At 60.9% G+C, this 57,671-nt stretch carries 53 protein-coding genes and 2 pseudogenes (2 of these 55 running past the window's edge); 13 read left to right on the forward strand and 42 right to left on the reverse strand.

Annotated elements, in window-relative coordinates:
- Positions 1-540, reverse strand: the 5' portion of a protein-coding gene (locus JQ587_RS21760) for a VOC family protein (protein WP_212426616.1). Its footprint begins 243 nt before the window's first position; only the first 540 of its 783 coding nucleotides appear in the window; its start codon is at positions 538-540; its stop codon lies off the left edge, out of view.
- 46 nt (positions 541-586) lie between these two features.
- A complete protein-coding gene (locus JQ587_RS21765) occupies positions 587-1,546 on the reverse strand; it encodes a PDR/VanB family oxidoreductase (RefSeq protein ID WP_212426617.1) in 960 nt (319 codons plus the stop codon).
- A 218-nt stretch (positions 1,547-1,764) separates the two neighbouring features.
- Between JQ587_RS21765 and JQ587_RS21770 the strand changes: the two genes are divergently transcribed.
- Complete coding sequence (locus JQ587_RS21770; protein ID WP_212426618.1) at positions 1,765-2,205, forward strand: MarR family winged helix-turn-helix transcriptional regulator; 441 nt, start codon at positions 1,765-1,767, stop codon at positions 2,203-2,205.
- Between the two features lie 48 nt (positions 2,206-2,253).
- On the opposite strand, the gene JQ587_RS21775 is transcribed toward JQ587_RS21770, so the two are convergent.
- From JQ587_RS21775 to JQ587_RS21805, 7 genes are all read right to left on the reverse strand, one after another.
- Complete coding sequence (locus JQ587_RS21775; RefSeq protein WP_212426619.1) at positions 2,254-2,679, reverse strand: Rieske (2Fe-2S) protein; 426 nt, start codon at positions 2,677-2,679, stop codon at positions 2,254-2,256.
- A gap of 38 nt (positions 2,680-2,717) precedes the next feature.
- Positions 2,718-3,743: an amidohydrolase family protein gene (locus tag JQ587_RS21780; RefSeq protein WP_212426620.1), complete on the reverse strand. Its 1,026-nt coding sequence runs from the start codon at positions 3,741-3,743 to the stop codon at positions 2,718-2,720.
- A complete protein-coding gene (locus JQ587_RS21785) occupies positions 3,743-4,831 on the reverse strand; it encodes an amidohydrolase family protein (RefSeq protein ID WP_212426621.1) in 1,089 nt (362 codons plus the stop codon). Before JQ587_RS21785 ends, JQ587_RS21780 begins: the two co-directional genes overlap by 1 nt.
- Positions 4,832-5,196: 365 nt before the next feature.
- Positions 5,197-7,122: an ABC transporter permease gene (locus JQ587_RS21790; protein WP_212426622.1), complete on the reverse strand. Its 1,926-nt coding sequence runs from the start codon at positions 7,120-7,122 to the stop codon at positions 5,197-5,199.
- 59 nt (positions 7,123-7,181) lie between these two features.
- Positions 7,182-7,901 (reverse strand): ABC transporter ATP-binding protein, encoded by a 720-nt coding sequence (locus JQ587_RS21795; RefSeq protein ID WP_212426623.1) that lies wholly within the window; start codon positions 7,899-7,901, stop codon positions 7,182-7,184.
- Positions 7,894-8,646, reverse strand: a complete 753-nt coding sequence (locus JQ587_RS21800) for an ABC transporter ATP-binding protein (protein WP_212426624.1) — start codon at positions 8,644-8,646, stop codon at positions 7,894-7,896. The genes JQ587_RS21795 and JQ587_RS21800 overlap by 8 nt, the downstream gene beginning before the upstream one ends.
- A 56-nt stretch (positions 8,647-8,702) precedes the next feature.
- A complete protein-coding gene (locus tag JQ587_RS21805; protein WP_212426625.1) occupies positions 8,703-9,947 on the reverse strand; it encodes an ABC transporter substrate-binding protein in 1,245 nt (414 codons plus the stop codon).
- A 791-nt stretch (positions 9,948-10,738) separates the two neighbouring features.
- Here JQ587_RS21805 and JQ587_RS21810 point away from each other — a divergent pair.
- The gene (locus tag JQ587_RS21810) at positions 10,739-11,293 is read left to right on the forward strand and encodes a cysteine hydrolase family protein (RefSeq protein WP_212426626.1); all 555 of its coding nucleotides are present in this window, start codon (positions 10,739-10,741) and stop codon (positions 11,291-11,293) included.
- A 25-nt stretch (positions 11,294-11,318) separates the two neighbouring features.
- Here JQ587_RS21810 and JQ587_RS21815 read toward each other — a convergent pair whose 3' ends face one another.
- The gene (locus tag JQ587_RS21815) at positions 11,319-12,800 is read right to left on the reverse strand and encodes an NAD-dependent succinate-semialdehyde dehydrogenase (protein WP_212426627.1); all 1,482 of its coding nucleotides are present in this window, start codon (positions 12,798-12,800) and stop codon (positions 11,319-11,321) included.
- Positions 12,801-12,925: 125 nt separating this feature from the next.
- Positions 12,926-14,266 carry a CapA family protein gene (locus JQ587_RS21820; RefSeq protein ID WP_212426628.1) on the reverse strand — a complete coding sequence of 447 codons (1,341 nt, stop codon included), beginning with the start codon at positions 14,264-14,266 and terminating at the stop codon, positions 12,926-12,928.
- A 750-nt stretch (positions 14,267-15,016) separates the two neighbouring features.
- On the opposite strand from JQ587_RS21820, the gene JQ587_RS21825 reads away from it, so the two are divergent.
- The 3 genes and pseudogenes from JQ587_RS21825 (at position 15,017) to JQ587_RS21835 (ending at position 17,503) form a co-directional block, all read left to right on the forward strand.
- A complete protein-coding gene (locus JQ587_RS21825; protein WP_212426678.1) occupies positions 15,017-15,745 on the forward strand; it encodes a helix-turn-helix transcriptional regulator in 729 nt (242 codons plus the stop codon).
- 82 nt (positions 15,746-15,827) lie between these two features.
- Positions 15,828-16,460, forward strand: a pseudogene (locus JQ587_RS21830) (acyl-homoserine-lactone synthase).
- Positions 16,461-16,543: 83 nt separating this feature from the next.
- Positions 16,544-17,503 (forward strand): LysR family transcriptional regulator, encoded by a 960-nt coding sequence (locus JQ587_RS21835; RefSeq protein WP_212426629.1) that lies wholly within the window; start codon positions 16,544-16,546, stop codon positions 17,501-17,503.
- Here the strand turns inward: JQ587_RS21835 and JQ587_RS21840 are convergent.
- From JQ587_RS21840 to JQ587_RS21950, 23 genes are all read right to left on the reverse strand, one after another.
- The gene (locus JQ587_RS21840; RefSeq protein ID WP_212426630.1) at positions 17,470-17,715 is read right to left on the reverse strand and encodes a DUF2274 domain-containing protein; all 246 of its coding nucleotides are present in this window, start codon (positions 17,713-17,715) and stop codon (positions 17,470-17,472) included. The genes JQ587_RS21835 and JQ587_RS21840 overlap by 34 nt on opposite strands.
- A gap of 3 nt (positions 17,716-17,718) precedes the next feature.
- Positions 17,719-18,930 (reverse strand): TraB/TrbI/VirB10 family type IV secretion system protein, encoded by a 1,212-nt coding sequence (locus JQ587_RS21845; RefSeq protein ID WP_212426631.1) that lies wholly within the window; start codon positions 18,928-18,930, stop codon positions 17,719-17,721.
- On the reverse strand, positions 18,927-19,961 hold the full coding sequence (trbG, locus tag JQ587_RS21850) for a P-type conjugative transfer protein TrbG (RefSeq protein WP_212426632.1): 1,035 nt from the start codon (positions 19,959-19,961) through the stop codon (positions 18,927-18,929). The genes JQ587_RS21845 and trbG overlap by 4 nt, the downstream gene beginning before the upstream one ends.
- Entirely contained in the window at positions 19,958-20,641 is a 684-nt protein-coding gene (gene trbF, locus JQ587_RS21855) for a conjugal transfer protein TrbF (protein ID WP_212426633.1), read from the reverse strand. Before trbF ends, trbG begins: the two co-directional genes overlap by 4 nt.
- A 94-nt stretch (positions 20,642-20,735) precedes the next feature.
- Positions 20,736-21,962 carry a P-type conjugative transfer protein TrbL gene (gene trbL, locus JQ587_RS21860; RefSeq protein ID WP_212426634.1) on the reverse strand — a complete coding sequence of 409 codons (1,227 nt, stop codon included), beginning with the start codon at positions 21,960-21,962 and terminating at the stop codon, positions 20,736-20,738.
- Positions 21,959-22,330: a putative entry exclusion protein TrbK-alt gene (gene trbK-alt / locus JQ587_RS21865; protein ID WP_212426635.1), complete on the reverse strand. Its 372-nt coding sequence runs from the start codon at positions 22,328-22,330 to the stop codon at positions 21,959-21,961. The genes trbL and trbK-alt overlap by 4 nt, the downstream gene beginning before the upstream one ends.
- On the reverse strand, positions 22,330-23,058 hold the full coding sequence (gene trbJ / locus JQ587_RS21870) for a P-type conjugative transfer protein TrbJ (RefSeq protein WP_212426636.1): 729 nt from the start codon (positions 23,056-23,058) through the stop codon (positions 22,330-22,332). The genes trbK-alt and trbJ overlap by 1 nt, the downstream gene beginning before the upstream one ends.
- Positions 23,055-25,496 (reverse strand): conjugal transfer protein TrbE, encoded by a 2,442-nt coding sequence (gene trbE, locus JQ587_RS21875; protein WP_212426637.1) that lies wholly within the window; start codon positions 25,494-25,496, stop codon positions 23,055-23,057. Before trbE ends, trbJ begins: the two co-directional genes overlap by 4 nt.
- Before the next feature lie 10 nt (positions 25,497-25,506).
- A complete protein-coding gene (locus JQ587_RS21880; RefSeq protein WP_212426638.1) occupies positions 25,507-25,770 on the reverse strand; it encodes a VirB3 family type IV secretion system protein in 264 nt (87 codons plus the stop codon).
- The gene (locus JQ587_RS21885) at positions 25,770-26,093 is read right to left on the reverse strand and encodes a TrbC/VirB2 family type IV secretion system protein (protein WP_212426639.1); all 324 of its coding nucleotides are present in this window, start codon (positions 26,091-26,093) and stop codon (positions 25,770-25,772) included. The genes JQ587_RS21880 and JQ587_RS21885 overlap by 1 nt, the downstream gene beginning before the upstream one ends.
- Before the next feature lies 1 nt (position 26,094).
- Complete coding sequence (trbB, locus tag JQ587_RS21890) at positions 26,095-27,009, reverse strand: P-type conjugative transfer ATPase TrbB (protein ID WP_212426640.1); 915 nt, start codon at positions 27,007-27,009, stop codon at positions 26,095-26,097.
- 217 nt (positions 27,010-27,226) lie between these two features.
- Positions 27,227-28,561 (reverse strand): MFS transporter, encoded by a 1,335-nt coding sequence (locus JQ587_RS21895; RefSeq protein WP_212426641.1) that lies wholly within the window; start codon positions 28,559-28,561, stop codon positions 27,227-27,229.
- 136 nt (positions 28,562-28,697) lie between these two features.
- Positions 28,698-29,123, reverse strand: a complete 426-nt coding sequence (locus tag JQ587_RS21900) for a ribbon-helix-helix domain-containing protein (RefSeq protein ID WP_212426642.1) — start codon at positions 29,121-29,123, stop codon at positions 28,698-28,700.
- A gap of 6 nt (positions 29,124-29,129) precedes the next feature.
- Entirely contained in the window at positions 29,130-31,118 is a 1,989-nt protein-coding gene (locus JQ587_RS21905; RefSeq protein WP_212426643.1) for a conjugal transfer protein TraG, read from the reverse strand.
- 36 nt (positions 31,119-31,154) lie between these two features.
- Positions 31,155-32,918: a relaxase/mobilization nuclease domain-containing protein gene (locus JQ587_RS21910; protein ID WP_212426644.1), complete on the reverse strand. Its 1,764-nt coding sequence runs from the start codon at positions 32,916-32,918 to the stop codon at positions 31,155-31,157.
- Between the two features lie 340 nt (positions 32,919-33,258).
- On the reverse strand, positions 33,259-34,089 hold the full coding sequence (locus JQ587_RS21915) for a lytic transglycosylase domain-containing protein (RefSeq protein WP_212426645.1): 831 nt from the start codon (positions 34,087-34,089) through the stop codon (positions 33,259-33,261).
- Between the two features lie 2 nt (positions 34,090-34,091).
- Positions 34,092-34,604 (reverse strand): S26 family signal peptidase, encoded by a 513-nt coding sequence (locus JQ587_RS21920; RefSeq protein ID WP_212426646.1) that lies wholly within the window; start codon positions 34,602-34,604, stop codon positions 34,092-34,094.
- Positions 34,601-35,065: a DUF2840 domain-containing protein gene (locus JQ587_RS21925; protein ID WP_212426647.1), complete on the reverse strand. Its 465-nt coding sequence runs from the start codon at positions 35,063-35,065 to the stop codon at positions 34,601-34,603. The genes JQ587_RS21920 and JQ587_RS21925 overlap by 4 nt, the downstream gene beginning before the upstream one ends.
- A gap of 289 nt (positions 35,066-35,354) precedes the next feature.
- Positions 35,355-36,236 (reverse strand): replication initiator protein A, encoded by an 882-nt coding sequence (locus JQ587_RS21930; protein ID WP_212426679.1) that lies wholly within the window; start codon positions 36,234-36,236, stop codon positions 35,355-35,357.
- A 22-nt stretch (positions 36,237-36,258) separates the two neighbouring features.
- On the reverse strand, positions 36,259-36,540 hold the full coding sequence (locus tag JQ587_RS21935; protein ID WP_212426648.1) for a helix-turn-helix transcriptional regulator: 282 nt from the start codon (positions 36,538-36,540) through the stop codon (positions 36,259-36,261).
- A 132-nt stretch (positions 36,541-36,672) separates the two neighbouring features.
- On the reverse strand, positions 36,673-37,182 hold the full coding sequence (locus JQ587_RS21940) for a DUF2285 domain-containing protein (protein WP_349629525.1): 510 nt from the start codon (positions 37,180-37,182) through the stop codon (positions 36,673-36,675).
- Between the two features lie 67 nt (positions 37,183-37,249).
- Entirely contained in the window at positions 37,250-37,444 is a 195-nt protein-coding gene (locus JQ587_RS21945) for a transcriptional regulator domain-containing protein (protein WP_212426649.1), read from the reverse strand.
- A 165-nt stretch (positions 37,445-37,609) separates the two neighbouring features.
- Complete coding sequence (locus tag JQ587_RS21950; protein ID WP_212426650.1) at positions 37,610-37,882, reverse strand: DUF2285 domain-containing protein; 273 nt, start codon at positions 37,880-37,882, stop codon at positions 37,610-37,612.
- Between the two features lie 146 nt (positions 37,883-38,028).
- Between JQ587_RS21950 and JQ587_RS21955 the strand changes: the two genes are divergently transcribed.
- On the forward strand, positions 38,029-38,277 hold the full coding sequence (locus JQ587_RS21955) for a helix-turn-helix domain-containing protein (protein ID WP_104462270.1): 249 nt from the start codon (positions 38,029-38,031) through the stop codon (positions 38,275-38,277).
- Between the two features lie 102 nt (positions 38,278-38,379).
- On the opposite strand, the gene JQ587_RS21960 is transcribed toward JQ587_RS21955, so the two are convergent.
- Positions 38,380-38,700, reverse strand: a complete 321-nt coding sequence (locus tag JQ587_RS21960) for a DUF736 domain-containing protein (RefSeq protein WP_006018714.1) — start codon at positions 38,698-38,700, stop codon at positions 38,380-38,382.
- Between the two features lie 719 nt (positions 38,701-39,419).
- Entirely contained in the window at positions 39,420-40,184 is a 765-nt protein-coding gene (locus tag JQ587_RS21965) for an IclR family transcriptional regulator (RefSeq protein WP_212426651.1), read from the reverse strand.
- A gap of 315 nt (positions 40,185-40,499) precedes the next feature.
- Here JQ587_RS21965 and JQ587_RS21970 point away from each other — a divergent pair, with 315 nt between their 5' ends.
- The 6 genes from JQ587_RS21970 to JQ587_RS21995 all read left to right on the forward strand — a co-directional run bounded on the left by JQ587_RS21970 (position 40,500) and on the right by JQ587_RS21995 (position 47,435).
- Positions 40,500-41,291, forward strand: coding sequence for an enoyl-CoA hydratase/isomerase family protein (locus JQ587_RS21970; protein ID WP_212426652.1), 792 nt, complete (start codon positions 40,500-40,502; stop codon positions 41,289-41,291).
- 58 nt (positions 41,292-41,349) lie between these two features.
- On the forward strand, positions 41,350-42,837 hold the full coding sequence (locus JQ587_RS21975) for an SLC13 family permease (RefSeq protein ID WP_212426653.1): 1,488 nt from the start codon (positions 41,350-41,352) through the stop codon (positions 42,835-42,837).
- 20 nt (positions 42,838-42,857) lie between these two features.
- Positions 42,858-43,610 (forward strand): substrate-binding domain-containing protein, encoded by a 753-nt coding sequence (locus JQ587_RS21980; protein WP_212426654.1) that lies wholly within the window; start codon positions 42,858-42,860, stop codon positions 43,608-43,610.
- Positions 43,597-44,982, forward strand: a complete 1,386-nt coding sequence (locus tag JQ587_RS21985) for a 3-hydroxyacyl-CoA dehydrogenase (protein ID WP_212426655.1) — start codon at positions 43,597-43,599, stop codon at positions 44,980-44,982. Before JQ587_RS21980 ends, JQ587_RS21985 begins: the two co-directional genes overlap by 14 nt.
- A 20-nt stretch (positions 44,983-45,002) precedes the next feature.
- On the forward strand, positions 45,003-46,205 hold the full coding sequence (gene pcaF, locus JQ587_RS21990) for a 3-oxoadipyl-CoA thiolase (protein ID WP_212426656.1): 1,203 nt from the start codon (positions 45,003-45,005) through the stop codon (positions 46,203-46,205).
- Between the two features lie 63 nt (positions 46,206-46,268).
- Complete coding sequence (locus JQ587_RS21995; protein ID WP_212426657.1) at positions 46,269-47,435, forward strand: CaiB/BaiF CoA transferase family protein; 1,167 nt, start codon at positions 46,269-46,271, stop codon at positions 47,433-47,435.
- Positions 47,436-47,608: 173 nt separating this feature from the next.
- Here JQ587_RS21995 and JQ587_RS22000 read toward each other — a convergent pair whose 3' ends face one another.
- Entirely contained in the window at positions 47,609-48,493 is an 885-nt protein-coding gene (locus JQ587_RS22000; protein WP_212426658.1) for a molybdate ABC transporter substrate-binding protein, read from the reverse strand.
- 225 nt (positions 48,494-48,718) lie between these two features.
- Between JQ587_RS22000 and JQ587_RS22005 the strand changes: the two are divergent.
- A pseudogene (locus tag JQ587_RS22005) lies at positions 48,719-49,107 on the forward strand (IS5 family transposase); the annotation flags it as partial.
- Between the two features lie 3 nt (positions 49,108-49,110).
- Here the strand turns inward: JQ587_RS22005 and JQ587_RS22010 are convergent.
- The 5 genes from JQ587_RS22010 to JQ587_RS22030 all read right to left on the reverse strand — a co-directional run.
- On the reverse strand, positions 49,111-49,560 hold the full coding sequence (locus tag JQ587_RS22010; protein WP_212426659.1) for a hypothetical protein: 450 nt from the start codon (positions 49,558-49,560) through the stop codon (positions 49,111-49,113).
- A 139-nt stretch (positions 49,561-49,699) separates the two neighbouring features.
- Entirely contained in the window at positions 49,700-50,623 is a 924-nt protein-coding gene (locus tag JQ587_RS22015) for a DUF2493 domain-containing protein (protein ID WP_212426660.1), read from the reverse strand.
- Positions 50,624-50,961: 338 nt separating this feature from the next.
- A complete protein-coding gene (locus tag JQ587_RS22020) occupies positions 50,962-52,023 on the reverse strand; it encodes a DUF7146 domain-containing protein (protein WP_212426661.1) in 1,062 nt (353 codons plus the stop codon).
- Positions 52,023-56,339, reverse strand: a complete 4,317-nt coding sequence (locus tag JQ587_RS22025; protein WP_212426662.1) for a strawberry notch-like NTP hydrolase domain-containing protein — start codon at positions 56,337-56,339, stop codon at positions 52,023-52,025. The genes JQ587_RS22020 and JQ587_RS22025 overlap by 1 nt, the downstream gene beginning before the upstream one ends.
- 181 nt (positions 56,340-56,520) lie before the next feature.
- A protein-coding gene (locus tag JQ587_RS22030; protein WP_212426663.1) for a ParB/RepB/Spo0J family partition protein crosses the window boundary here: on the reverse strand, positions 56,521-57,671 show its 3' portion. It continues 967 nt past the right edge of the window; only the last 1,151 of its 2,118 coding nucleotides appear in the window; its start codon lies off the right edge, out of view; it ends in the stop codon at positions 56,521-56,523.

Consider the following 57,671-nt stretch of genomic DNA (forward strand, 5'->3'; position numbering starts at 1 on the left):
CACCGCAAGACCGCTCGAAAGCAAATGCTCACGGAACCATACTAAGTCCGCGTGCGTAGGTACGTCGAATGAGAGATGATCCAGCTTCTGAGGTTCACGTGGTTGACTCCACTGTTGCGTCCCGCCGGAGGGCCAAAGGAATGAGCTGATAGGAGCGGCTGGCCGTTTCGAGATAATCGGCGACTCGTAGAGAGAAAACAACTCGCCGTTGCCCATCTCAAAGAACACCTGACGAACGTTCATTGTCACAGCAAATTGGGGATCCTCGGACTTCGCGCGAATGGCCGAACCGCTCGAATGGTGTCCACTTGAACGTAGCCCCTCGGCGGTTGTGGTGAAACGCATGGTTCGCACCACACGAAGCCCGAGCAAATCCCGGTAGAAGCGCACCCCTTCGTTCATGTCGTGGGTGAACAGAACAAGATGATTGATGCCCGAAATCCGGCCGGCCGCCGGCCCCGACTCCTGCAGAATCCGCCGGTGGCGCGGTTGCTCTCCCGAAGCCGACGAAGCACTCTTCTGAGGCGCTGCTACTGTCATCACGATCACTCCCTTGCTAGAAGATTAAGAGTCACTTTGTTTGTCACTAAGCATCAAGTACCAATCGGGCTGAGCACGATCGCGAGACGCACACCATCATGGTCTGGCCCGCGGCACGCTCCTTCGCACCGAGCACCGAATCCCGGTGGTCAGGTGTCCCCGAAATCACCTTCGTCTCACACGTGCCGCACACGCCGTCTTGGCATGACGAGTCTATGTCGACACCGAACTCCTCGGCCATTTCCAGGATGGAGCGGTCCGCAGGCACGGTGACCACAACGCCAGAACGCGCGAATTCGACTTCGAATGCGCTGTTCGTAGCCCCGCTAACGCCTTCGCTAGGAGAAAACCGCTCAACGTGAACCCTGTCGTGCGACGATGACGCACAGCTCTCGTCGACCGCACGGAGCATCGATTCCGGTCCACAACAGTAGATCTCGGTCGTTCGATCGGTCTGGGCGATGAGGGCGGCCAGATCGGCCCGGCCACGGGCGTCGCGCGCCTGAAGCACGACCCTGTCCGCGCCCAACGCATTGACGTCATCGATAAAGGCCATCGATTCGACCGACCGACCACAGTACAGGAGTCGCCAGTCTGCACCCGATGCTGAAACGTGCGCGATCATTGGCAAGATCGGAGTGATGCCTATGCCGCCGGCGATGAACAGATATTGCTGCGCTGGAACCAGGGGAAAGTTGTTGCGCGGACCCGTGACGCGGACCGTATCCCCTTGAGCAAAGGCTTGGTGGATATGGGCCGAGCCTCCGCGACCATCAGCTACGAGCAGCACAGCCACCTGCCAGTGGTGTCTATCGGTCGGTCGGCCGCACAGCGAGTACTGCCGCACATACTCCACACCCTGAGAAACGAAATGGAGATCAACATGCGCGCCGGGATCCCAGGCTGGAAGCTGGGCCCCATCTCGTTGTGCGAGCGTGAGACGAAGGATTCCTTTGGCCACCAAGTCTATGCGGGTGATCACTAGTTCGAAGTCGCGTTCAGGCATCGACACTCCTCGAAGACTAGACGAAGCATAATCGTTGACGACCGAACTCAATCGGCCAACGCGCAAGGTGCCGTGCAATTCGTTCGCCGCATCTCGGTGACTCTCCGTAGGTCGCCTGAGCACCACTGCGGGCGCTTGAGAGCCCTATGTTCCGTTGACGGCGCTGATAGCGTTGCGTATCAATTGACAGCAATTCGCGAGGCCAAGGTAGATCACATATGGACGGAGATCGGGATTCCGCTGCGGCGCTCGCATTTGAGCTTCGCGAGACTTTGGGAAAGGGGGCCAGAGTCATTCGTATCGAGGCCGGACCTCCGCTCCAGCAACTCACGGTGCTTGGCCATCTCCAGCGCCAAGGCGCACTGAGCACCAACGACCTCGCAGCGGCCACTAAAGTCCGCCCGCAATCGATGACCAACACCGTTCGGTCGCTCGAAGAAAACGGACTGGTCCGCCGCAGACCACATCCAACTGATGGTCGGACCGTGCTCATCGAAATGACACGTAAGGGCGTCAAGACTCTCGAAGACATTTTTGCCCTGCGGGAAGACTGGTTGACTGGCGTGATCCTCCAGAAATTGACGGTTCGCGAACGCCAAGAGCTGCAGCGAGGGCTGACCCTTATCAAGAGGATCATCGAGACAGAGAGTCGTCGATAGGCCGGCGAATGGTCCGCCGAAGAGTGTACGGTTCAAATGACAATCGTCTCAGATATCAAGGACGACTGTCGCGCCTTCGACCGATACCGGAATTGTCTCGACGCCCTTCTTCAGCCGCTCAAGCACCTCCAGCGGTTCGATCGTTACGGGATAGCTACGCACGCGCTGCCTAGAGGCGAAGAGCGTGCGTCCTGTTCTGATGTCGAACTCCCAGTGATGCCAGGGACACGCAATAATCTCGCCCTCACGCACCCAGTGCATTCCGACGCGTTCTTCGTCCGTCGCGTCCGCCTCTGTCGTGCCACGAACTCTGCCCTTACAAAGCGGGCCGCCCATGTGGGGACACGTATTTTTTAGGGCGTAGAACTGTCCGCCGACGTTGAAAACGCCAATTCCGCTCTTCACCTTGTCCGGATAGACAACCGTCGACGATCCCGGCGGAAGATCCGCGACCGCACCTACCACGTAACGCATGTGCTGCTCCTCGTCCTGAGTTGCATCTCGTTATGCGCTCAGTTCAGCGCGGCCAGACGCGGGTAGAACTGCACGGCATTACCGCCCAAGCAACGCGCCCGCTCCTCCCCAGACCACTTGGGGAACACCTCATCCGCGTTCACGCCGTCCCAGTAAGGATGGCGGCTGCCGAAGATCACCAGCGAAGAATTGTCCCCGCCGAGCGTTCCGGTCGAGCGGAGGCTGTGCGGCGAAATCTCGTCCTCTGGCTGGCTGACGAAGCGAACGTGGCGCTCGAGATACGCCGTCGGCTCCTTAGTCATCCACGGGACCTCGATGCGGTCGGATTGCCAATCCTTGTCCGTCCGTATTGCCAGCGCGCGCGCCTCGTGCACGCTGACGTCGCCGAGCACGACCCGAAGATCGGGCAGACGCTCGAAAACACCGCTAACAATGAAACTGGTAAGATGCACGATCCCCGACAGTGGCCGGAGAGCATGGATCTCGGCATAGAAGCTTGGAAAACCAACCTGGGTCGGCGGCGGCTCGACCACCGCGGACAGATCGTCGTGGATGAAGATGGCGAGACCGCGCTCAGCCGCAGTCCGCCAGATCGGAAAGAACCGCTGGTCGCCATAGGTCGCCAACCCGCGCGCCGGCACGACGATCTGAACGAAGCGAGGATCATCGGCCCAACGCTCGATCTCACCCAAGGCCGCGTCGACATCGTTCATCGGCACACGAATGGAGCCCAGGAACCGCCCGTCGGCTTCCGGCGCGTTCAGCCAGTCCTCGGCTAGCATGTTATTGGCGGCCTGCGCGACTGCGACCCCCTGATGCGGGTTGGGCCAGTATCCGAACGTCGTCGGAGACAGCACCGCATAATCGATTTTCGCGCCACGCAAGCAGTTGGCTACCGCGGCCGGGCTCGACGCCTCGTCGGCCGGCACCGCCAATTGGTCGAATGGCGCGCCGTATTTTTCGCCGAAGAGGGTCGGGAGCTGGCGCAAATTCCATGGTCCGCCGACAAATTTATTGAACCTTTCGCTGCTCAGCACTGGATGAACGGCACAATCGATGATCATTAGCGCCCCCCCTTCCGATCGAAACGGTCCCCTGGTCTCGTCTTCGGCAAATCAAAGAACTCCAGCGCATTCCCGGCCATGATCTTCTTCTTCACTTGAACGTCCAAGGCACGCGGAAGCGCCTTGCTGGGAGGGTCGTAATCATAGTGCGGGTAGTCGCTCGAGAACATCAACAGATCGCCGGCATTCGCCTCCTCGAAGAGGGTCGCGATCTGCAGCGGATCGGCGGCCTCTTCAACGGGTTGGGTTGCAAACCGGAAGTGGTCGAGCACATATTGCAGCGGCGTCTTCCGCGTCGGAAACTCTTTCGCGGTCTTCTGCCAATGACGGCCCATCCGATCCACAAACGGCCGATACCACAAGAAGCCGCCCTCGAGGAAAAGGAACTGCAGCCCGGGATGCCGATCGAGAACACCGTTGCAGATGAAGCTCGCCATGTGGGTCGCGTAAGCCATCGGCGCGATCAACGAGTGATACTCGACGAAGAATTGCAGCGGGCCCGTCGACGTCCAACCGAGTGGCTGCGTGGCCCCTCCTTTAAAGTGTATCGAAACGGGCAGTCGATGCCGGGCTGCGGCTTCCCAGATCTGGTCATACATGGGGTGACCGAAAGGCCGTGGCCCGTAGTGGCTGATCGCCACCTGCCGGAAGCCCGGATGTCCGGCCCACTCCTCAATCTCTCTCACCGCCCCGACCGGGTCCTCGACAGAGACTGAGATCGATCCGACGTATCGGTTCTCGGTATTGTACTTGGAGAGCCAGGTCTCGGCGAGCCATCGGTTCACCGCACCCGCCAGCGCGGTATCCAACGCCGGATCGACCGTGAACCCGCGCAAGCTCCACGGCAGCAAGATCGCATAGTCAATCGGGTCGTCGAGGAATAGATGTTTTTCAACGAGCTCAGGATCGGAACCTAGATCGCCCGTCTCTGGATAGGCGTCCATCCGGCCCGCGACATCGAAGGTGGTGAAGCCTGCGCGCCTAAACGGCACCCGCGCCTTGATTGCGCGGTCGCGCCACGGGACGTCCATATATCCGATGAGTTCGTCGAACGAACGCGGCTCGACATGGACATCAGTATCGATCACCGTGACTTCAACTGGATCAGGGCGACTCTCAGGCGTTTCCGGTCGGATAAGTGTTTTCGTTGTCATAGTGATTCCGATTGAAGGTTAATTTATCGTCGTCACACTGATCAGTCTAACTGTATATTTTTTCACGTCAACTCTTTTTTGCAATATTGCTCGCGTTCGAAACACAGTTCCGCGAGAGGATATGAGCTTTCAGCGAACCCGCGCGACAGTGATAATCGACGTAGCGCCGAAACCGTGCGTCGCCTCAATTCGGCACGACGAACTGCCACGGCAGCGCGAGCCCGCTGGTCGCCGAGCGCGCAACGAAGCCCTTCGCTCGCCCGCCCCTTTGCGGCATGACCATCGTCTTCGCTGGATCATCACGGTTGGCTCGACAAAGAGGCCGCAATCGCCCCTGACGCAGCCGCAGGCTCCCGTCTCGACCGAGACACCGAACGTCGGGCGCCGAGCCGGAACGCGATCTCGCCAACTATTCCCCGCCGGAAGACCATGACGCAACCGATGAAAATCATCCCGTGGACGATGTTCACCCAGGATCCAAGCGAGGCCAGGTAGTTTTCCATGCCGGCGACGATGATCGCGCCGAGGATGGGACCGGATAGCGTACCTACGCCTCCGAGAATCGACATGAGCAACGCATGGCCTGACATCGACCAATGAACGTTGGTGAGGGAGGCGAGCTGGAAGACCAGCGCATCCAGTGCCCCTGCGACGGCAGCTAGAACCGCTGAAAGCACGAATGCCAGGAGCTTGCAGCGGTCCGTATCGTACCCCAAGGAAATGGCTCGCGCTTCGTTTTCACGAACGCTCTTCAAGACATAGCCAAAGGGGGAATTGACGATGCGCCAGATCGTTATCAGGCCCAGCAGCACAATGGCGAACACAAAATAATACATCGTCAGCTGGTTTTCGAGGTTGATCAGCCCGAACAGATGGCCACGAGGCACCCCCTGAATGCCTTCGTCATTGTGAGTGAATGGAGCCTGGACTGCGAAGAAGTAGACCATCTGCGCCAAGGCAAGCGTAACCATCGCAAAATAGATGCCGTGCCGCCTGATCGCGAGATAGCCGAACGCCAGCCCCATCATGCCTACGACCGTCATCGCGGCCAAAATGCCAAACATAGGATCGAAACCCATCGTTTTGACGGTGTAGGCAGCAACATAGCTGGCGGTCCCATAGAACGCTGCATGGCCGAATGACATGAGGCCGCCAAAGCCGAGCAGCAGATTAAAGGCGCTCGCGAAGAGGGCGAAACAGAGCACTTTCATGCCGAACACGGGATAGACCACGAATGGCGCCGCCAGTCCCGCTGCGATGCTGACGGCGACTAGCGTCCGACGGACAGCTACGTTCATGAAGTCCAGAGACACGTCGCCGGAGAGGCTGCTGTTCGGAGCTTGCTGCTCACTGGTGCCGAACAAGCCCGCCGGGCGCAACAACAGCACCAGGACCATGATGACGAATACGATTGTGGTCGAGGCTTGAGGGTAGAAGGTCTTGGTCAAGCCTTCGGCGATCCCGAGGCCGAAGCCGGAGATGATTGCGCCCTTGATAGAGCCCATTCCGCCGATGACAACCACGGCAAAAACCACGATGATGATCTCCGAACCCATCTGCGCGTTGATTGAATAGATCGGAGCCGCCATCGTGCCCGCCAATGCCGCCAACGCGACACCGAAACCGTACGTCAACATGACCAGCTTTGGGACGTTGATGCCGAAGGAGCGGGTCAGATCCGGCCTTTCGGTGGCCGCTCTCAGCACAGAGCCCAAACGTGTCTTTTCGATCAGATACCAAGTGGCGAGGCAGACGGTCAGGGAAATGCCGATCACCCACAGGCGATAGGCTGGGAGGTAGGTGAAGGCGAGTTTCCAGCCTCCGGCCAGAGCGCTCGGCACAGGGTAGGTGTTGCCGGATGATCCCATCCGCTGGCGCACGCATCCCTCGATCACCAGGGCGAAACCGAAGGTCAGCAGCATTCCGTACATGTGGTGAAGATGGTACAGGTGCCGTATGAACACGCGCTCCAGCACGACGCCGAAGCTTCCGACAATCAGCGGCGCGAGGATGAGTGCCGGCCAGTACCCGACGCCCAGCCAGGTCAGCAGCACGTACGAGCAGAGCGCACCCATCATATACTGGGCCCCATGTGCGAAATTCACGATCTGGAGCAGTCCAAATATGATGGCGAGGCCGAGACTCAGAAGTGCATAAAAGCTTCCGTTAATCAGTCCAATGAGCAACTGACCGGCGAGTACCGGCAGCGGCGGCATGAAACTCATTAGCTCTGTCATTTGTGTCCTTCGCGGGTTCCAACCCTGATCTAAGTCTGGCCGATTTCTCAGACGGAGAGATAAGCAGTCACTCGCGGACTACCGCTGTCAAATTCCTCAGCCGGAATCATGTCGACCACTCTGCCATGCTCGACGATGTAGTGGCGGTCCGCGATACCTTCCGCAAAATGCGAATTCTGCTCGACCAGCAGGATGGTATATCCACGGGTCTTGAGCATACGGATTAAGTTGCCAATCTGCTCAACGATGACCGGCGCGAGGCCTTCGGTCGGTTCGTCCAACAGCAAGAGTTTGGCACCGGTGCGGAGAATTCGTGCGATGGCGAGCATCTGCTGCTCTCCTCCGGACATTCGAGTGCCGTAGCTCAGGCGGCGCTCGAAAAGATTCGGAAAGGTCTCATAGATTTCCGAAACGCTCATCCCGCCAGGCGCCACAATCGGCGGAAGCAGCAGGTTTTCCTCGACCGTCAGGGTCGCGTAGATGCCGCGCTCTTCCGGACAAAAGGCAATCCCCATGCGACCGATTTCCTCCGGCCGAAGCGCGGTGCATTCCTTTCCGCGAAACTGCAATTGACCGGATCGTCTGTCGATCAAGCCCATGATCGACTTTAAGGTGGTCGACTTGCCGGCGCCATTACGGCCCAGGAGTGTGACAACCTCGCCCTCCAGCACCTCAATCGACATCCCGTGCAGGGCTTGCGAGTCGCCGTACCAGGCGCAGAGATTGGTGACCGAAAGCATGCGTTCCGACCGTTCGTCCTTAGGCATGAGCCGATCCTATGTAAGCCGTCCGGACTTCGGGATTTTTCGATATGTCCGCGTAAGAACCTTCAGCCAGCACTCGGCCTCGGGCCATAACTGTGATTGCGTCGGACAGTTCGGCGACAACCGAAAGATTGTGCTCAACCATCAAAACGGTGTGGGTTTGATTCACCTGGCGGATCAGGTTGGAAACCACACCGATGTCTTCTCGCCCCAGCCCGGACATCGGCTCATCGAGCAAGAGCAGCTTCGGATCAAGAGACAGAGTAGTAGCGATCTCCAACGCGCGACGTCGGCCGTATGGCAGGTTCATAGCCACCTCGTTCGAGACGTCCGACAGGCCGACCGAGCTCAAAAGTTCGTCGGCCCGGTCGTCAAGCTGATCAAGCATGCGACCGCTACGCCAGAAATGGAAGGTCGTCCCGAGGCGGCGCTGCAGCGCCACCCGCAGATTGTCCCGAACCGTGAGATGAGGGAAGATCGCGGAGATCTGGAACGACCGTACCATACCCATCCGCGCCACATGGGAAGGCTTACGAAGGGTGATGTCGTACCCGTCGTAACGGATCTCACCCTGCGTTGGCTGAAGGAACTTTGTAAGAAGATTGAATACAGTCGTTTTACCCGCGCCGTTTGGACCGATGAGCGCGTGTATCGTGCCGCTTCGCACGCGGAGATTTACGCCTCGAACGGCGTAGAATCCCCCAAAGCTCTTGCTCAGGCCCCGCGTCTCCAAAATGTTCGCGTTCATCTGCGTTCGCCTCAAGTCTACGGGATTGTGCGATGAAGTATCCACACCCTAACGAGTCATCTGGCCGCCTTGACCAAGGGACACTCGCTATCCTTGATCGGCAGGAAGGCATCCAGCGCCGGCACGGTGCCCAGAAGCTCCATGTAATCCGACTTGGACGAGGAGGCGCCCGGCGCTTTCACCTTGCCGATATAGATGTCCCGGACCAGCTGGTTGTTGGCGAGGATCTTGGCATTTGACAGCGCGAAGCCTTCGGCTGGAATTTCCCGCATTTTGGGAATCACAACAGAGGCGTCAGTGGTGCCAGCCACCTTCACCGCCTTGAGGTAATGTGTGATCGCCTCGTAATCGGCCACGTGCGAGAAAGAGGGAACAACACCGGTGCGCTCCTCGAACCGCTTAGCCCAAGCCGCGGCCTCAGGGTTGAGGCCAGGGTAGAACGGCGTCGAAAAGATAATACCTTGTGCCGTATGCAGCCCTATGGCCATGAGGTCTGTCGTAAACAAACCCACAGCCAATAGATTCTTGCCACCTGCAATCAGGCCGAACTCCTGAGCGGTTTTGACGACATTGATCATGTCGCTACCGCCGGCAGTGAGGACGATGTTGTCGGCCCCCGACCCTTGCGCCTGTAGCAGATAGGAGGAGACGTCGCCCGAGGCCACCGGCACACGCACGGAGCCGAGAAGCTTGCCCCCGCCTGCCGTAACGCCAGCTTCCGCGCTACGCCGCAATGCTTCGCCCACCGCGTTATCTGGAACGAACACGAAGGATGTCTTGCCCTTGTGCTCGGTAGCGTAGCGCGTCAGCGCAACACCCAGCGCGTACGCGTCCGGCGACCAATGGACTGCATTGGGTATGCACTTCGATCCGGCCAAGTCAGGCGATTGCGCGATAGCCTGAATCAGAGCCTTGGCAGGTCGGGAGCGGGCGATCTCCTGCACGGCCAGGGCGACGGAAGACCCCGGCAGCCCTGTAATGACATCGACGTTGTCTCTGTCGAACCACTCAGCGGCAATGGCCGAGCCCACACTAGGCTTGTTTTGATGATCGGCCGATACCACCTCGATCTTTTTGCCGAGGACAGTGCCGCCGAAATCCTCCACGGCCATCTGCGTCGCGGCGAGGCCATACTTGCCATCGACATCAGAAAAGGCCGAATTCATGTCTGTCAGGTGACCGATCTTGACAGCGCCGCCCTGCCCTAGAGCCGCTCCGGCGGAAAACATCGTGAGCAATGCAACAGCGGCGGCCGAGCCAAACATGCGAGCGCCCGACGCGCTTCTCTTGAATCCGATCATTATCTGCATCCTCCCTTTTCTGTTATTTGCGGCCGGCGTATCCGGCTTTTTATTTTAGATGCACCAGCTTCGAACACCTAAGCTGGCGGAATTCGGGTCAAATCCGGCGGCCGCCTAAAGTTAGCCCGCCAATTTTCGCCGAGCGCCCATCACACGTGGTTAGTTCGCCTGCGGTCAATTCTGAGACCGGCTCTCTGCCGAGACGCACAACGCCGTTCCATTTCACAGCGTCGACGCCGCCATCTGCTTCGCAGAGACATAATGAGGGAAAACTGACCTCCACCTGCGCCTCACCTCCCATCTTCGACTCGCCTCACGCCAAACTCGCTTTGTGCGGGTCGATCAAAGGCACTTCTTGAGAAAATTGAATTTGTTTCTTCTTTGCGGTGCTTGGACCGGTCACCACGACCTCGTCGCGTTCCGATCGCCCGATCTGTGAGGCAGTTCCGCACTACAATATTCATCTTAGTTACACTGATCAGTATGACTGTATATTTCTGACCTGTCAATCCACTTCTTGTCATTATGCTGCAATACTGCGGCGTCGGCATATCCACGGCGGCGATCGCTGCAGCTGACAATTGCGTAAGCCTTCACATCATCACGCGAAAGCAGATGACAGCCAACTATCGCTTCGCTTATCTTCAATACCGCACCGCAAACGTACATTCGTGCAGCGCACCCACGGATCGAATCGCGGCGAATATTTTTCTCGGATCTAGGGAACAGAAATGTCGGAGCTACCGTCCTACTCGAATATGCCCGCACTTCATCCCGCGAGGACTGCGCTGTTGCTGCTGGATCTGCAGCTTGTCTGCCTGGAAAATTGGGTTCCTGAAACACAAGTCCCGACGCTCATCGAACGCACGTCCAAGCTTCTGAAGACAGCAAGAGCCGCCAACTTGCTTGTGGTTCACGTGAAGGTGGGGTTTCGCACCAACTATCCGGAGATCAGCCCTCGCAATAAGTTGTTCACCTGGCTGAAAGAGAATCAATTGTTTGCTCCAGGAAGTCCCAGTGGACAAATCCATCCAGCTTTGGCTCCGACCGATTTCGAGCCGGTTGTTGTAAAGCACCGAGTGGGCGCTTTTACAGGAACCGACCTTGAAAGGATTCTCCGAGCAAACGAGATTGACACCGTCATCATCGCCGGAATATCGACAAGTGGCGCTGTACTCTCAGCGGTGCGCCAAGCATTCGATTTGGATTATCGGCTGGTCCTCGCGCAGGACTGTTGCGCAGACCTCGATGCCGAAGTGCAAAAGGTCGTTGTTGAAAAAATAATTGCGGCTCACGCGACGATCGCGTCGGCTGCACAGATCGTGAGGGCGATACAAGTTGGCTAAGTTGTTAGTGAACGGCGGATGGTCGTCACAAGCCTCCTATCGCGCGACGCGACAGCCCTCCAACATGGAACGCCTTGATCTCGAGATACTCGTCGATGCCATACATCGATCCCTCGCGCCCCAGGCCTGATTGCTTGATGCCGCCGAACGGGGCGGCTTCCACCGACACTGAACCGGTATTCAGTCCCACCATCCCAAATTCGAGTTGCTCTGCCACTCGCCAGGATCGTCGCAGGTCGTTCGTGTAGAAATATGCTGCCAATCCGAAGGGCGTCGCATTGGCGATCGCTATCGCCTCCTCTTCGCTTCCGAAGCGGAACAGCGGTGCAACGGGTCCGAAGATTTCTTCTTGCGCCAGGCTCATCTCGGGTGTCGCGTCGGTCAAGACCGTCGGCAACACGAACAGGCGATTGTGCGTCGTCGAGCCGGTCAGCATCCTGGCGCCATGTGCGAGCGCGTCGTCCACGATCCGGACGATCTTGCCCACAGCGGTCTCGCTGATCATGGGCCCCATCGTGATGCCCTTGTCGAGACCGTTCCCGACCACGATTTTCGCGGCCTCTGCGGCGAGCCGCTCGGCAAAACGCTCATAGATTCCTGACTGCACGAGAATTCGGTTCGCGCAGACGCAAGTCTGGCCGCCGTTGCGGAACTTGGAGGCAAGCACGCCCGAGATCGCCAGATCGAGATCCGCGTCGTCAAAGACGATGAAGGGCGCGTTCCCGCCAAGTTCGAAACTGACCCGCTTCACCGATCCGGCGCATTGCGCCATCAGGATCTTGCCGACCTCCGTCGAACCGGTAAATGAGAGTTTGCGGACGGTCTCATTTCCGGTCAGCTCGCCGCCGATTCCGCTCGGCAAGCCTGTCACGACGTTGATCACGCCCTTCGGAACGCCAGCGCGTTCGGCCAGAACCGCGAGCGCGAGCGCCGAGAGCGGCGTCAACTCGGATGGTTTCACGACTGTCGGGCATCCGGCTGCGAGGGCCGGCGCCAACTTGCGGGTGATCATCGCAACCGGAAAATTCCACGGCGTGATCGCGGCGGACACGCCAACGGATTGCTTCAGAACCAGGATGCGCCGGTCCGATTCCGGCGCCGGGATCACGTCCCCGTAAGCACGGACAGCTTCCTCGGCAAACCACTTGACGAAGCTCGCCCCATAACGAACCTCACCCCGCGCCTCGACAAGAGGTTTACCCTGCTCCAGGGTCATTATCGTCGCGAGGTCGTCCTCATTCTGAAGGATCAGGTCGTGCCAACGCATCAGAAGGTTGGCACGGTCGGCTGCTGGTCGGCCGCGCCAGCCTTCCCATGCCTGGTCGGCTGCAGCAATGGCCGCACGGGTCTCGGCTGCTCCCAGGGCCGGCACGGACGCGACCCACTCGCCCGTAGCCGGATTGATGACTGGAAGGGAGTTTCCGTCAGCGGCCTCGACTAGCTGACCGTCCAGGTAGGACTTTTCAACGAGCAGAGCGGCGTCGCGAATATGAGATCGAGGGGACATGATTGACTGTCGGAAGTGAGGATAGTGTCGGTCAAGGCGTCACTGGCAGAGCGCAATCAACCAAATGATTGCGCGCTCACGCCAAGCGCCGGCTTTGATTGTTCGCAGCTTTCCTCGAGCCGGGGCTATCTCTTCGCGGCCATTCGGCCGAAGCATCGCCCGTCGCAGCGATCGATCTCGACCATCGTCCCGAAAGGTCGCGACAGACCGTCGAGGCGCGAGAGAATGCGCTTCCCCTCCTCGACGTCCGTCAGCATCGGCGTTCCCCGGCGGCTTCTTGGAAGGCCCGGCCCCATCGTAATGGGATGGAGCTCGGACGTCGCCAGTTCGCCGTCCGCGAAGGTGAATTGAGCCACGACGGACTCCCAGAAAAAGGGCTGCTTCTGGTAGCCCGTCACTGCATCGTAGAGATCAGCAGTCGTCGACGACAACGGCATGCCCTGCTGCTCGTACACCTCGAGCGGAAACGCGGCGGTCGCCTCCAGATTGAAGATGAAGTTGCCCAGCGAATAGCAGATCGGCCGGTTGCGATAGAGTTCGACACCACGCAGCATATGGGGTCCGTGCCCGAGGACGGCATGCGCGCCGGCATCGACGAGCCTGTGCGCGAGCGGCTGTAGGAATTCGGCAGGAACATCGGTGTTCCACCGCCCCTGTAGTCCCTCGTGACAGTGAAGAGCGACGACGACAAGGTCCGCCATTCGGCTAGCCTCGTTGACAACGCTCGTCAGCGCCTGCACGTCACGTTCCAACGCGTCCGTTTGAACCCTGGGATTGTCGTCAGCTACGAAATGCACGCTCTCTACCGCAATGCCGCCAGGCGGCGGCGAGTCATAGACGTTACGATCGGGGTAAGGGAAGTGGATGCCCGGAGCCGTCGTTCCGGTCGAGGCAATGTTGACACCGGCCTCAGCCAGCATGTCGCGCAAAGCGCCGAACCGTTCCGTCTTGATGTAATGGGTCTTCTGCAAGCGCACCGGTGCAATGCCCGGCCGGCCGGCGTCTCCGATCCCGATATCGGCGGCGAGCGCCAACCTGGCGTTGCTCGACCCCGCCGCGATAAACGCCACTCGTCCTCCCGCGGCGTCGAAATAGCACGGTTGCCGCGCCTCACGGAGCGTGCGTCCCGCTCCGGCGTAGCGCATGTTTCTGCTCTCCAATGCCTCCAGCGTCGCGACGAGGCCATCGGTGCCATAGTCCGTGGCGTGGTTGTTGGCCATTCCATAGAGGTCGATGCCGAGAAATTCGTACTCCGAGAGCAGGCCCGGATCCGCCCCCATCGGCGTGCCGTGCATCGTCGTCGACGGATGCCGACCACGCCCTGGATACGACATCTCGACGTTGGTGATCGTCACATCCGCTCCTCTCAAGAGCGCGACGAGTTCACGGAACCCATCATTCGGCGTTGCCGAGATCGCATGAGTCAACATGGAGTCTCCGGTGGCAAGCAGCTTCACCTCGGGCATTTGCGGATTTCCTTTCTTTGCGCGCCTGCGATGCGCATCGTCATGCTAGGCTTAAAAGCTGGCTGGACCTCGACTATAGGTGATTCAGTCCGACTTCGGTCGATGTTCGGTGGGCACCTCGCCGAAACTCAGAACCTGGTTCTTTGAGGAAGAGCGGCCGCGGCCGCATCTTGCTCAATCTCGCTGAGCTCGCGCCACCCGCGAGCAGCACACCTGCCCCACTCAGGCCGATGACACCGGCGGGTGCACCCGCCAACGCGACGCCCAAGTGCCCGCCGCGCGCCATCCACAATGACTCGGCGCGGCACACCTGACCTGACTTACAAGGTTCAATACCGTTCCTCCCGGCCCCGTTGCGGAGCGTCGAAATGTTCCCTATATACTGATCAGTTTAACTGTCTATATAGCAGCATGTCAACGCCAGTAAGTCGAGCGCGTTAAGCGATTCGATTCATGGCGTTCGATCAGCGGCATTCGAACGACTTCGAAGCGATGCTCCTTTTGACGGCCTGCACATAGGAGACTCTAGGCTGAACTCGAGCGAGCGTGGGTGCTCCAGTGATTTAGTGCGCACTGACACGCGATTGAACGGCTCGTCCGTTCATACATGAACTATACGATCAGATCATCCATGTCATGCGACTGGCGACCTTGCATTACCTATCGGATGAAGGACCAGAGCAGGGCTTTTCAAATGGCGGCGGCTTTTACGCATCGGCTTCATTGCTGAAGACGTCGGAGACAGGTCCAATGCATCGTGTGTTTCAGAATTTCATCGATCTCTTGTCGACAGCAAACACTATACAGGACTTTTCTACTGCAATGGCGGAGACAGCGACCGCCTTAGATCTCTCTTGCTTCGCTTATCTTGCGTTGCCGCGGGCCAATGAACGGAAGCCACGCCTGATCTCCACCTATCCTCCCGGTTGGACAACTCACTACTTGCAGAACAGCTATCAAATCATCGACCCAGTGATTAGAGAGGCGCTTCAGAATGTTGAACCCTTTAGGTGGGGAGTTGATTTCCAATCGCGGTTTGGTTCGCCGGCGCAGCAGCAACTCTTCGACGAAGCCGCGCAATTCGGAATCCGGTTTGGCTTCACTGTGCCGATTCACGATGGGCACGGTCCGGTCGCTGCGCTGACGTTTGCCACGGACGAAACAAGGCCGCGATTCGAGCATTTCGTCGATTCGCATGGACGAGTTCTTCAGCTTATGGCGATGTATTTTCACGCCCATGTCCGCCGCAAGCTTTCGAACGAATTTAGCGTGGACAGAATACGCTTATCGCGTCGCGAATTCGAATGCCTGGAATGGGCTTCACAAGGGAAAAGCGCTTGGGAGATCGGGTGCATTCTCGGCATCTCGCGCAACACAGTCGCATACTACTTGGAGAATGCGAAAGAAAAGCTAGGTGTTCGCACGATCGCGCAAGCGGTGACGCGGCTTGCCGCTGCAAATAAAAGAAAGCAGAATTAGGACAGGCCTCCCCTACAACTATAGGTAATGATTCCGATCATCAATCTCGCTTCAAAAGGTGGCGAACACCTTTGGAGGAATGATGATTCAGCTGATCACAGCATCTTCGTATGGAGAGTTTTCCGACACGCTCGTTGCGATGCACCGGTTAAGACATCGTGTTTTCTAGCTGCGCATGGCATGGGAAGTTCAGACAAGTGGCGACATGGAGATCGATGATTTCGATGCGTTGCATCCCGACTATCTAATCCAGATAGGTGAAAACGGTCAGGTACAAGGTTCCGTCCGCCTGCTTCCCACGCTTGGTCCGACCATGCTTTGCGATACTTTTCCCGCACTTCTCGAAGGCCAGCTCGCGCCCTCAAACTCTCTCGTCTGGGAAAGTAGTAGATTTGCGGTCGATGTTTCGGCGGACGCTCCAAAAGGAGATCACGGTATCACTCGCGCTTGCTACGAGCTGTTTGCGGGAATGGTCGAATTCGGGCTCTCACGAAGACTCACTGACATCGTTACCGTCACGGATGTCCGAATGGAAAGAATTCTTCGGCGGGCCGGTTGGCCACTGCGACGCATTGGCAGTCCTGCCATGATCGGCAACACCGTGGCCGTGGCCGGTTACCTTGCGATCTCAAGCGAGATCCTCGCCCGGCTCCGCAAGGCCGGAGGTCTTTCGACACCGGTTCTCTGGACACCGGTCATGTTTGCCGCCGCCTAGAAAGTCCCACGCGCCGAATGAGATAAAGGCCCTCCGCCTCGAGCGGGGAGTTCCCGTCTTGCGGTTTGCTAGAGCTTTGAAAAATGACAGAAACCGGGATCAGGAGCGATCGGCGGAGCGCAACGAGAACCATTGACCTGCAGCAGCTTCGCCTGGCTGTCGTCGCTTGTGACTGCGGCAGCTTTCGGCGGGCCGCAGAAGCGCTTTCGATCAAGCACAACGTCCTCAGCCGTTCTATTGGTCAACTTGAGTTTCTGGTCGGCGCGTCACTGTTTGATCGCTCCAGCGGGGGAATCAAACCTACTCTCGCAGGTCGCTCGGTTCTGAGAATTGCGCGGCTGATCCTTGAGCAGGTGGACATGCTCGTTGATACCGGGAGATCCGGTGGTCGCGGCGAAACGGGCCATCTTGTCATTGGCTTCTACACGTCCATGTCCACTGGCAATCTGCGAGCTACGATATCTGAGTTTAAGAAGCTACTCCCGCAACTTGAACTGGCAACGATGGAACGCTCTCGCTCCCGTCTGATGACCGCACTGCGTAACGGCACCGTCGATGTTGTCATCAGTCCTGGACGTCTGCCTTCGAAGGACACCAGATCACTACTGCTGTGGAGCGAGCGCATTCTGATCTCCCTGCCCGAGGATCATTGCTTGGCAGCACGCGAGATCATCTACTGGACCGATTTGCGTAACGAGAAGATCCTCCTGAGCGAGTATGACCCTGGACGAGAGTTCGGGGATCTTCTGATCTCGAAGCTCGTACGCCCCGACGACCGCCCTAGGGTGGAGCGCCACGATGTTAGCCGTGGCATCATCAAGAGCCTGACAAGTATGGGTATGGGGCTCAGTCTCGTAATGGAATCGGATATTGGTGCAAGCTTCGCTGGCCTCGTGTACCGAGAGTTGCAGGACGGATCGGGACCAAGCCGGGTCGACTTCCATGCGCACTGGCGCGACGACAATGAAAATCCGGCTCTGAGGCGTTTCCTCGATCTGCTGGCAGAGCGCTATCCCTCACCCCCGCCGGCTTTCGGAGAGTGACCGGTTCGCCTTGCCTTTGCAAATCCGCGGTCCGTGGCCATGAAGCGGGCCAGCATGGGCGCTACCAGCTTTGCTGGATCGATCCGCTGCCCGCTTTCCCGCGCCATAGCCTCTGCATAGGCGACGAGGTCCCGATGGACTGACGCTGGAAGCTCAGCGGTGATCTTGACCGGCTTGTCGTCTGGCAGTGCTCCTATTCTCAGCTTGACCATCCTCTATCCTCCGTAAGGCGCAAGTATCAGGTCACGATTGACGACAACGCGCACCGGAAAGCCGGGCCGCACGGTCAGTGTGGGCTGGATATTGAGGCTGCGCCGAACCACCTGCTGCCCGGTCTGGTTCAGTGAGTCCGAGGCGCCGTGTCGCAATGCTTGGATGATTGCGCTGTCGTTGCTGTTGGTGTCCGAGCCGGCCCCCAGTTCGGTCCCGACAGCCAGAAACGTCGAAAGTGCCGCAGCCTTGAAGAGCTCACCCCAGTGATTGTCGACCTGGTCTTCGAGGCCTGCATACCCAGCGCTGTCAGCGCCTGGCTGCCTCTCGAGAACGATGGAACGTCCGTTTGGCATGATCAGCCGGGTCCAGACGAGCAGGACACGCGACTGGCCAAAAGTGACCTGGCTATCGTAGATGCCGATCAGACGCGCACCCTGAGGCACAAGCAGAAAGCGGCCGGTCGGAGTGTCAAAGACGTTCTCGGTTACCTGCGCCGTGATCTGGCCCGGCAGGTCCGATCGTATTCCGGTGATCAGGGCTCCCGGAATGACCGTCCCGGCCTGCACGATGTATCGTGAAGCTGGCTTCGTGATGCGGTCAGGGCTGACCGTGCGACGGTCCACGGATGCGGACACGAAGGCAAGCTTCCGGTCCTGACCGTTCTGCACAAATCCGTCATCGCCTGTGCTGGACGCGTTCGGCGACGTCACGCGCTCGCTTCCAGGAGACGCAGTGGCGGACGGATGCACGCCTCCTCCACTGGTCGAAGCGAACAAATGGCTGATGCGTGCTGCCTCGGTCTCCTGATCTCGGCGCTGCTGTTCCGGATCACCCCCGATTGTCGGCGCCTGGCCTTGAGCGGCAAGGATCGGTCGGCCGAGGTCCCCAGGAAGCGGCGGACCAAGCTGCGGGATTGCCTGACGTGGAACGCCAGAATAGTCCTTTGGCAGCATCGTGATGCCGTCGGCAACATTGTGATGGTCGGTGCTGTAAAGCTCATCGGCCGCCTGGTTTCGGGGACGATTGTTCTGTAACGACCACAGCACAGTCCCCGCGATGACGAGCAATGCGACCGCGCTGCCGCCTGCCAATACCTTCCGTGACAATCTAGTCACGCGCGGATGCTCTGCTCTCAAGTGGAAACCTTCGGACTGCTCCCCTTGTGTCTCCGAGGGAACTGCTTGGTCGTGATCGTTTACATTCTGAGTGTTCAAGACGACGGCCTCCCGTCGGTCCTAACAATACGGACCCTCTGCTGGTGCTCGCCGCCAAGCCGCAGTTCGGCGGCAGCAAACAGCCGATCGACGATCAATACGTTGGCGTAAGCGCGATAGTTGACGAGTTCGGTCTTGCCGTCTGGACCGATGACGAAGAGAGGAGGCATCTCGCCTTGCACGATGCCCGCCGGAAATTCGATGTAGACCTTGCGGCCATCGTCATAGGCGGCGAGCGGCCGCCAAGGAGGACTGTCCCCTTCGATGGCGTAGCGGGAGATGCGCTGCGCCGGCTCCGGAATAACGGGCTTCAGAGCGACCGAACGCTGTCGTTCCCGTGCAGTTTCTGGATAGTACCAGGCAACAGAAGGCATGTATGGCCGTTCGCGGGAGCGGAGTTCGATCAGGTAGGTGCGCCGGTCAGTGTTGACCACTAGGTTGGTGTCGATCGAAGCTCGGGTCGGCTTGACCAAGATATGGACTCGCCGTGTGTCACCGCTGCCGCTCTCGGTATCGCCCACGACCCAGCGTACGGTATCTCCGGCCGCTATCGGCCCTGATCCGGTCAACTGCTCTCCCTCCTCGAGTGCGATATCCGTAATTTGTCCTGGTGCGGCGTAAATCTGATAGAGCGCGCCAGGACTGTAGGCGTAGATTTGGGCTGCGTTGAAATACCCTCGCTTGCGCGGTTCGACCCGGGCTGCGCTATTTGCTGTCTCAACCCGGCTCACGGGTTCAGCATCTTCCTTCCCTCCCGACTTGCCGCCGAGAGCCGGTTTCCAGAGGGGCGGAACGTGAAGCGGTCGTGATCTATCGTCGAGAGCCACTGGCGTTGCCGGCAACGGAGGCACTTCAGCGTCATAACTGATCTCCGGCGGAATGTAGGTCGCGCACCCACCGAGCACAGACGAGCTAAGCAGAAGAGCGGATAGAAGTGCACGCTTCGAGCTCACGAACTCGGGCCAAGCCGAGTTGAGCCTCTTTTGCTGAAGGGAACCTCTCGAAGAAACGTCAGACGGCGTCTTGGTCACTGATCCAACTCCTTTGACCAGTTGATGGCGCGGACATAGACGCCAAGGGGATTCTTGCGCAGACGTTCGGCATCGCGCGGCGTCTCGATCACGATTGTTAGGATTGCAGTCCAGCGCTCAGTCGAGTTCAACGAGCCGTTGTCGTAGGTGCGTTGAGTCCATGCGACCCGAAAGCTCTCTGAAGATGCGCGTATGACGCTCGAGACGTCGACGGAGATTTGCGCCTTGCCCAGCTTGCCAAAGGGATCATTGTTCCGCGCATAATCGTTGAGCGCGGCGGCCCCGCGATCGGTTGTAAAGTCATAGGCCCGGAGCCAGTTTTGGCGCAGGACTATGCCGTCGGCCGGCAGACCTCTGACATCCTCGATGAAGCGCGCCAGATGGTACGCGATCTGAGCGTCTGTAGGCTGATAGTCGATGTTGGCGGGCGCAACCCTTTGAGCCTGGCCGAGATGATCGACTTCGACCACCCAGGGCATGATCGAGCCTTGGCTGGATTGCCAGACAAGGCTGCCAGCGAGACCGGCCGACAGCATCAAACAGCCGAACGCCATTAGGCGCCAGTTCTTGGCTTGCACGCGCGCTGATCCAATGCGTTCGTCCCAAACCTGCGCGGCCTTTTGATAAGGCGTTGTCGGCTCGGGCATGCGCCCGTAGTGAACTGATGGTCGTTTGAACATCGATGGTTGCCCCTGATATCGAGTGATCGGTTTCAAGTTGTGCGATAGGTGGATTTGAGGCGCTTGCTGTGCGGCGGAGTTGCAGTGGTGCGTCTCAGCGTTCTCCTTCGGACAAATCGATGGAGGAGCCACTGCCGCCATGATCCCCCGAGCGGACGGCGTGGCCAGCAGCCGAGGCACCATGCCGAATGGTCTCGGCACGCTTCATGCGGCGAGCCCAATCAGGCTGTCCTTCGGCCGGGGCGCTCGCGCCATGCTCGCTTGCTTGGCTACGTCCGAAGGCAGCCGAGGCTCGACGCAAAGGACTCGTTGCAGCCGAAGCGCCCGCCTCCGCGACGCCGGCAAGGCCGCCGCTTCGATAGGCGGCCGTTGCTCCGCTTATAACTGCGCCGCCACCGCGTGCGGCGCCTGCAATCGCACCGCCAGCGAGACCAGCACCGCCGGCGGCAAGACCTGCACCCGCCGCAACAATGCCGCCAGCAGCAAGGCCTGTTCCGATCGCGGCGCCAGCACCGAGTTGAGGTCCGCCTGACACCAGGCCGTTTGCGATACCCGGACCGAAGATGCCGAGGCCCAGCAAGGAAAGCGCCGCGAGCACCAACGTCATCGCGTCTTCGATGGTCGGCTGTGCACCGCCGAAGCCTGCGGTGAACTGCGAGAACAGGGTGGAACCGATGCCGACGATGACGGCCAGGACCAGGATCTTGATGCCGGAAGATATGACGTTGCCCAGAACGCGCTCCGCCGCGAAGGCGGTCTTGCCGAACAAGCCAAAAGGAATGAGCACGAAGCCGGCCAGCGTTGTGAGCTTGAACTCGATCAGGCTGACAAAGAGCTGGATAGCCAGAATGAAGAAGGCGAGCAGCACCACGACCCACGCGAACAGGAGAACGACGATCTGAACGAAATTCTCGAAGAAACTGATGTAGCCCATCAGGTTTGATATCGAATCGAGCAATGGTCGGCCGGCATCAAGTCCGACTTGGGCGATCTTGCCCGGCCGCAGGAAATCCGATGCAGAGAGGCTTGCGCCCGATGCTTTCAGTCCAAGACCTGCAAAGCTCTCGAAGACGATGCGCGCCAGGCTGTTCCAGTTACCGATCAGGTAGGCAAAGATGCCTACGAAAAGCGTCTTCTTGACAAGGCGCGCGATTATGTCCTCGTCCGTTCTCCAACTCCAGAACAACGCTGCAAGCGTAATATCTATCGCGGCAAGGGTCGTTGCGAGATATCCGACCTCACTCCCCAGCAGCCCGAAACCGTTATCGATATAACGCGTGAACGTTTCAAGGAACTGGTCAATGATCCCCGTACCAGTCATGGCTTGCTCACCTCAGGGGCCGCCGGTAGCGGATATCCTTGCGGCATCCGGCTTTGGTCCTTTGGAACTGGCGTCACGCCGGCGGCGGAATCGTCGTGGCCAGCAACTACGGCACCGTCTTTCTTGCCAAAGAAGCGACGGCGGTTTTCGGCCCAAACTTGCTTGCAATGCTGATAACCCGCTGCTTCCTCCGCAGAGACGCTGCGGCAGCGCACTAGGTCAGAGCTGGTTGCATCTGTCGTCTGCTCCGCCTTCGGTCCCGGCGGAGGACCGTCTCCGCCGCGAAGCTGAATCGTGCAGGCAGTGACGACCAACACGCCAATTGTCGTAAGCAGCGACAACGCCTTGAATGCCCGGATGTCGGTCATCAGTGGAACATCTGCACGTTGGATGATTGATAGCCCTGCCCTGGCGTGAGAAACCGCCGGAGCTGTTCGCGGCCCTGGTCTTGGGCCGCCGCGCGTTGCGCGGCTTCAAGGCTCTGCGCCCTTCCCTGTGCCGTCACGACAGCCGTAAGGTCGGCCAGCTGCTGCGCATTCAGTGCGAGAATCTGATTGCCGGCCTGTGTTGCCTGCAAGGCGCCGCTAGCGCCCTGACTTGACGTCACGAGTGCAGACGTCTGGATTCGATTGGTGTCGAGGTTGCCAACGATGCCGGCCTGGACGCGAAGGGCGTCCTGCGTTGCGGCATAGGAATTCTGCCAGCGCGATTGAGCATTGGCGATCAGCAACTGATCCGACTGGCTGCTGGTAGCTGGCGCGTAGCTCGTCGAGAAGGCGTGATCGATCTGCTGGACGTCGTAGGCAATGCGCTGGGCTTGGGCCAGCAATTGCTGAGTCCGCTGGATCGAGGATTGTAGTTGCTGTAGCGACGAGTACGGCAGGTTTGCCAGGTTCTTTGCCTGGTTGATCAACATCTGCGCCTCGTTCTGCAACGAGGTGATCTGATTGTTGATCTGTTGCAGCTCTCGTGCGGCAGTCAGGACGTTCTGCACGTAATTGTTGGGATCGAAGACGATAAGCGCCCTTGCTGGCACCGTGGCGCCCAGAATCAGCGCGACCGTGCCAGCGGCCGCCAATAGACCAAGGCGCCTCATAGCGATTTCTCCAGATTGACGAGATTGGGGATCAGGTCGAGGGCCCAGGCGACGCCACGGTGCTGGAGCCAAGCCGACACAAAGCCGTCAGGTCCATGTTCGGCATAGAGTTGCGCGATGACAGCCTGGTCGGTCTTTGAAGAAGCTGCCGTAAAGGCGAGCGCGACTTCACCAAGCCCAAGTTCGAACATGCGGTTGCCCCGGCGCGACTGGCAGTAGTAGTCGCGCTTTGGTGTTGCCCGGCTCAAGAGCTCGATCTGGCGGTCGTTGAGTCCGAAACGGCGGTAGACGGCGGTGATCTGCGGTTCGATCGCCCGTTCGTTCGGCAGTAACAGACGAGTTGGGCAGCTTTCGATGATCGCCGGCGCGATCGCGGAGCCGTCGATATCCGACAACGACTGGGTAGCGAAGATGACGGACGCATTCTTCTTCCGAAGCGTCTTCAGCCATTCGCGGAGCTGGCCAGCGAAATCCTCGTCGTCGAGGGCAAGCCAGCCTTCATCGACAATGAGGAGTGTCGGCCGACCATCGAGACGATCACCGATACGATGGAAGAGGTACGCCAGCACGGCCGGGGCGGCGCTCGTTCCGATCAAGCCTTCGGTCTCAAATGCCTGGACCGACGCCTCGCCGAGTCGCTCGAATTCGGCATCGAGCAAGCGGCCGGATGGACCGCCGAGGCAATATGGCTGCAAGGCGCGTTTCAGAGAGTTCGATTGGAGCAGGACTGACAGGCCAGTCAGGGTGCGCTCCTCCCTCGGCGCCGAGGCGAGGGAGGTGAGCGCCGACCACAGATGATCCTTGACCTCCGGGGTGATCTCGACCTTTTCCCGTGCCAGGATCGCTCCGATCCATTCCGTGACCCATCCGCGCTCATTAGGATCGTCGATCCAGGCCAATGGTTGCAGAGCGACAGGGTCTTCGTCCCCGTCAGACAACGCACCGCCGAGATCATGCCAGTCGCCGCCCATGGCGAGCGATGCCGCCCGGATTGAACCACCGAAATCGAACGCAAAGACCTGCGAGTTCGGATAGCGCCGAAATTGCAGCGCCATCAAAGCGAGCAAGACCGACTTGCCGGCACCTGTCGGCCCTACCACGAGCGTGTGGCCGACGTCGCCGACGTGAAGGGAGAATCGAAATGGGGTCGATCCCTCGGTCTTCCCAAACAGGAGCGGCGGACCCTTGAAGTGCAGATCCCTCACCTCGCCGGCCCATACGGCCGACATCGGAATCATATGGGCGAGGTTGAGGGTCGACACCGGTGGCTGCCGCACATTGGCGTACACATGGCCCGGCAAGCTACCGAGCCAGGCTTCGACGGCATTCACCGTCTCGACCATGCAGGTGAAATCGCGGCCTTGAATGACCTTCTCGACCAAGCGGAGCTTTTCGTCGGCGGCATTGGGGTCACGGTCCCAGACAGTGATAGTCGCAGTGACAAAAGCTTGTCCGATCTGATCTGACCCCAGTTCCTGCAACGCAGCGTCGGCATCAAGCGCCTTGTTGTGGGCGTCGGTATCGAGCAGCGTCGACGCTTCGTTTGTCATGACCTCCTTGAGGATGGCGCCGATGGATTTCCGCTTGGCGAACCACTGCCGCCGAATCTTGGTCAACAGCTTGGTGGCATCGGTCTTGTCGAGCATGATCGCTCGGGTCGACCAGCGATACGCGAACGCCAGGCGATTGAGGTCATCCAGAATCCCCGGCGTCGTCGCTCCCGGAAAGCCGACTATCGTCAGGACCCGCAAATTGGCCGAGCCCAACATCGGCTCGAGCCCGCCGGTCAGCGGCTGGTCGGCCAACAGCGCATCGATGTACATGGGAATCTCGGGCACTCGAACGCGATGCCGCTTGGTCGAGATCGTCGAGTGCAGATAGGTCAGCGTGTCCTGATCATCGAGCCAGGCGCATTCCGGCATGAACCCTTCGACGAGTTGAAGCACGCGGTTGGTTTGGTCGATAAATCCGCGGAGGATCTCGCGCGCGTCTGCCCCAACGCTGCGATCCCGGCCCTCATAGAGAAGTCGTTCTGCCTTGGCAGCCCCCTCCTCCGGTGGCAAATAGAGGAAGGTCAGGAAATAGCTGGACTCATAGTGGGTGCCCGCCTCTTCAAACTGAGCTCTGCGCTCCGCGTCGACCAGCGCGGATGCGACATCCGGAAAGGTGCTCGGAGGATAGGCTCCTGCAAAATGGCGCTGCGCCTCAACGAACACGGCCCAGCCGGATCCCAGGCGACGCAAGGCGTTATTCAAGCGACCGGCGACGGCGACAAGTTCAGCCGGCACTGCGCTGTCGAGGTCAGGCCCCCGGAACTTCGCCGTCCGCTGGAACGAGCCGTCCTTGTTCAGGATGATGCCCTCGTCGACCAGGGCTGCCCAGGGCAGGAAGTCGGCGAGCCGCGCGTTGGAATGGCGATATTCGGCAAGGTTCATCATGACCGAGAGCTCAGGTGTTGAGATGACCGGGGATGCGCAGATGTCGGCGCACCACCTCGACAAAAGCGGGGTCGCGCTTGGCGGCCCAGACGGCGGCCATGTGGCCGATGAACCAGAGGGCCAGACCCGCGATCCAGAGCCGCAGCCCCAGACCCAGGGCTGCCGCAAGCGTGCCGTTGACGATCGCAACCGATCGCGGCGCGCCGCCCAGCAGGATGGGCTCGGTGAGTGCGCGATGAACTGGCACAACAAAGCCGGTGACAGGTTCATCCATCAGATCACCACGCCACCGCCGAAGGAGAAGAACGACAGGAAGAAGCTTGAGGCCGCAAACGCGATCGACAGACCGAACACGATCTGGATCAGTCTGCGGAAACCGCCGGAGGAATCCCCAAATGCGAGCGTGAGGCCGGTCACGACGATGATGATGACCGCGATGATCTTTGCGACCGGCCCCTCGACTGACTGCAAGATCTGATTTAGCGGCTGCTCCCACGGCATGTTCGAGCCGGCCGCCCAAGCGGGCTGAACTGCCAAAAACATGGTGCCGTAGGCGGCCAACGACGTACCTCGAAAAAAGCGATATTCCAGACGCATGTCAGTCTCCTGCTGATGAAAGGTTGTAGTCGCCGGTAGTCCCAAGCCCTGTGACGAGGGCGAGTTCGGCGAGGCGTCGGTCCGAGCCGCGACCGGCGAGCACGGCAACGACGTTGATGGTCTCAGCGATCAGAGCACGCGGAACCGTGATGACGGCTTCCTGGATGAGTTGCTCGAGCCGCCGCAGCGCACCGAGCGCAGTCCCAGCATGGATGGTACCAATGCCGCCGGGATGGCCCGTGCCCCAGGCCTTGAGGAGGTCGAGTGCTTCGGCACCTCGGACTTCGCCGATCGGGATGCGGTCGGGACGCAGTCGGAGGGACGAGCGAACGAGATCCGACAGCGTCGCCACACCGTCCTTGGTCCGCAGCGCAACGAGATTGGGCGCCCTGCACTGCAGCTCGCGGGTGTCTTCGATCAGCACGACGCGATCGGAGCTCTTCGCCACCTCGGCCAGAAGCGCATTCGTCAACGTGGTCTTGCCCGTCGATGTCCCGCCAGCGACGAGGATGTTCTTCCGTGCGGCAACCGCGTTCTGCAGGGTCTTGGCCTGCTCCAAGGTCATGATGCGCCTGGCGACGTAATCGTCGAGCGTAAACACGGCGACTGCGGGCTTGCGGATAGCAAAGGCCGGTGCTGCGACGACTGGAGGCAACAGACCCTCGAAGCGCTCGCCGGTCCCCGGCAGTTCCGCCGAAACCCGTGGTGCACCGGCGTGCACCTCGGCGCCTACGTGATGCGCTACCAGGCGAACGATGCGCTCGCCATCCGCTGCGGAGAGAGTTTCGCCTGTGTCGATCAGGCCATTCGACAACCGATCGATCCACAGCCGCCCATCTGGGTTGAGCATCACCTCGATGATCGTTTCATCTTCGAGGTAGCCGGCAATTGCGGAGCCGAGCGCGCTACGCAGCATTCGAGCACCGCGCGAATTCGCCTCTGATTGAATGGAATGGATTGCCACCGTTCGCCCCCACCGAATGAGGACGTCCAAAGGGCGTCCTCAGATGGGGATGATTAGAAAAGGCACCAATAGTCTTGGCGCAACAAGCGCTTTCGTGTGATCGTAGACTGGCGTAGAAAAAGAAAGAGTGAGAACTGATATTACAGAGCCTACTCGATCGAGTGGTTACTCACCACTCCGCATCGTCATGCACGGGCAAAAGGATGACCAAATCCTCATACAAGCCAACCGGCTCAACGGCGCAGGAATCATCAGCCGGCTTGGAGAAGAGGATTGAACTCATCCACGGAGTGATGGATCGGCGCCCGGGCAGCGCGAACCAGACCAACGCCGCGATCTGCAGCGCTACGTTGAGACCGAAAGCGACTTGATAGGCCTGGAGCGGCCGATGGCCATCATTCGCAGACCATTGCTCCAGGATAAGACCTGTCGCGCATTGTGCCAGGAACGCCCAACCAAAGTGCAAGACGTTAAGGGCGCCATTGGCACGACCGGCAAGCTCCGTCGGAAAGTAATCTGCTATTACCGCAAAGCTGACCACGGTTGCCGTTCCGGCAATTGCGACAACGGACCAAGGCAAGATGGACGGCAGAGGCGCTCGCAGGATCAAGGTTGATTCGGCTGCCATAAACAGCACCGCAACCGTCGCTAATACCGTCTCCGCCCCGAGTCCTCTTCGTCTGATGTGATGGACCGTCGTGCCGAACAACCACGCTCCGCAGCTCAAGACGATCGACATGGTGAATAGGTGCCCGACGAGACTTTCGCGATCGAGCCCTTCCACATCGATCAGCCATGGCGATGCCCACAATCCCTGCAGGGACCAGGCCGATCCAATGCAAGTCGCCGACAACGGGGCTATTCGCCAAAAGCGCCGATCGCGGAAAACGGAGCCAAGGGTCGCGGGGGTTGACGCTATCGATGGGACAATGCGTCGTTCAGGCACGACGACATAGATGAGAATGGCCGTCGCGCCGGTGGCGGCCGCCAGAATCTCAAAGAGCTGCCGCCAGCCCATCCAGGCGAGCAGGTGTTCGACGGGAGTCGTAGCGGTCACCGCTCCTAGGGAGCCCAGCATGACCATGTAGCCGTTCAGCAAGGCAACTCGCTCCCTTGGGAACCAAAGGATGATGGATTTCAGTCCAGCAGTCAGCGCTGCAGCGACACCAAGCCCGATCATTGCACGCGCGATCAAAAGGGACAGGAAGCCGGTCGACACTGCGAACACTCCGGCGCCGACCGCTGCGAGCAAGAGCAGAGGACTCTGGACGCGCCGCGGGCCAAAGCGGTCCAACAATACGCCGACGGGGATCTGCGCCGCCGCAAAAACGAGGAAATAGACCGAGGTAAGCAATCCGAGGTCGGCTGCTCCAAGCCGAGCATCCGAGCTGAGATGACTGGCGATCAAAGCGTTGATCGTTCGAAACAGATACGAAAGATAGTATCCAACCGCAAACGGGAGAAATACGCGCGCGGCGAGGCGCCATGCCCCTGAAATCTGCATGCTGGCCCCTCTTGCTGTCAGCTCAGTGCAAGCCGATAGCGTGACCAGCTTTTTGTCAGGGCAGTTGAATCGCTGGGGGCGTAGGCTAGCGAAGAAAAAGAAGGGACCGGCGAAATGGTCTCTCTACATCGTTCAATCAGGTTTCTTCAGCCGGCTCCTGACGGCGGATATCTTCTGGAATCTCGCGGAGAAAGCTCTGCCCCTTTTGCAACCGACGTCCAAGCGCCTCGACAAACCCTTCGAAGCGCTCCCGACCTTTCGCCTGTGCGGCCGCCTGCGCGTCGTTGGGGAGCGGTGGCGTGATCGTTAGCCAGAAGCGAATGAAGAGAGCCAATGTCTCGGCTGTTAAACCAACGTCACGCTCGAGCCTATGCATCTGACGCGACAGCCGATCCAGGCGACGGGTGAACGCTGCTTCCCGCCTGTCCGCTCCATCCGGTGACAGAAACGAAGCGACTGCCGCTTCTACGATCGCCGATCGGGAAAGCTTTTTGCGATCGGCGAGCTCCGAAATCTGTTTCAGCAACTCCGGCGGGAAATAGACGTTCATCCGGTCGCGCATATTGCCTCAGAGCTCCATCCCGTCGTTCGGGTCCAGGGCGACTTGACGGGCGACACCGCGCATCCGTTGGCGTATGAGCCGCGACTGGCGGACCGCGTCCTCGTCATCATCAAGAACGGCGGCAAATTCCTCAGCCGGCGTCGGCTCGGTCGTCTCCTTGGCGATCGCGACGTGATCCGGAAGTTCGGGCTCACGGCGGAGGCCGCTGTTCGCGGTGTCTTCCTCGTCCTCCGCAGCTTTGTCAGTTGGATCTGCCGTCAGCTTCAACGGTATGAGGGCTGACCATCCGTCCGTTCGCGACGATCGGCCCGCCGCAGCTGGGTCAGGCGGAGGCAGAACGCGCTCGGTGAACCGCCGATCCTCGTAATAGCGGACCTTTTTGGCTCGGATCGGCGGCGTGCCCGCTACCATGACGATCTCGTCTCTCGGCGGAAGCTGCATGACCTCGCCCGGGGTCAGCAGCGGTCTTGCCGTCTCCTGACGCGACACCATCAGATGCCCCAGCCAGGGGTTCAACCTGTGGCCGGCATAGTTCTTCATGGCCCGCATCTCGGTCGCAGTACCCAAGGCGTCGGACACACGTTTGGCCGTCCGCTCGTCATTGGTCGCGAAGCTGACGCGGACGTGGCAATTGTCGAGAATCGCGTTGTTGGGCCCGTAGGCCTTCTCGATCTGATTGAGCGACTGCGCGATCAGAAAACTCTTGATGCCGTACCCCGCCATGAAGGCAAGCGCGGACTCGAAAAAATCAAGCCGGCCCAGCGCCGGAAACTCGTCGAGCATCATCAGGACTCGATGTCGGCGGTCGCGGGCGTGCAAATCCTCGGTCAGGCGCCGACCGATCTGGTTCAGCACCAGACGGATCAGCGGCTTGGTCCGAGAAATATCCGACGGTGGCACCACGAGGTAAAGCGTCGTAGGTAGGCTATCCGCGATCAAATCGGCAATCCGCCAGTCGCAGCGACAGGTCACCTGGGCCACGACGGGATCGCGGTAGAGCCCAAGGAATGACATCGCTGTGGACAGGACGCCGGAGCGTTCATTCTCGGATTTGTTGAGGAGTTCGCGCGCGGTCGAGGCGACAACGGGATGGGCGCCCTGCTCGCCAAGGTGCGGCGTGGTCATCATCGCCTTCAGCGTCGCCTCGATCGGCCGCTTCGGGTCGGACAGAAAGGCCGCGACGCCGGCCAGCGTCTTGTCCACCTCGGCATAGAGGACGTGGAGAATAGCCCCAACGAGAAGCGAATGACTGGTCTTCTCCCAATGATTCCGCTTGTCGAGTGAGCCTTCGGGGTCGACCAGGACGTCGGCGACGTTCTGGACGTCACGAATCTCCCATTCCCCGCGCCGGACCTCGAGCAGCGGATTGTAGGCTGAGGACTTTGGGTTGGTCGGGTCGAACAACAGGACGCGGCCATGCCGCGAGCGAAAGCCCGCGGTCAGCTGCCAGTTCTCTCCCTTGATGTCGTGCACGATGGCAGAGCCCGGCCAGGCCAGCAACGAAGGAACTACGAGGCCAACGCCCTTGCCGGACCGCGTTGGCGCAAAACACAAGACGTGCTCCGGCCCGTCATGGCGGAGGTAGTCGCGATCGAGCTTGCCCAGCACCACACCATCCGAGCCGAGAAGTCCGGCCGCTCGAACCTCTTCCGCGCCAGCCCAGCGCGCCGAACCATAGGTCTCAACGTTCTTGGCTTCACGCGCCCGCCAGACCGACATGCCGATCGCCACCGCGATCGAAACGAAGGTCCCCGACGCCGCGATGAAGGCACCCTCGACAAAGACGTGAGGCGCATAGGCGTCGTAGACGAACCACCACCAGAAGAAAACTGGCGGGAAATAGATCTTGAAGCCCAACAGTTCGAACCAGGGCCGTCCAAGCTCCGGTTGATAGGCGAGCCGCCAAGCCGTCCACTCGGTTGCTCCCCAAATGGCCAGCAATACAATCACGCCGACGACAATCACCTGTCCCCACAGGATCTTGGTTCCTGACATCTCGAACGCCCTTCCGCAACTGAGTTGGAGAGATTGCTAGAGGCCCAGGTCGCGCTTGCGACCAAAGCCCCACTCGATGCCACCGCCGTCCTTCACGACGCCGGTGACGTGCTGGCCGAGCCTCTTTTCGAGTTCGCGCGACCAGGGCACGAGCTGGAAGCCGAGCCCGTTGTCGATCATGGCGAAGCGTCCCGAGGTGAGCGTCAGCCGCTGGCGATACGTGCCCGCCACGTGCTCCCCGGAGCCAGGCTTCACATAAGGCAAGCCGGTCCCAGTCGAGACCTTTGTGGCCACCTCGTCCAGTTCACGCCGGCGCAGCGTGTTCAGGAGGTCGCGCTGCAGGACGATCCGCTGGCCCTGCCGCCGCGCTAGGCCTTCCTGGATCAAATGCTCGGTACGGGCTTCCATGGCGTCGCGGGTCTCACGGCCGAATCCGCCCATGGCGAGCGGCATGGGGTCGCGTTCGACCAGCCGATGGTCGAGCCAGGTTGCCCCTCGTGCCGTGATCTGGCTACCAAGATCGAGATCGGAGCGTGTCGCGAGAACCAAGGTCGGCAGCGGATCGCCGGCTTGCCCGAAGCGTCGGACTTCGACGATTCCGCCGATCGCCGGTGCCTCGTCGAAGGCCTCGAGCCCGCGGAAGCGCACGTGATGCGCGCGCCCGTCCGTTCCGTCGATCAGAGCGTAGGCCTCGCCAGTCAATTCGTCATGCAAGCCGCGATCGACCAGCCGTCCGATAATCTGAGACGTCGGTTGGCCGCCTTCAATGAGGAAGTCGGCAACGCCGCGCGTTTCGCCGCGCTCGGTAAAGGCGCGGTGCATGGCCTTGATAATATCGCCGCGCATGCCAAGGTCACGCAAGCTGCGCTCGGCCTCGAGCCCAACCATCCATTCCCCTAGTCCGACGGAGGCAGCAAGGCCCATCTTCTCCAGGTGTTGAAGACGACCGACCATGAGGCGCCGGATCTCGGGATCGGAGCTGCCGGAATTCTCCGGGCGAAGATCGATAGAGCCGGTTTCGTCTGCCGCCAGCCGGATCTCCCGATCGAGCCGCGTCCATCGTTCCGCTGTTACTTCCCGCTCCAGCGAATTGCTGATCTCGTGCTCCGGTTTTGGGCCCAGTTCGACGGCGACCAGTTCCTCGGCGCGCGCGCGCAGGCCCTGGCTGATGTAGTCGCGGGAGATCACGAGATCCGCCCCTTCCTCATCTATCCCGCGGACAAGAAGGTGGACGTGAGGGTTGTCGGTATTCCAATGATCGACAGCCACCCAGTCGAGCCGCGTGCCGAGATCGGTCTCCATCTGCCTGGCGAGATCGCGGGTGAAGCCCTTAAGGTCGGTCATGTCCCCGGCATCCTCTGGCGAGACGATAAACCGGAAATGATGCCGGTCGTCCTTGCACCGTGCTGCGAAAGCCGCGCTATCTGCGCGGTCGCTACCATCATCGAACATCTCGGCCCGCTCACCACTTCGGGTCACGCCGTCGCGCTTCAGATATGAGAGATGGGCGGTCAGTGGCGCCGAGCGGAAGGCTCGCCCTTTGTGACGAACCACGCGCGCCTTCACCACGACGCGCCGGGTCGGGCTGAACAATCTAGCGCGGCTAAAGGCGAGGCGCCCGCGGCCAAACGTCGAGCGCCCACAGGCCGCCGAGCGTCTGCCGGCCATAGCCTGACCCGAGGTGTGCCCTGCTTTCTTCGCGGCACGCAGGACCTGATTGACGAAGCTTTTCTGCTTCGGCGCGCGGGTGCTGCGAATGCGCCCAGGCCGAACACGCAGATCGCTGTCGCCCACGCTCACGGCCGGGCCTCCAAACGATCAAAAGCACGCACAGTGCCGAAAACGTCTTTGATTGCATTACGCAAAATGCAAGGCGCGGCACGCGCCCCGACCGACCGGCACGCCAGAACCCAAGCCATGCCAATGGCTTGCGGTTCGACCGGCGAGCCCCTTTTATCTCGCCGTCCTGCCGTCGTGGTCCCCCGGCCGCCCCCGACTGTTTGCGAGCGCTTGCGATAGTGATCGTTACCCGAAGGGCCGAGACACCCGTAGGGTGGCTCGGTGAGGAGCGAAGCGACGAGTAGAGCGCGGGCCGAAGGCATCGCCCATACGCCATCAGCTTGCGAACCCGCACACTTGGTCATTGCAATACTCCCGCACCCGATCGAGGGACGAACACACCAATGGGCCGGGGGACCATGGGCGAAACATCAGGCGCCGAGATTGCAGTCGTGGCGCCGCTCAATGGCACGAGCGCCGGCAACCGATCGCGCGTTTTCATGAGATCGGACCGCATAACGAATGGCGTCGCAGCTGCTGGTGACTGTCCGGTGGACGTCCACCTCGGCGGCAGTTCGATGGCAAGCAGATTTGCAAGCTTTGCGACGTATGCTCGCGTCTCGTCTGGCAAAGAGCCACCTGCGAGATGCTCTTCATACCGAGATGGTCCCGCGTTGTACGCAGCAAAGACGCCAGGCGAACCATACCGATCGAGCAGTTCACGCAGATAGGCCGTGCCGGCCAGAATATTGTCGTGCGGGTCGTAGGGGTCGTTCCCGAGATTGTAGCGCTCGCGAAGTTCCGCCCAAGTCGCCGGCATGATTTGCATTAGCCCCATTGCGCCTTTTGGCGATCTGGCGTGCACGTCACCATCACTCTCGATGCTTAGAACTGATCGGATCCAGTTCGGAGCGATCGCAAAGCGTTGTGAGGCTTCATTGATGAAGCCGACAAATGAGTGAGCGGTCTGACTGATCGCCGGCTGCGCGGCTGATCCGCTCTGGGCCAAAGCAGCACTGTCGAACGCGGTCAGAAGAAGCATCAGGGGCACGACAGCACAAATGCGCGTGCCCAACCGACCCGAGCACGCGGTCGGCCTCGCGCCAGCCTTGCAGACATCGATCGAGACAGAGGAATGTCCCCGCAAACGATCGAACAAGGGAATGGCGGGGAGAACGCGTCGAATACGCACAATCACTCCTCCCAGGTCCACACCGGCATCGCACGGCCGATCACGCTAGATGCCGGAAGAAATCCAAAATACCGGCCATCAAGAGAGTCGTCCGACTGCCAATTCATCAGGAACAGCTCGCCGTCGCCGACGACGCGGCAGCCCTGCCATTTCGGCAGCGGCCTGCCTCGACTGTCGTGATCCTTCGCCTCGCCCACTGCGACGTCGTCGACCGAAATCGTGAGGCCGGTTCTGCAAACACTCTGCCCTGGAAGGGCGAGCACGCGTTTCAGCATCGGGACGCCAGTGGGCAAATAGCCGTTGAGGTCGAGGAAGGTCGCGAGCGGCTCTGGCGGCTGCACGGCGACCAATTCAGTGACTTGGAATTGGTCCGCCGGTCGGAGGCGGTAAAGACCGATCGGCACGCTGGCGGATGCGTTCCAGATGTAAAGCGGAAGCGGCTCCAGGACGATCGTCGCGATGAGCGCAGCAGCCACCCCAATCGTCTCGACCAGCATCGTTAGGCGGCCCGTCATCGCATCACCTTTTGGCGATGAAGCCAGGCTTGATGGCGCGCTTTCGTATACGGGCGCGGGCTTTCGTTAACGGACAGGCGGTTATGAACGTGATGCCAATGATCAGGCGCGACATCAGCTGGATCGATGCCAAGTGCCTCGACGGCATCGACCATCTGCAGCACACGCTCAACCTTCGGCCAGCCCGACAGGCGCAGCAAAATCTCCCCGCCGGGTGTCACATAAGGGACGGTCGAGCAGCGCTGTCCCGGTGCGACCGCGCGCAAGATGTCGATCCGCGAAATGATCGTGCCAAAGTCGTTGGAGGTCCAGCGGACGAAAGCAAAGACGCTGCCGGGCGCAAATGACAGGACGCGCCGATGGCGATCAAGCTTCCGTTCCTTGACGATACGACCGAACCGAATGCGGTTTTCGATGCGTTTCTCAAGCCACAGCACTTCTACTTCGGTAAGATCGCTCACGCCGCCGCTCCCTGATGCTGGAACGGAGTGCGGTGAGCGTTGGGGCCGGTGAAAGACTGGCACGGCTTCTGCCGGCGAGCAGGATTGACGGCCCCCCGCTGCAAGTCACCTTCAATGCGGCTGGTCGTCTGGTCCGTTAGAAGAAATCCGAAGGATTTCTGGTTAGTAAAGTTAGAGCGGCTGGAAAGCTCGCAGAAGCAAGCTCTTAAGCTCGATTCCGGTCCCCGATAGCACGAGGATCGGGTCCCCGAAAGCACGAGGGTTGCGGTCCCCGATAGCACGAGTTGATTCACAGGTTGTCCTCCGAATTTGGAACGAGACCGCGCCGGCGCAGGCGTGCCGTTAAGGGATGAACAGGCTGAGGGGCGAAGTTCAGCCGCTCGGTACCGTTCGGATCGCGCGTCAGCGCGAGCTGATAGCCGGGCAATGTCTGGCGCTGAACGATCTGGCGTATGTCGTAAGCAAAGTGCTTGAGCGGGGAGAGGATGCCGGACTTGGCATGGAGGTGCACAAGGTCAAAGCTCCAGCCGCCGTCCTGGCGTCCACCGTGCTTGCGCACGAGCCGGTAGAGCCATCGTTCAAGTCCGCCCGTCAGCTCGAAATAAGCGCGATCGATCGTCAGCACGAGCGCGTCGTCGATGACGCCGGCATAGAACCAATCAGGCAGGATCAATTCGAGTCCAAATGGACGACCGTTTGCATCGGCCGTCTCCTTCCACTCGTTGATCCAGGAGAAGCGATGCCGCCGCCGTTCTGTGGGTTGGCGGATCGACGTCATCACTGTCGTTGACTGAAGTCTGTCGAGACCAGCCTTCAGCCGGTCATAGTCGCGCGCGCTGGTGCCACGGCCGACAAACGTCAGAATCTCGTACGGCGTTGCAGCCATCAAGCGCGACGTTTTCAAACCCGCGTCACGCGCTTCGACAATCTGGGACGCTGCCCAGATCAGAACGTCCGCATCCCAGATGGTCGCCATGCCGTGTTCCGGCACGGCTTCGACCCGAATTGCGATCGCACCCGCACGGAAATCGATCGGCACAATTCGCTTGGTCTTTGCCAGCGAAAAGAACGGATATGCCATCAGATCCTGCGCATCGCGGGGCGCAAGATCGCCGGGTAGCGCCCGGAAGAGCTCAAGCTGATCGCGCTCGGAATGGTGTTTGCGCCGCATAGTCACTGCTCTCACGCGGCTATCAGCGACGTTCCTGACCTGCGTAGGGACGCAGGGCCGGATGCTTCTTGGCGGGCAGCACGGTCCCCTTTCCGGGATCGGATGTCGACGTCTTGGCGCCGCGATCGGCCCACGCTTTCAGCTCATCGACGGCGTAGACAACACGTCCGCCAATCTTCCGATACGTCGGTCCAGTACCGTACGTGCGGTGCTTCTCGAGCGTGCGACCGGACAGGCCAAGGTAACGCGCGGCCTCAGGTGTACGCAGAAATCGCGGGGGAAGACCGGCCATCGGATCGGACATTTGAGAACTCCAGGAGGACAGCGCACTACGCGCGGCTAGGCCGGCGTGTGTGCGGTCATCATGGAGGAGCACGATCTCGGAGGGGGATGCCGAATGTTGGGGGTACGATTTTCGGCACCCCTGGGGACTGCGCTACTCGTCCTTGCGCCCGGGCCGGAGGAGTTTGCCGTAACCACCGCGCATCAACGCGCGGCCGCCTTGCACCAAGCGAATTGTTCGATTGCGTAGATCATGCGTCTTCCAAGCGCGATCGGGAATGCGTTTTTTGCCGAACAGCGCTTCGGCGATTACGCGATAACTTCCGCCGGCGCTATGCGCATCGAGCGCGCGGATCGCGGCGCTCAGACGTTCGCGCCGCTGTTTAGATAGTGTGTGAAATGCCGGACCTGGCACTCGTCCATTCATCGCGCGCCAAAGCCGGCGGGCTGCATACACACGTGCGTCGAAATCGTCGTCAAACGGCAGATCGGCCGCATATGGCGCGCCGGGCACTGGCGCGTCTTTAGACCAAACACGGTGATCTACCGCACCGATGCGAAGCACGGCATGCCAGCCGTCGACGGCGCGGCGCACCTGGCCAGTTGTAAGGTCAAGCAGTGGCTGAGACGCCGACACGAGGTCGGCCGTCGGGGCAACCGTCACCGGGACGACCGTCGCTAGAACCTCCGGCGCCCAAAAGATCGTCTGCTCGTCGAACGACCTCTGCGGGTCATGGGCGAAAGCAGATGCCCCACTTCCTCCTGAATTCGGCAGTCACTTCGCCGTTCGGACTTTTGGCAATCATCACCTCGTACTCACGCCGATAGTCGGCATTGCGGCGGAGACATTCCCAGGCGATGTCGGTGACGTCCGCGTCTTGTAGGCTCTTGTAGGAATCCGGCGACCGCCAGTCGAATTCAGGCATTGCTTCCGCCCCTTTGCACGCTGCCAACAACGATTGCGCCGCAATAGGTATGAACGAGGCGGTTGTAGGAAGACCCTAGTTTGGCACCACGTGGTGCACCGGAATGACCACCCACTAGAAGAAGCAAACAATTCTGCCTGCAAGAGACCAGCCGGTGGTTTTGTTCTATTTCGAGCCGGTGCCGCGCAAGAGGCGCCCCTGCTCGGTCACCCATTTGGCGCGGGTAAGATGACTCTGATATGCGCTCCGCGCACGGTCCGGCTCCCGCACCGGATCGATATGCAGCACGATTCGAGCAACTTCCATCCAGTCAGCCCCGTCGCTTTCCGCCTGCAGAAGGCGCATGTAGGTCACCACATGCCGCTCATCGTAGGCAGTGAGAATTTGATCTGCAGGCGCAGCATCGGCGACGTCTGGGTCGAGCGGCGGCTTCCTCATAAGACTCCACGCCTTAGATTAGACAATTTCTAACACGCGGGCCGGAAGGAGCAGAAGCGTTAAAGCTGTCGCGGGAGCCGTCCGGAGGGCGTTTTGTAGAGAATACTCCGTGGTGAAATACTCTTCAAGGACATGCCCTCTCGCGTATGGATATACGCGAAATACTTGCAATCAATTTGCGGAAGCTCCGGCAGGCCCGTGGTTTGTCACAGGAGGAATTGGCTCATCGTGCTGAAATTGACCGCACTTATATCAGCGCACTCGAGCGAAGCGTTTATGCGGCGGGTATCGACGTTGTCGATCGGCTCGCGCGCAGCCTGGGTGTCGAGGCCGCCGACCTGCTCACTCGGCCGCCCGCAAGCGCCAAGAAAAAGACTCGGGGGCAGGCCGAGTGATTGATGTCGAGCCGCTCGATCCGGCGGCCGTTTGCGCGCACTGATGCCTGGAAGGATGAGAAGCCCCGCCCGGCGGACCGGACGGGGCTTGGTGGGGCGCCCTTACTCGCCGGTCTTGCGCGGCCGCGACCAGAGCAGGGTGTAGCCCTCACCCCCTTCGTCGTCGAACAGGTTCGCGTAGATCGGCGCGTTGAACGAGGGATCATCGAGCTTGAGCGAGAGGTAGTCGCGGCCCTCTTCGGAACGCTTCGACCAGGCCGCGCCGATCTCCGCCCGGCCCACATAGATGCGGTGGCTGGGAGCGTTGTCATTGGATCGGTTGGTCTCGGCGACGATGCGGACGCCCTTGGCCTTCAGGCTCAGGGTCACGATCTCGCCCTGGAATTCGTTGCCGACCTTCTTGAAAGAACCGATGTTAGCCATGTCACTTCTCCTGTTGTGTTTCGAGCCCGCGACCACCGCGGCCTCGATGGCGATCTAGGGCCGGAGACGATCGGCGACGCACCCGCTTGGGCCGGAGCGCAGCGGAGGACGTCGTTGTGGCGACTTTTTTGCCTCGCGAGGAATGGGCGAAGCCCAGGGGAAAAAAGTCGTATCAACGGCGTTGCGGCTCAGACGATCGAGGCGAAGCCGGTCTTCGGCCAGATCAAGCCATCAACGAGGCCACGTGCGTCCGCGTGCTGAACCGCAATCTCGGGAGACCGAGGTGGCTTATCTCGGTTTTGCTGAACAAGAGGTCGGAACGATTCGGCGCAGAAAGAGAAACAATCTCCTGCAAAGGGCGGCATCGTCTCCCAAGAACGGATCGAGGTGACCGCTCTGCCGCGGCTGCGTGGGCCAGAGCGAATGCCGGCAGCTTGATCGAGGAGTTCCGAAGAGGACCGCCTCGCACGTGCTCAGGTTTCGACCATCCCCGTTCACCGCGCTGATATACGCGCACCAGTTCGACGATGAACGCAGGAAACGGTCATTCCTCGGGGCATGCGGCCGTAAGGCCGTGTACCCATAAACCCGGCGGCCTGATGCGACCAAAGCAATGTCTGCTTTGCCCCTAGAGCGACCGACTTCGGGCGGCAGCGCAATATGTCGCGATGGACCATAAGCCGTCCTCGCCCTCCGGCCATAAAGCGGATCTACGACGATCACATAGAGAGCGCGGCCTTGCATTTCGACGCGAACGCGAGGAGATATGCACCCAACTCGGCCGCGAGTGCGTCGGATGGCTCTACATCCTGCAGGCTCATGTTGAGCGCATAGACTGGTAGTCCATCGACTACCAGCGGCGCGGCGACGGCGAGAACGCCTCGTTGCCAGGAGACCGAGCAATATCCTTGGCGTTCGACCGTGGCGATCGACGCGGAAACTTCGTCCAGTAGGGCGCGTGTCGCTGCCGCCGTGCGGCGCTTGAACTGCGTGATCAGCGCAGTCCTTTCCGGCTTCCCTAGCCCCGCGAGATAAGCCCGGCCGAGCGAAGTCAATTCCATTGGAATTTGCTGGCCGGCGACGATGTTGCGGAGCGTTGCGCGAGGGCTGTAGCGAACAGATTCGAGGTAGACCATCATCGTCCGGTCGGCGGTCGCCAGACCGACATTCAGCTTCCGCTTGAACGATTCCGCACGCATCAATGGGCCGATCGTGTTCAGCACAGGCGAGCCGCTTCGCATGGCGTGGCCGAGGCCGATGACGGAGGCGGCGAGGCGGTAGCCCTTCGTGTCGGGAGCTTCGTCGAGCATTCCCGTGTTAACGAGCGTTCGGGTCAGACGGCTGACGGTCGAGCGCGCCAGTCCAGTCCGCTCGGCGATCTCGCTGTTGCCAAGCGTATCGATGCCGGGACGAAACGCGCGCAGGATTTCGATGCCCCGCTCCAGCGAGCGATTGCCGTCGACCCCCCCGGCGTAGATTTTCATTTCCGTTACCGATCCGGCAGTTCCACTTAGTGGAATTTAGGGGATGTGTAGTGCCGGCGCAATCCTTTATAGGAGCGGTAAGAATGAGAATGAAGCGAGCGCGACGCTCGGCCGGGGAGAGACGACGTGCCGCCCAACGGACTGAACGAGCGCTTGCCGCTGCGCTAAAAAGCGGCAAGCGGCTGTTGAGCACAATCCTTTTTCAAATGCCAATACGTCCGACCGGGCCAGCTTTCGTTTGGCCGGACGCCGAAGGCTTGCCTTTCCGATCCCAGGATCGGCTGTTCCGCAAATCTTTTAGCAAAGGACCACCACATGACCTACCAGCTAATCGAATTTTCCGTAGACGCCGGCATTGCCACTGTCGCCTTTAATCGTCCGGATCGCCGTAACGCCATGAGCGATGAGATGCGCGCGGAATTCCTGACCGCTCTCGAAACGGTCGCGTGCGAAAAGGCGATCAAGGCGTTGGTCCTGACCGGTCGCGGCAGCGCCTTTTGTGCGGGCGGCGATATCAGCGGCATGAAGCGCCGGCTTGAGGCGCCGCAGGGCGAGGTCGCATTCAACGGCTGGGCGCGTCAGCAGGGTGTGCATCGCGTGCAATCTTTGCTGCTCGGGCTGCCGAAGCCGACCATCGCTGCGGTGAACGGCGCGGCCGCCGGCCTCGGCGCGGATACTGCGCTGGCCTGCGACTTCGTCATCGGGTCCGAGCGCGCTAAGTTTACCTGGTCCTACATCAAGCGCGGCCTGATCCCGGATGGCGGCGGACTTTATTTCCTGCCGCGCCGCACCGGTCTCTCGAAGGCGAAAGAACTAATCTTCTCCGGGCGAATGATAGAGGCAGACGAAGCACTTTCCTTTGGGATCATGGACCGCAAGGTCGCTGGCGTCGATCTCGTCTCCGCGGCGCAGGCTTGGGCTGCCGAACTCTCGCAAGGCTCTTCCACCGCACTGGCGCTCGGCAAAAAGATCATCAACGAGACCTTCGAACATTCGGCGCATCAAATTTTCGAACTCGGCAGCCAGGCGCAGGCCATCTGCTACACGAGCTCCGAACATCGCGAGTCTGTCGCCACGTTCCTCGCCCAGTCCGTGTCGAAGGAATGATTGAGGACCGCGCCCGCGCAGTGTGGCGTACGACAAAAATCCATTCGGGAGGTAACACATGTCCTCGGTAGCGCATGCCCCACCGACGAGATCGGGAAGCGTCAGAAATTATCTGCTTGTGCTGTTGGGCCTTGCCATGATGGCGGCCATCGCTTTAGCGCCGGCCCCAGTGGGGCTCTCACTGGTCGGCCAACGTGTTCTCGCAGTTATGGCCTTCATCGTGTTCATGTGGATCACCGAGGCAATCCCGTACGGCGTGAGCGCCATTGCGCTGATCTTTCTCCTGATCGTTTCGCTCGGGTTTTCTCCTACAAGCGGAGTCACCGGCGAGGTCCTTGGAACCGGTAAGGCGATCCCGCTTGCGCTCAGCGGGTTTTCTAACAGCGGGTGGCTCTTCGTGGCCGCCGGCCTCGCCATGGCGGCAGCGATCACGAGCACGAGCCTCGAAAAGCGCGTGGCCTATCTGATCCTCAAGCTGGTCGGAACGAAGACCCCGGCGATCATGGCCGGCATCATCGTCACCGCCTTCGCGCTAACGTTCATTATTCCGTCTGTCATCGCACGCGCGGCGACGCTCGTTCCGATCGTCATCGGCCTGATCGAAGCCTTCGGAGTGAAACGCGACAGCCATATTGGGAAAGCGATGCTTCTGCTCGCGGGGATTCTGCCATCGGTGACAGGCGTCGGCGTTCTGACCGGAGCCGCGCCTAATCCGGTCATCGTCAACTTTCTCAGCGGCGCCGGTCAGATGCGGGTCACCTATGTAGACTGGCTTGTCTATCTGTTGCCCTACACGATCGTCTTCTCAATCGGGCTGTACTTCCTCGTCACCCGTTTGTTCAAGTTCGAGTTTGCCGAACTTCCCGGGGGAGCGGACTACATCAATTCCAGGCTTGCGGAAATGGGGCCGATGACAGCGTCAGAGAAGAAGGCCTCGGTCATCATGGCGATGACCATCATTCTTTGGGCGACCGACAAACTCCACCACGTCGAGGCTTCGGCCATCTCCGTCCTCTGCGTGCTGTTGCTCGTCATGCCCAACATTGGCGTCATCGCCTGCAACGACCTCTACAAGCGGGTCGACTGGAATTCGATCCTGCTGTTTGGCGCAGGCATTTCGATGGCGGAAATGTTCACGAAAACCGGAGGCGCCGCATGGCTGTCGAAGGTCGCGTTCGTCGACTCCGGAATGGGCGCGCTGTCGGTCACGATGCTTGCCATCATGATCTTCGTCGTCGTGTTCTTCGTGCGATTCTGCTTCACGAGCATCACGTCGTGCCTGACCGCCATTACGCCGGCCATCCTTGGGTTCCTCGTCGCGCTTCACAACCCGGCGGTTCCGATCGTAGGCATCGTGCTCGGTGTCTCGCTGATTGCGCAGTGCCAGGCGATCATTCCTGTCACCTCCGCGCCGGCGATGATTGCCTACGGCGCCGGAGGCTTCACGACGCGGGACATGATAAAGCTCGGAATTCCGCTCGCGATCCTCATGTACGTGCTTATCGTGCTCTGGATGTTTACCTATTGGCCGCTGGTCGGACTGTGAAAATGAGGAACGCACAGCTGATGTCACGCGAATTCGTCGCACACGTCCTCGCGCTTGCGCTTCTTGCGGGTGGAGGCGCTTCGCGCGCCTCCGCCGACGAGATACGGCTCCTGGCCTCAAACGCCGTGCGCGAGCCTTACTTTGAGCTCATCCCGCAGTTCGAGAAGGCGAGCGGCCATCGGGTCAAAGCCGAATGGGGCGGCACGGTCGATATTGTGAGACGCGCCACGGCCGGCGAGGCTCTCGACGTTGTCGTCATTCCAGACGTCCGCGTGAATGAGTTGAGAAAGCTTGGAGCGGTGTCCGAGCGCGTGGATCTCGCGGCCTCGAAGATCGGAGTGGCTGGCCGGCCCGGCGCCTCTCGGCCTGACTTGGCGAATATCGACGGTCTGAAGCGCACTCTGCTCGCTGCAAACAGGCTCGTCATCTCCTCCGGCCCGAGCAGCAACCACATGCTCGCCCTGTTCGCGCGGATGGGTGTTGCAGACGACATCCGGCCGAAGCTGTTGCAGCTCGCGCCCGGTCTGTCAGTCGGCGAGGCGATCGCGGCAGGTATGGGCGACATTGGCTTCACGCAGGTCAGCGAACTTCTGACGATAAAGGGGATCGACTATCTCGGCCCGCTTCCCGAAGACGTTCAGTCTGTGACGATCTTCTCTGCGGGATTTCTTTCCACGACCCGTTCGCCGCAAGCGGCGCACGAACTTGTCGCCTACCTGGCTGGAGCGAATGCCGCGCCAGTCCTGAGAGAACACGGGCTTGATCCTCGCTGAGCCGAAGATCTCGACCTTGGCTAACTTTGAGGGGTTCTTCATCATGAACGATAAAGATTTGGCAGACCGATCTGATGCGCTCGGCTATCTCGCCAGCGCGGAGCGCGAAGCCTCCGATCTGCCCGAGCTGGCGGATGTGGCGCCTCGAGATGTCCGACGCATTGGGGTGATCGGGGCCGGCACCATGGGCGCCGGAATCGCGGTTGCGTTTCTCGACGGCGGCTACGCAGTCACCGTGCTGGAAATGAACGAGGCTGCACTGTCGGCTGGCCGAGAGCGCATCGCGGGCCTGTATGGGCGCTACTTGCGTTCTGGCCGGATTGATGAAGCGACGCGCGGCGAACGGCTGTCGCGATTGTCCACCACGACGGACCTCGTAAATCTCGCCTCGTGCGACCTCGTGATCGAGGCGGTGTTCGAAGATATGGCCGTCAAGCTTGATCTACTAGGCCGTCTGACGACCGCGCTGCCGCTGGACAAAATCATAGCGACCAACACGTCCTATCTCGACATCGAGGCCATGGCGGACGCCGTTCCGAACCCGAGTCGATTCATCGGGCTGCATTTCTTTTCACCGGCAAATGTCATGAAGCTGTTGGAGATCGTTCGGGGTCGGCGCACAAGCGCAGAAGCGCTGGCGACCGCCTTTGCGATTGGCAGCAAGCTGAAGAAGATCGCGGTCGTGTCCGGCGTATGCGACGGCTTCATCGGCAATCGCATTCTGGCGAGATTCCGGGCGCAATGCGAATTCATGCTGGAGGAAGGGGCGCTGCCATGGCAGGTCGATGAGGCCATGCAATCCTTTGGCATGGCCATGGGCCCATTCGCCGTTCAGGATCTTGCAGGTCTCGACATCGCGTGGGCCCGCCGCAAGAGACTCGCAGCTTCCGGTCAACTCGCGGGCCGGGATGTTCCGCTCGTTGACCGCCTCTGTGAGGCAGGGCGGTTAGGCCAGAAGGCGAGCCTGGGCTGGTACAGTTACAAGAACGGCAGGCGCGAGATCGATCCAGAGATCGAGCGGATCGTGCGTGAGCACGCGGTCAGCACTGGACGGCCTCAACGATCCTTCTATTCCAGCGACATCCAGGACCGGATTGTGACCGCCATGATCAACGAGGGAGCCAAAATCTTGGCCGAAGGCATCGCGGCACGGCCGTCCGACATCGATCTCGTGCTGGTCAACGGTTACGGCTTCCCCGCATCGCGCGGCGGACCCATGCACTATGCCGATTCCATCGGCCTCTCGCGCGTGCGCGCGATAGCGCAAGAAAGTGCGTCTCGCGACGGGCTCGGTTTCGAGGTCGCGCCGCTTCTTATCCAGCTGGAAACGGAGAGGCGCAGCTTCTCCAGCCTCAACACCGAAACCCATTAACTCGCGCGAGGATGAACACCATGAGCAAGGCCTACATTGTCGACGGCATTCGCACACCCATTGGCCGCTACGGCGGCGCGCTCGCATCTCTGCGGCCGGACGACATGGGCTCCCATGTCATTCGTGCGTTGGTCGCGCGCCACCCCGACCTGCCTGCGGCCTCAATCGATGAAGTGATCTTCGGTTGCGCCAACCAGGCGGGCGAGGATAATCGAAACGTTGCCAGGATGGCAGCGCTGCTTGCGGGGCTACCGGTGGACGTGCCCGGCACCACCATCAACCGTTTGTGCGGCTCCGGCCTCGACGCCGTCGGTACGGCCGCGAGAGCCATCAAGGCCGGCGAAACCGATCTTGTGCTCGCCGGCGGCGTGGAGAGCATGACGCGAGCGCCTCTCGTCATGGGCAAGGCGGAAGGCGCGTTCCAACGGTCGGCCGAGTTGCAGGACACGACGATCGGTTGGCGTTTCGTCAATCCGCTGATGAAGGCCCAATACGGCGTCGATTCCATGCCGGAAACGGCCGAGAACGTCGCACAGGAGTTTCAGGTCAGCCGCGAGGACCAAGACCGGTTCGCTCTGCTCTCGCAATCCCGCGCGGCCGCGGCTCAGAAGAACGGGCGGCTCGCACGCGAGATTACCCCGATATCTGTTCCGCAGCGCAAGGGTCCCGCAGTGATAGTCGAGAAGGACGAGCATCCGCGCGAGACGACACTGGAGAAGCTCGCGGCCCTGCCGACCCCGTTCCGCAAGGGCGGCTCAGTGACCGCCGGCAACGCGTCAGGCGTGAACGACGGCGCCGCCGTGTTGTTGCTTGCCTCGGAGTCGGCCCTCACGCGCTACGGGCTAGTCCCGCTGGCCGAAGTCGAAGGACTTGCAACAGCTGGCGTGCCGCCCCGCATCATGGGCATCGGGCCAGCACCTGCGACGCAAAAGCTCGCTGGGCGTCTCGGCATCAAGCCGTCAGATTTCGATCTGATCGAGCTTAACGAGGCGTTCGCCGCGCAGGGGCTCGCGTCGCTTCGGCTGCTTGGCCTTCCGGATTCAGCCGAGCACATCAACCCGAACGGGGGCGCTATCGCTCTTGGACATCCGCTGGGAATGTCGGGCGCGCGTCTGGCGCTGAGCGCGGCGCTGGACCTCAGGGATCGGGGTGGCGAACGCGCCTGCGCGACGATGTGCATCGGAGTTGGGCAAGGGATCGCGCTCTCCCTGCGGCGTCCTTGAGCTTGAATGCGACCATTTTCAGCGCGGCCGAACTGAGGCCGCCACATTTGAAGGAAAAATCGGATGAGTGAGATGGCAGACAACAATTTCTCGGGACTGAACGTTCTCGAGTTCGCGCAAGGCGTGGCGGGACCGTATTGCGGCATGCTGCTGGCGCAGCACGGCGCCACGGTCACTAAGATCGAGCCCGTCAAGGGGGGAGACTGGAGCCGTCAGCTTGGCCGATCCTATGGGGACTTCTCGGCCAACTCGGTCGTTGTGAATCGAGGCAAACGGAGCGTCGCTCTCGACCTGAAAGCGCCAGATGCAGAGGATATCGTTAGGCGTCTTGCGGCCGAGGCCGACGTCATCATCGAGAACTATCGTCCGGGCGTAATCGATCGGCTCGGTTTCGGCTATGAAGCCGTCAAGGCATATAACGAGAAGGTCATTTACGCGTCTCTTACAGGCTTTGGCAGTGTCGGTCCGAACAAGGCGTTGCCCGCGACCGACACGGTCATGCAAGGCTACTGCGGCCTGATGTCTATCAATCGCGGCTCCGACGGCGTGCCTCGTCGGCTCGACATGCTTGCGGTTGATACTGTGGCTGGCCTGTACCTATTTCAGTCCATTGCTGGCGCGCTCTACAAGCAATTGCGGTACGGGGTCGGCAGTCGGATCGAAACGAATCTCTTGCACTGCGCCCTAGCGTTCCAGCATGCGAAGATCGTGGAGTTCGCGCTGTCTGGCTCAACGAGCGAAGCGGCCGGTTCTCCGGTCGGTACATTTCGGACGGCCGATGGCTTCCTTAGCCTCAACGCTCGACGCGATCCGGATTTTCGACGCCTTTGCGAGGCGCTCGGAAACACGTGGTTCTCGGATGAACGGTTCGCGTCGCCGGCAGCTCGGCTGGAGCACAATGCCGAACTGTCAGATCTGCTCGCATCGATCATCCAGAAGAAGTCGACGGCCGAATGGACTGCAGCGCTCAGCGAGGCGGACGTCCTCCATGCCCCTGTCAAAACGTACCAGGACTTGTTGAAGGACGAGCAGGTCAATGCCCTGGGCGTGATCGGATGGGACGAACTCGATGGCTTGGGCAGGCATCCTGTCGTCAGCGTTCCCGGTCTCGCAACATCTGGCGAGCGGGGCGCTCCGCGGATCGGCGAACACAACGAAGCAGTGTTGTCAGATTTGGGGTACCCCCGCTCAAAGATTGACGACCTCAGGGAAAGCGGCGCGATCGCTTGATAGCGCCTTCAACGCGACGTTAGAAAGGTCGCCGTCGAGAGATTGTGTGTGGACCGATGCGCGCGCTTACTCTCCTTGGGAGTGTGCAGTTGGTCGGCCAGGTCCTCCTAAGCTAGACTGGAATGAAAAGCGCTTCGACCTTTCGGTCGAGGCGCTTCCAGCTGGAACGTGCGCTACTTGGCTGCCGGCAGGTCGACGCCGCTATTCTTGATCGCGGTTGTGGCGAACGGCGTCGACAGAAAATCGTAAAATTGCCGGGCAGCGCTAATGCTGGTCGCCTTTGGCGACACGGCTGCCGACACCACGCTCGCCTTCTGAAGGTCTTCCGGCAGTGGTCCGACGATGGTGATGCCCTTTTCCAGCCGGAGTTCGCTGATCTGCTGGAGACCCAGTTCAACCTCGCCTTCCACAAGGGATTCGCCCACGAACTTGCGGCCCAGGATGACTTTGGCCTTGGGCTTCACCTGCTCCTCGATGCCGAGCTTCTTGAGCAGCACATTCGCGACGTAGGAGCCGCTCGCGCCTTCGGAATATCCGACGGACTTGGCGTCAAGCAATGCTTTCTTCAGCGCTTGCGCATTGGAAATGTCGGGCAGGGAATGGCCGGCCTTCACAGCGACACCAATCCGCGAAACCGCGATATCCTTGCGCTCGACCGGCTTTAAATAGCCGCCTGCGATCAGTTCATCCATTCCCTGGTCGACCATGATCAGCACGTCGATCTGCTCGCCATTTTTGACACGCACCTGCGCGGCCTCCGGCGAATTGCCGGACGACGGCCCCCAGGACATGGTGACCTTGTGGCCTGTCGATTTTTCGAACTGGGCGGCGATCTGCGGGAATGAACCTTTGAGGATGCCGGTGGTGAGCACTTTCACCTCGTCAGCATGAGCGCTCGACATTGCTGCCGCCACGGCGCAAACGGAAATCCCAATACCCCTCAGATGATTCAATAACATATTTTGCCTCCCTTTCGGCGTAAGTGCCTTTGGACGGCACTGTGCATTCGAGCGCAGGCGGGTGCACCTATGTAATTCCATTAAGTGGAACTGCGTCACGCGTGGCCGGTCGATGGCATCGCCCTACTGCCGAACAAACTCGGTTCCCCGAAAGCCGCCGTTCCGAAGGTGGACTGGTGATGTCCGCTCCTTTCCGTAAGCGCTGTTCCAAGAGCGGGCCAAGAGCGTTGCGTTTGGCCGGGCTGCCGTGATTCAAACTCCCGAGCTGGGGGTCGAATCATGCGCTACGACCTGGCCGTCCATGAATGGACCGCCATTAAGCCGATGCTGCCGAACAAGCCGCGTGGTGTTCCTCGGGTGAACGACAGACGGGTCCTGAATGGCATCTTCTGGGTCCTCCGATCAGGAGCACCCCGGCGTGATCTGCCGACGGCGTTTGGCCCATACACCACTTGCTACAACCGCTTCATTAGGTGGTGGCGGGCCGGCGTTTGGGGCCGTATCATAGAAGCGCTTGCCACTGCCCATGATGCCGCTGTCCAGATGATCGACACCTCCATTGTCCGCGTGCATCAGCATGGAGCCTGCATCACAAGGACCGGCACCAATCGATGGGAAGGTCCTGCGGCGGCTTGACGAGCAAAATCCATGCGGTGATCGATGGCAATGGTCTGCCGGTAAGGCTGGCGCTGAGCCCGGGTGAGGCCCAGAACTAGTTAGGACGGGTTCTCCACCACCCCGCCCGGCTCGATAAGACGAGTCTCCGCCAAAATCATCAGGCGCGACCATGACGTGACGCCAATGCAAACCGCGCCAAGGCAGGCAAAGACCTCGCGCCAAGCCAGCGATGGCACCCCGATCTGGGACACGGCGAACACTACATGATAGCCGGCGACGGCGGCGGGAACAGCGAATGCCGTAGCGATCGCGATGCGCAAGGCCAAGGACCGAGTAACAGCGACGGCGATCTGGCCGAGGACGAGCGTCAGCGCGCCGCCGGCCGTCCCGATAAGAAGCGCGGCGACGACACCAGTGCCGGTCTGCAACGCAGTCATCCCGATACTCAGCGCGACGAAAAACGGCAAGGCATAAACAGCGAGCGCAAAGATCGCCCAGCAGAACAAGCCGATGCCGAGTGCGTTGAGAACAAGCCCAATGGCGAGCATGGTGGTGGCTCCATGTGCATAGATTTGAGAGTCGCGCCTTCCACCACCACCACGGCGCAACCTGGACATAGGGTCGAAACGAGGCGGAGTTGCGGCGTGAGCAATTTCGCCTCAAAGACTTCAGTCGAGCAGACGGCGCTCACGCGCCGCCGAACATCCAGACCGGGATGCCGAGCCGCTTCGCCTTATCGGCCAGGTTGTCCTGGATTCCAGTGCCCGGGAAGTGCATGACGCCGATCGGTAGGATTTCGAGTATGGCATCGTTGCGCTTGAAAGGTGCTGCCTTGGCATGTTTCGTCCAGTCGGGCCTGAAGGCGATCTGGGGCACCTTGCGGGTGGTCGCCCATTTGGAGGCGATCAATTCGGCCCCCTTGGGTGAGCCGCCGTGGAGCAGGACCATGTCGGGATGCTTGGCGTGAACCTTGTCGAGGCGATCCCAGATCAGATGATGGTCGTTGAAGTCGAGCCCTCCGGTGAGCGCGATCTTCGGCCCAGCGGGCAGCATGACCTCGGTCTCGGCGCGGCGCTTGGCCGCGATGAAGTCGCGGGAGTCGATCATCGCTGCGGTCAGCGTACGGTGGTTCACTAGCGATCCTGATCGGGGGCGCCAGAATGAGCCGGTGTGTGTCTCAAAGCGCTCGATGGCCTGATCACGGAAGAGCTCCAGGCAGTTGCGCCGCTCGATCAGCGTGATGCCTTCCGCCGTGATGCGTTCGAGTTCGACGGATCGAACTTCGGAACCGTCCTGCTCGCGCTGACTCTTCTGTTGCGACTGTTCGTTGTCGTCGAGTTGGCGACCGATGCGGTCGACGACACGATGGAACAGGTTGACAGTCGACCAGAGCAGATCGTCGAGGTCCGGCTCAAGCCGCGTGTCGCTCAACGTCGCGACCAGGGCATCAAAGATATCGGCGACGGCACCGGCGATGTTCTTGCCCTCAGGAAGCGGCCGTGGATCGGGCTGGTCGTCGAAGGGGCGGTAACCGAAGAGCTGCAATTCGGTAAGAACGCGTTCGGTCGGAGATGCGGCGTGCGGCGGTTCGATGTCATCGTGATCGGTCATGGAGGTGATCCTTTGCCGGATCGGCCGCGACCATCGCGGCCTTCGTGGCGATCACTCAAACGGCAGGCGGAACGGGCCAGAACCCGGAGCGGAGCGGAGGGCCGAAGCGCAGCGGAGGATGGCGGAGGCCGGCTATTTTGCTTCGCGATGCAAAGCGCGCCGATAACGTGACTAATATGTCTTCTCATCGCCGGCGCGCGGCGGAAAATAGCCGGACGCAGCCATTGCCGGCCCGAGCCGCTTGCCGTCCGATCGCCCTCTAGAAGGCCGTGGTCGCGTCCTCTTCCGGCAGTGGCCGAACCGCGACCGACCCGTCGAGGCCCATCGAATCGCCGGGGCTATTCCGCGGTTGCCATCGACGAATGCAGGAAACGGATGACGTCCTCTGGTACGAGTTGAAGTAGCAACGCTGCTCGGAGGGCCTCGAGGCCGAAGATGTGCAGATCTTCGTTGAAGTCGCCAAGCCGAGGCGACAACGCGATCGTTTCAATGCCGGCGTCTTGCGCGCGCTGGGTGAGAATAGCCTGTGCTGCATCTCCGGCGGCATCCGCGTCACGGGCGATATAGAGTCGGCGTAGGCCAGACGGCAGCAGCATGGCTGAGAGGTGATTGGCCGAGAGAGCAGCGGTCATGGGCAAGGTCGGCAGTACATAACGCAGCGACAGCATGGTCTCGATCCCCTCGCCCGCAGCGAGCACGTCGTCCACCACGCCGAAGCGAACGGCGTTACCAAGCAGGTCGCCCATGGCCTTTCGTGGCGTGTCGATCGGGGCCTTGCCGAGCCGCACGCGATCAAAGCCGTGTGGATCTAGCCAGGTGCGATGCACGCCGGTAATCCGTCCCTCGAGGTCCGTGACAGAGCCTATCATCGCCGGCCAGGTTTCAGTCGGCAAATGCTCGTCCGGTCGGTAGTAGCAGCGTGGGTGGAAGCGCAGGCTACCACCGTGGTGGATTTGGCTTATTCCACGACGTTGCAAATACGTTTCCACCAACGTCCTTTCGATCGGACCGGATATCGCAAAAAGTCGACGGGCGGCTTCTTGCGATCCGGCCGGCACGACTGGACGAACGGGTCTCGGGAGTGATTGCTCCTCAGAACGAGGTAGCTTCAGAAAGCGCCTCGCCTCCTCGGCGACCTCGCGGAAGTCTCGCAAGGCAAGGCTTTCGCGGATGATGTCGAGGAGATCGCCATGCCCCCCGGTCGCGGCATCGGTCCATTTGCCGGCGGGGCCCGTCGACGATTCCTGGAGCCGCACAAATAACGAGCGGCCCGGGGTGTTGTGGACGTCACCAACCACCCAGTACCGCCCCGCCCGCTTACCATTGGGGAGATAGTGTCGGCACACCGCCTCGGCCTCGCGCGCGAGGCGGCGTGCCAGCTCGGAGACATCGCCGGACATTACGCGGCCTCCCGCTCACTGACGCCCGTAACCGGATAGGTGTCGAGCACCCTCGACAGGACCTCAATGCCGCTCGCGTCCGTGGGTACGAACATGCGCAGCTTCCAGGAGATGATCTCCCCAAAGAGGCCGTAAGCACGGAGACGATCGCGCATCGTGTCGTTGAATCCCGACAGCTCGATGCGATATGCACCCATCACCCGGGCTCGACGAAGCTGGAGCCCCTCCGTTAGATCGAGGACGGTCCGTCCTTCCACCAGCGCGGCAAAGGCAGCATCCGGCGTCAGCGAAGGCGCGTCCGCCGCAAGGACGCTTGCGACCCAGACAGCAGAGACCTTGCGTCCGATGATCCGTTCGCCCGCATCGGTTTGGAGCCGATAGACGCGGGTCGACTCGTTCGGCAACCGCTTCCAGATCGGTAACAGCAAGCCCGCCACAACGTGGATCGTGCTTTCCGTGAACTCGGGCACCTCGGCAAGCTCCGCCAGCCAGGTCGAGGCAAAGCGTTCACGATCCGCTTCGTCCCAATGACTTTCGGCCATGGTGGTCAAGGGGACCGTGTGCTGATCCATCGGCCGGATCAGACGGGCGCGCCGCTCGATCTCGCCGTCATCGAGCATGACGCTCGCCGCGGGGACCTGCACGGCAGCTCGTCTCGAGCGCTCATTGACGAGCAGGACGGCCTGACGATCGGAAAGACGAGCAAGAGCATCATCCAGACTCACCGGATGATTGCGCTGGCGCTGGGCGACCGTGAGCAGCCGGGTCTCGGCGCGGGTCCCCGGATGGTCATAGATCGTCCGCCGGTCGGTGACGACAAAGCTCTCGGCACGGAGGGTTTCCAACCCCACGTCGTAGGTGCCGGATGCAACCGCGCCTTCGATCCGAGCGGTCAAGAGCTGCTCGAAGGCGGTGAACAGCACATTCTGCAGGTCAATGGTGAGGGCCAACAACCTGTTCAGGAAGGTCGTGATGGGCGGCAGGTCATCCCTGAGCCCATTGGTATCCGTCAGCTTCAGGCCAGTCGCATCTTGAAACCTCTCGAGCGAACATCCGTCGACCTTGCCTCGCACCAGCAGCGTGTAGAGTTGACGCAATGCATCACGTCCGTACTGGCTTTCGAGATTGTCCTCGGGTCGAAACAGCCCCTGCCCTCCGGTCTGGCGCTGGCCGCGCGTAATGGCTCCCAATGTGTCGAGCCGGCGCGCAATGGTGCTGAGGAAGCGCTTTTCGGCCTTCACGTCGGTCGCGATGGGACGAAACAGCGGTGGCTGCGCCTGGTTGGTCCGGTTGGTCCGGCCGAGGCCCTGGATCGCAGCATCCGCCTTCCAGCCGGGTTCGAGCAGATAGTGGACGCGCAAGCGGCGATTTCGAGCCGACAGTTCGGCGTGGTAGCTCCTCCCCGTGCCGCCCGCGTCGGAGAACACGAGGATGCGCTTGATGTCGTCCATAAAGGCCGAGGTCTCGGCGAGGTTGGCCGACCCGGCGCGGTTTTCGACGATCAGCCGGTCGCCCTTGCGAATGATACGGCGCGAGCGGCCGGTCACTTCGGCGACCATGTCGGTGCCGAAACGCTGCACGATTTGATCCAGCGCGCCGGGTACCGGAGGCAGCGAGGCGAGTTTCTCGATGAGGCGGCCGCGTCGTGCCACGGCTTCCCGGCTCTCAACCGGCTGGCCATCGCGATAGACAGGCCGAGAGCAGAGGTTGCCCTCCGAGTCGGTAAACGGCTCGTAGAGCTGGACCGGGAAGGAATGGGCGAGATAGTCGAGCACATACTCGCGCGGGGTGATGTCGACCTGGACGTCGCCCCAATCTTCGGTCGGGACGTCGGCGAGCCGGCGCTCCATCAGCGCTTCGCCCGTTGAAACAATCTGGATGACAGCGGCATGGCCGGCGTCGAGATCGCGGTCGATCGATCGGATGAGCGACGGCGTCTTCATCGAGGTCAGCAGATGGCCGAAGAAGCGCTGTTTGGCGCTCTCGAAGGCGGATCGGGCCGCCGATTTTGCCTGCCCGTTCAGCGTTCTAGTTTCGCCGGTGATGTTGGCGGCCCGCATCGCCGCGTCGAGGTTGTTATGGATGATGCTGAACGCATCTGCATAGGCGTCGTAGATGCGAACCTGCTCCGGTGTAAGCTGGTGTTCAACGAGCTCGTACTCGACGCCCTCATAGGACAATGAACGGGCCGCGTAGAGACCGAGCGCCTTGAGATCGCGCGCGAGCACCTCCATCGCCGCGACGCCACCCTCCTCGATTGCCACAACGAACTCGGCGCGTGTGGCGAACGGGAAATCGGCGCCGCCCCAAAGGCCGAGGCGTTGGGCATAAGCGAGGTTGTGGACCGTGGTGGCGCCAGTCGCCGAGACATAAACCACGCGAGCATTGGGCAAGGCGTGCTGGAGCCTCAGCCCCGCACGCCCCTGCTGAGAGGCCGCCTGGTCGCCGCGCTCACCCTTGCCGCCGACCGCATTCTGCATGGCATGGCTCTCGTCGAAGACGATCACTCCGTCGAAGTCGGAGCCCAACCATTCAACGATCTGCCCGACACGCGAAAGCTTCTCGCCACGCTCGTCGGTGCGTAGCGTGGCATAGGTGGTAAAAAGGATGCCTTCAGAAAGCCGGATCGGTGTGCCCTGGCGAAACCGGGACAGAGGCGTAACGAGCAGTCGCTCCATGCCGAGCGCGGACCAGTCGCGCTGGGCGTCCTCAATCAGCTTGTCGGATTTGCTGATCCAGACCGCACGGCGGCGGCCCTTGAGCCAATTATCGAGCAGGATCCCTGCGACCTGCCGTCCCTTGCCCGCGCCGGTGCCATCACCCAAGAACCAGCCGCGGCGAAAGCGAACGGCATTCTCTGCGTCGTCGCGTGCGGCGGCCACAACATCAAACGTCGCATCGACAGTCCAGGAGCCCGCGAGAAATTCGGAATGCGCCTCGCCGGCATAAATAACGCTCTCGATCTGGGCGTCCGACAGGACTCCAACTGCCACCAGGGCCGAGGGCAGGTGCGGACGATAGGATGGCTTCGGTGGCGCAACGGAAGCCATCGCCGCGGACTGCACGAGCTTGGTCGGATGTGCGCGTGATCCGGGAATACGGATGGATTGCAATCCATACTCCTCGTAAAGAGCGTCGGTGAGGCGGGCGCCTTCCGGCGGCGACCATTCGACGGTCTCGTACGTAAGCTCCACACCTTCTGGCGCGCTCCGCGAAGTGAACGCGTTTGCAGCAATGGCGCCGGCCGATCGGGAGATTGCAGGGCGCCTAATGACGTCGGCCACGACCGATGCGGCGACGGGCAGCCTCGGCGGCACATGCAGGGTTACCCAATTGAGCAAGTTGGCGACATCGCCGGCCAAGCCTTGCGAGGCGGGAAAAGCCTTCGGATCGGCGGCGGGCAACTTATCGATGACAAGCAGCCTCGTGTCCGTCTGAGTGCCGTGCTTGGCGTAGACGACGCCGTCGATGGCGGCAGAAAACACGACCCGTCCGCACTCCTGGAGGCGAACAAAGGCATCAGTCCACGCCGGGTTATCCGGCGCAAGACCTGCGCCAGCGATGGCGACGAGGCGTCCACCGTCGCAAAGACGCCCGAGCGCCGAAGCAATGTGCCGGAAAGCGGCGTCCGCCATTCTTCGATCCACATTCGCCACAGCGGAGAACGGCGGGTTCATCAGAACGACGGTCGGCACGACGTTCGCGTCGAGATGATCATCGATCTGCGCAGCGTCGAACCGCGTGACCTCAACGTTGGCAAACAAATGATCGAGCAGCGCCGCGCGGCCTTCGGCCAACTCGTTCAACATCAGAGAGCCGCCGGCGAGCTCGGCAAGGATGGCGAGCAAGCCGGTCCCGGCGGATGGCTCCAGAACGCGGTCGGCAGGGGTAATACCGGCTGCGGTGCATGCGACTAGCCCAAGCGGGATCGGCGTCGAGAATTGCTGAAACGCCTGACTGTCCTCGGAACGCCGCGTATGGGTCGGCAGACAGCTGGCGATTTTCGCGAGCATCGGCAGCATCGCGGCCGTCGAACCAGCCTTGGCGCGCATGGCCGGGCCAAACTTGCGAAGGAAGAGAACGGTTGCCACCTCGCAGACGTCATAGGCGGTCTTCCAGTTCCAGGCGCCGGCGGCGTCCGAGCCACCGAATGCAGCTTCCATGGCGCAACGCAGGGCGGCGGCATCGATGCGACGGCCCCGCTCGAGATCGGTCAAGAGCTGTCGCGCGGTCCTGACAGCAGCAGAGGTGAGACTTGCAGCGGCACGCATCGAGAGCGGCGCGGCGGCAACGCCGCCGGCGAGAGATTCGGTCATGGCAGGATTTCTTTCGGAGAGCAGGAACGGGTCGAACCATCAGGCGCTCTCTTCTGACCCCAACGGCTCAAATCCTTGCCGGCCCGACTCTCCCTCTCAGCACTCACCAAAAAAAATGGGGACCGGCGCTGCACACCGGTCCCCAAGCAACGCGGGATGGCTGGAGCCATCCCGCTCTATGTCACTCGGCCGCGTCGAGCTGTTGCGGATCACCGTCGCCGCCGTTCTCCTGATCCTCCTCGTCGGCGAGGAATTCGGGCAGCGGGCCTGCTTCGCCCTCCTGCGCCACTGGCACCGCATCGGGATCGACGAGGCGCAGCGGCTCCGGCAACCAAGCCGAGCCATCGAGTAGACGCTCGGCCTCCTTTGCCATCTCAGCCTTCTTCAGATGGTCGATCAGTCGTGCCGACGGCTCGCCCTTGGCTTCCCGCACCGCCTCCAGAATGCGCGGCTTGGTGACCCTACCGAGATAGTTGTCGACGGTCGGTCGCCAGCCAGCCTGCACCATGTCGAGCCCGACCGCGCGGGCCAGCACATCAGCCTGGTCGAGACGCGTGCGGACACCGTGGGCGGAAACCCGACCTTGATTGTAGCGATTGGCGGGTTCATAGACGGCGTTGACGGCAAATGATGCACAGTGGGCGAACAATGATGCTTGTGCACCACCATCAAGGGCCGTGAGCGCGTCCCAAAGATCGTTCTCGCTCTTCGGCAACCGTGCCTTCCAGGCCTCATGCCGCGCCTCGACAGCCTTAGCGGAGACGCTTTCCCTCAGCCCGGGAGCTTGAGCGGGAAAATTCGGCGTGCGAAGGCCGATCTCAAGACAGCTCCCGGACGATGCGAACCGGTAAAAGGCCGTCAGCACGAAGTTATGCAGCACCGCTTGGAACGCGATCGCAGGATTTTCTGCCAGCGCATCCCGCAATGCCAGCGTACGATGCGCCGTCAGCTCGGTGATCAGCCGATCCGGCAGAGGTTTCGCCGTGTCCTCATCATCCTCTTCGGCATCAGGAGCGCCACCTGCGACTGCGATGATCGTGCGCTGAACTGAAGTGCCAGGCTCCTGCCCTTCAGTCGACGACACGTCGGCGTGCTGCCCGACATCAGGATCAGTTTCCTGCACTTCGTCCTCCGGCCGGACGTAACCCCGGTCCACGGAGAGGCGTCCTTCGGAATCGATGCTGATGAAGACACCAGCTCGGGCGATCTCGGTCGGTTCGTAAAGCATCGGCCGGTCTTCAAATGCCGCCAGTGCCGACTCGATTTCGCCCAGACGCTGATCGACCTCTTCGGGCAATGCGTCGGCATCCTGGTAGTCGGTTTCCAGCCTGG

Source organism: Bradyrhizobium manausense, assembly GCF_018130615.1.
Classification (GTDB): Bacteria; Pseudomonadota; Alphaproteobacteria; order Rhizobiales; family Xanthobacteraceae; genus Bradyrhizobium; species Bradyrhizobium manausense_A.

Coding starts and splice junctions, on each gene's coding strand:
- JQ587_RS21770 (WP_212426618.1), top strand. CDS start 1,765: ATGGACGGAGATCGGGATTCCGCTGCGGCGCTCGCATTTGAGCTTCGC.
- JQ587_RS21775 (WP_212426619.1), bottom strand. CDS start 2,679: ATGCGTTACGTGGTAGGTGCGGTCGCGGATCTTCCGCCGGGATCGTCG.
- JQ587_RS21835 (WP_212426629.1), top strand. CDS start 16,544: ATGACAGAAACCGGGATCAGGAGCGATCGGCGGAGCGCAACGAGAACC.
- JQ587_RS21980 (WP_212426654.1), top strand. CDS start 42,858: ATGTCACGCGAATTCGTCGCACACGTCCTCGCGCTTGCGCTTCTTGCG.
- JQ587_RS22020 (WP_212426661.1), bottom strand. CDS start 52,023: ATGTCCGGCGATGTCTCCGAGCTGGCACGCCGCCTCGCGCGCGAGGCC.
- trbB (WP_212426640.1), bottom strand. CDS start 27,009: ATGCTGCGTAGCGCGCTCGGCTCCGCAATTGCCGGCTACCTCGAAGAT.
- JQ587_RS21950 (WP_212426650.1), bottom strand. CDS start 37,882: ATGAGGAAGCCGCCGCTCGACCCAGACGTCGCCGATGCTGCGCCTGCA.
- JQ587_RS21920 (WP_212426646.1), bottom strand. CDS start 34,604: ATGACGGGCCGCCTAACGATGCTGGTCGAGACGATTGGGGTGGCTGCT.
- JQ587_RS21840 (WP_212426630.1), bottom strand. CDS start 17,715: ATGGTCAAGCTGAGAATAGGAGCACTGCCAGACGACAAGCCGGTCAAG.
- JQ587_RS22025 (WP_212426662.1), bottom strand. CDS start 56,339: ATGACCGAATCTCTCGCCGGCGGCGTTGCCGCCGCGCCGCTCTCGATG.
- JQ587_RS21795 (WP_212426623.1), bottom strand. CDS start 7,901: ATGCCTAAGGACGAACGGTCGGAACGCATGCTTTCGGTCACCAATCTC.
- JQ587_RS21895 (WP_212426641.1), bottom strand. CDS start 28,561: ATGCAGATTTCAGGGGCATGGCGCCTCGCCGCGCGCGTATTTCTCCCG.
- JQ587_RS21960 (WP_006018714.1), bottom strand. CDS start 38,700: ATGGCTAACATCGGTTCTTTCAAGAAGGTCGGCAACGAATTCCAGGGC.
- JQ587_RS21885 (WP_212426639.1), bottom strand. CDS start 26,093: ATGCGTCTGGAATATCGCTTTTTTCGAGGTACGTCGTTGGCCGCCTAC.
- JQ587_RS21970 (WP_212426652.1), top strand. CDS start 40,500: ATGACCTACCAGCTAATCGAATTTTCCGTAGACGCCGGCATTGCCACT.
- JQ587_RS21995 (WP_212426657.1), top strand. CDS start 46,269: ATGAGTGAGATGGCAGACAACAATTTCTCGGGACTGAACGTTCTCGAG.
- JQ587_RS21805 (WP_212426625.1), bottom strand. CDS start 9,947: ATGATCGGATTCAAGAGAAGCGCGTCGGGCGCTCGCATGTTTGGCTCG.
- JQ587_RS21935 (WP_212426648.1), bottom strand. CDS start 36,540: ATGTCCGATCCGATGGCCGGTCTTCCCCCGCGATTTCTGCGTACACCT.
- JQ587_RS21780 (WP_212426620.1), bottom strand. CDS start 3,743: ATGATCATCGATTGTGCCGTTCATCCAGTGCTGAGCAGCGAAAGGTTC.
- JQ587_RS21765 (WP_212426617.1), bottom strand. CDS start 1,546: ATGCCTGAACGCGACTTCGAACTAGTGATCACCCGCATAGACTTGGTG.
- JQ587_RS21945 (WP_212426649.1), bottom strand. CDS start 37,444: ATGCCTGAATTCGACTGGCGGTCGCCGGATTCCTACAAGAGCCTACAA.
- JQ587_RS21900 (WP_212426642.1), bottom strand. CDS start 29,123: ATGCGCGACCGGATGAACGTCTATTTCCCGCCGGAGTTGCTGAAACAG.
- JQ587_RS21975 (WP_212426653.1), top strand. CDS start 41,350: ATGTCCTCGGTAGCGCATGCCCCACCGACGAGATCGGGAAGCGTCAGA.
- JQ587_RS22015 (WP_212426660.1), bottom strand. CDS start 50,623: ATGACCGATCACGATGACATCGAACCGCCGCACGCCGCATCTCCGACC.
- JQ587_RS21955 (WP_104462270.1), top strand. CDS start 38,029: ATGGATATACGCGAAATACTTGCAATCAATTTGCGGAAGCTCCGGCAG.
- JQ587_RS21800 (WP_212426624.1), bottom strand. CDS start 8,646: ATGAACGCGAACATTTTGGAGACGCGGGGCCTGAGCAAGAGCTTTGGG.
- JQ587_RS21930 (WP_212426679.1), bottom strand. CDS start 36,236: ATGCGGCGCAAACACCATTCCGAGCGCGATCAGCTTGAGCTCTTCCGG.
- JQ587_RS21820 (WP_212426628.1), bottom strand. CDS start 14,266: ATGCCCGAGGTGAAGCTGCTTGCCACCGGAGACTCCATGTTGACTCAT.
- JQ587_RS21815 (WP_212426627.1), bottom strand. CDS start 12,800: ATGTCCCCTCGATCTCATATTCGCGACGCCGCTCTGCTCGTTGAAAAG.
- trbJ (WP_212426636.1), bottom strand. CDS start 23,058: ATGAGGCGCCTTGGTCTATTGGCGGCCGCTGGCACGGTCGCGCTGATT.
- JQ587_RS21965 (WP_212426651.1), bottom strand. CDS start 40,184: ATGAAAATCTACGCCGGGGGGGTCGACGGCAATCGCTCGCTGGAGCGG.
- trbE (WP_212426637.1), bottom strand. CDS start 25,496: ATGATGAACCTTGCCGAATATCGCCATTCCAACGCGCGGCTCGCCGAC.
- trbL (WP_212426634.1), bottom strand. CDS start 21,962: ATGACTGGTACGGGGATCATTGACCAGTTCCTTGAAACGTTCACGCGT.
- JQ587_RS21790 (WP_212426622.1), bottom strand. CDS start 7,122: ATGAGTTTCATGCCGCCGCTGCCGGTACTCGCCGGTCAGTTGCTCATT.
- JQ587_RS21880 (WP_212426638.1), bottom strand. CDS start 25,770: ATGGATGAACCTGTCACCGGCTTTGTTGTGCCAGTTCATCGCGCACTC.
- JQ587_RS21905 (WP_212426643.1), bottom strand. CDS start 31,118: ATGTCAGGAACCAAGATCCTGTGGGGACAGGTGATTGTCGTCGGCGTG.
- pcaF (WP_212426656.1), top strand. CDS start 45,003: ATGAGCAAGGCCTACATTGTCGACGGCATTCGCACACCCATTGGCCGC.
- trbK-alt (WP_212426635.1), bottom strand. CDS start 22,330: ATGACCGACATCCGGGCATTCAAGGCGTTGTCGCTGCTTACGACAATT.
- JQ587_RS21825 (WP_212426678.1), top strand. CDS start 15,017: ATGCATCGTGTGTTTCAGAATTTCATCGATCTCTTGTCGACAGCAAAC.
- JQ587_RS22010 (WP_212426659.1), bottom strand. CDS start 49,560: ATGCTCGCCATTGGGCTTGTTCTCAACGCACTCGGCATCGGCTTGTTC.
- trbF (WP_212426633.1), bottom strand. CDS start 20,641: ATGTTCAAACGACCATCAGTTCACTACGGGCGCATGCCCGAGCCGACA.